Source organism: Caenimonas sedimenti (assembly GCF_007833165.1).
GTDB classification, from domain to species: Bacteria; Pseudomonadota; Gammaproteobacteria; order Burkholderiales; family Burkholderiaceae_C; genus Ramlibacter; species Ramlibacter sedimenti.
In genome coordinates, this window is the sequence record NZ_VOBQ01000023.1 from 56083 (window position 1) to 113753 (window position 57671).

A 57671-nucleotide genomic window follows, 5' to 3' on the forward strand; every position below is an offset into this window, starting at 1 on the left:
CCTGCAGCGCGAAGTCCGATGAGAGATTCATCGTGATGGCGGGGCCCAGCGTGCCATCGCCCTTGCGGGCATGCGTCGTCAGGCGCGCCGGCACGGTGGCGCCGTTCGCCGTGTAGCTTGCGTGCAGCGCGTAGATCGCCCGGTCGTCGGACTTGATCAGGTCGTCCTCATCGACGCCCTGTTCCTGGATGGTGGTGCCGGACAAAGCGGGAGGTGCGGACGTCCCCGGACTGGCGCTGAAGACGGCTCCTGTGCCTGGCAGCGAGTAGCCCTGGACGGACCGGTCCTGGAGCTTGGCCTTGAAGTACGTCACCAGGTCGCCGCTCTGTGCACTCGTGAGGGCGCTGGGTGAAAGCGCCGGCGCGGGAGCGGGAGCCGGAGCGGGTGCCGGGGCCGGAGCTGGGGCCGGAGCCGGAGCCGGCGCCGGCGACGGAGCTGGCGCTGGGGCAGGAGCTGCTGCCAGCGCCGGCGCGTCACCGCCACCACCGCAAGCGCCGAGTGAGAGCGCCATGGCGGCAATGCCTGCCATGCGCCAGCGGCGCGACGCTTCCTGGGATTGCTTCATCGAGTTTCTCCTGAGTCGTTTGTTCTTGTCCGACGGCGGACTAGTCGCGCCGCACGACCAGCGTGGCTTCCGAGTCCGTGATCGACAGCACCGGGCTGTCCGGGTAGGGCGTCATGTCCGTGTATTCGATTCGGTAAGGCCCGTACGTGTAGACGGGCAACGCCGTTCCGGTGGCTCCACTCAGCGTCATCTGCACGCTCACCGGTGTTGCGCCTTGCTGTGCCAGCGTGACGTCGATGACGGACGAGCCCGCCGTGATGCAGGTCACCGTCTTCGGACAGCGGCTGTCGATGAACTTGGTCATGGTCAGCGTGAGCTGGCCGCCGTCGATCGTTTTCGGCTGGCCGGTGTGCAGCTTGACCGTCTCCGCGAAGGGGTCGCCCCCACCGCCGCCGCAGGCGGTCAACAGGACGGTGAAGGCAAGGCATGAAGCGCGGATCAGTGTTTGCATGGGAAGTCCTCTCAAAGAATGGGGCGGCAGATTCACGGGCGCCTGCCTGGGTTTCAGAAGGAGTCCTGGAAGAAAGCCGGGGCGGCGGCGCGGGCGTGCCCCCGCCTCCGCCGCCCCTGCCCAGCACGGGCAAATGAAAAAGTGCGCTTCATCCAGGTTTTCTCGTTGTCGATTTTGTGGGATAATATTCCACAAATATTGATCGGTCAACGGCCTCGCGCAAATTTCGCACGCTACGATCGCAACGACTCATCCATGGCAACCCGCTCCGCCATCGTCCTGAATGCCGTGCTGCGCCTGCTGAAGCCGGTGGCCGCGCTGCTGCTGCGCAATGGCGTGGCCTATCCGGCGTTCGTGGCGGCGCTGAAGACGGTGTTCCTGGAAGCGGCGCGCGAGGAACTGCAGCGCACGGGGCAGAAGCAGACGGACAGCGCAGTCAGCCTGCTGTCGGGCGTGCATCGCCGCGACGTGCGGACGCTGGCGCGGGTGGAAGTACCCGACGAAGCGGCGGACGAACCGCTGAATCTGGCCGGCCAGGTGGTGGGGCGCTGGCTCAGCGACCCGGTCTACGTTGACGACGAGGGGCAGCCGCGCCCGTTGCCGCGTTATGGCGACGCGCCCAGCTTCGATGCGCTGGTGACCGCCACCAGCCGTGACATCCGGGCGCGCGCCATCCTCGCGGAACTGGAGCGGCTGGGCATGGCCAAGCTGGAAGAGGGCACGGTGCGGCTGCTCGAACCGGGTTTCGTGCCGCGCGAAGGCTTCGACGAAGGCATGGCGCTGCTGCGCGACAACCTGCACGACCACATCGCCGCCGCCGCGCTCAACGTCAGCGGAGAGCAGAACTTCCTGGAGCAGTCGGTCTATGTGGACCAGCTCACCGCCGAATCGGCGCAGCACCTCCATGCGCTGAGTACCAGGATCTGGCGCCAGGCCTTCCGGACCGTGATGCGCGAGGCACAGGTGCGCTTCGACGAAGACCAGGCCAAGGCGCCAGCCGACCAACGCGTGCACCGGGCGCGCTTCGGAGCTTATTTCTATGCGGAAAAGAATGACGAACAAGATTCTTGACGGCGGGGCCCGCCGGGTCTTCGCGGCGCTTGGCCTCTGCTTGCTGCTGGCGGCCTGCGGTCCGGGCGGTGGAGGGACCGGGACCGGCCCCGTGAGCGGGGTTTACAGCGGCAAATCGTTGCAAGGTGCGATTGCATCCGCCGCGCCAGGCAACTGCGCGCCGCAATGCGGTGCGGTGGACCTCGTCGTGCGGGAAGATCGGGTCGAGCTCGCGACCGATTGCCGCATCTTCCGGCGCGAAGGCGATTGGGAGCTCGACGCCAACGGCGGCGCCTCACTCAGCGGGACGCTGACCACGACCATCGGCCCCGCCAGCACGGTCGTGCCGGCGACGCTGCAGCTGCAGTTCAGTGAGCACCAGGGCGAGAGTGCGCGCGTCACTGCCACGGTGCTCGACGAAAATGGCCGCCCCTTCCTTGGGCCTTTCAACATGCAAAGGGGCGCCGCAGTCGCGCCGGCGTTCGGCTCCTGCCCGTCGCGTTAGAAAGGAACGTCCTTGCTCAGGGTGTGCCGCTGCGCCTGGCCCGGGCGCGAGCCAGTGCCTGCTCGATCACCGCGCGCTTGCGGGCCAGTTCCCCACCCTCGGCATCATGGGTGTGCGCGGGCAGGTCGGCGAGTTTGGCTTCGGCCTTGCGTTCCAGGCGTTCCGAGTTTTCGGCGGCGGCCCGTTCGCGCCGGGCCCCATGGGCCTGGTAGCGGGCCAAGGCTTCATCCGCCAGCGGCTGCGCCCAGGCTTGCCAGCCCGTGCGCTCACCAGTGACGTTCTCCATGGAGATGCAATCCACCGGGCACACGGGCAGGCACAGCTCGCAGCCGGTGCAGTAGGGCTCGATCACGGTGTGCATGCGCTTGTTGGCGCCCAGGATGGCGTCCGTCGGGCATGCGTCCAGGCAAAGCGTGCAGCCGATGCACCAGTTTTCGTCGATGACGGCGACGCCGCGCGGGCCTTCCCGGCCGTTGGCCGGATTCAGCGGGAGGACCGGGCGGCCGGTGAGCCGCGCCAGCCTGGCGATGCCCTCGGCGCCGCCGGGCGGACATTGATTGATGTCCGCCGCACCCTCGGCCATGGCCTGCGCATAGGCCGCGCAGTCCGGGTAGCCGCACCGCGTGCACTGGGTCTGGGGCAGGGCGGCGTGAAGGGCGGCCGCCAGGTTCACTTGCGCCGGGCGCTCCTGGCCGGGGCCTTCGCGGGCGCCTTCGCTGGCCTCGCCGCGGGCTTGCTCGAGGCGCCGGCTTTGCCGTCGTTGAACTGCAGGATGAAGTCGCGCACCTGCGGGTACACGGAATCGCGCCAGCGGCGGCCGCTGAAGATGCCGTAGTGGCCCGCGCCCTTCACTTCGAGGTGCTTCTGCCGCGTCTTGGGCACGCCGGTGCACAGCGCGTGGGCGGCTTCGGTCTGCCCCGATCCGGAGATGTCGTCGAGCTCGCCTTCGATGGTGAAGTGCGCGGTGGTCTTGATGTCCTGCGGCCGCACGCGCTCGAATTGGCCTTGCTCGTTGCGGACATCCCAGGTGCCGTTGACCAGGGCGAACTCCTGGAACACCACCCGGATGGTCTCCAGGTAGTAGTCGGCATCCATGTCGAGCACGGCGTTGTACTCGTCGTAGAACTGCCGGTGCGCCTCGGCGCTGGTGTCGTCGCCGGCGATCAGGTGCTTGAAGTAGTCATAGTGGCTCGACATGTGGCGGTCGGGGTTCATCGCCACGAAGCCCGAATGCTGCAGGAAGCCGGGGTACACACGGCGGCCCGAACCCGGGAAGTTGGTCGGAACACGATAGATCACGTTGTTCTCGAACCACTCGAAACTCTTGTTCATGGCGAGGTTGTTCACCGCCGTGGGCGATTTGCGGGCGTCGATCGGCCCGCCCATCATCGTCATGGTGAGCGGTGTCGTCTCGCCGCGCGACGCCATGAGCGCCACGGCCGCCAGCACCGGCACGGTGGGCTGGCAGACGCTGATGACGTGGCAGTTGCCGTATTCGCCCTGCAGGTGGCGGATGAACTCCTCGACGTAGTTGACGTAGTCGTCGAGGTGGAACGCACCCTGCTCCATCGGCACGGTGCGGGCGTTCTTCCAGTCGGTGACGTAGACCTTGTGATCGTGCAGCATGCTGCGCACCGTGTCGCGCAGCAGGGTCGCGTAGTGGCCGGAGAGCGGCGCGACGATCAGGACCGCGGGCTGGCCCTTCAGCCGGGTGAGCACGTCAGAATCGTCCGAGAATCGCTTGAACCGCCGCAGTTCGCAGAATGGCTTGTCCAGCTCCACCCGTTCGTGGATCGCCACCTCGACGCCCTCGATCGCGATGGTCTTGATGCCGAACTCCGGCTTCTCGTAGTCCTTGCCCAGGCGATAGAGCAAGTCGTAGCCCGCGGAGACCCGCTGCGCGAACGGGCCCTGGCCGAAAGGCGAGAGCGGGTTGCTGTAAAGCTTGGAGGCCGCTTGGGCGAAGTCCGCGAACGGCTCCATGAGCGAGCGTTGCGCCTCGTAGATCTGATAAAGCATGCTGGGGGCCCCGTCCTTGTTGCAGTGCAATATACCAGCCGTCACAACTTGGTGCACGGAGTAGAAGTACTAATGAAAATGGAACTTCCCTGCCTTGGCCGCCTCAGCAGTATGGTTATGAGGGAACACCAAACCAGATGGACAGACGCAGATGGATGGCGGCCGCGGCTGCCTTGGCCGGGGGAAGCCTGATGACGGAGCAAGTGGAGTCTGCCCTGGCGGGCTTGCAGAGCCTGGCGAAGAGCCCGCGGATGCCGGTGCTCTTTCTGGGGCATGGCAGCCCCATGAACGCGATCGAGGACAACGAGTTCCGGCGCAGCTGGCAGGCACTGGGGGCCGAATTCGGCAAGAGCCTCCCCAGGCCGCAGATGATCCTGTGCATCTCGGCGCACTGGATCACACGGGGCTGGTGGCTGACGGGCATGGCCCAGCCGAAGACCATCCACGATTTCGGAGGGTTTCCGCAGGCCTTGTTCGACCAGCAGTTTCCCGCGCCGGGCGCGCCCGCCATCGCGCGCCAGATCGGCGACAGCATCACCGAGCCCAAGGTGGGCGTGGATGCCAAGGAATGGGGTTTCGACCATGGCACCTGGTCGGTGCTGAAGCCCATGTTCCCGAAGGCCGACATCCCCGTCCTGCAATTGAGCATGGACTATGCGCGGCCGCCGGCGGAACACTTCGCCCTCGGCCAGCAACTCCGCGCCTTGCGCGACAAGGGCGTGCTGATCGTCGGCAGCGGCAACATCGTGCACAACCTGCGCGCCACGCGGCGCGAGGCGAATGCGATGCAGGCCTACGACTGGGCTTTCGAGTTCGACAAGAAGACCGCGGCGCTGGTGGAGAAGGGCAGCCTGGCGGAGCTGGCCGATTTCCAGAAGCTGGGCCAGGTGGCGCAACTGGCCCACCCGACCTATGACCACTACCTGCCGCTGCTGCACGCTGCCGGCGCCGTCCACCCAGGCGAGCCGGTGAAATTCTTCAACGAGCGGTACCAGTCCGCATCGATCTCGATGCGGTCGATGGTCTGGGGCTAGCCGTCTACTGCAGCACCCTGGCAATCGACTGGCAGACGTAGTCGATGTTCTTGGTGTTCAGCGCGGCCACGCAAATCCGGCCGGAATCCACGCCGTACACGCCGAACTCGTTGCGCAGGCGGACCATCTGTTCCTTGGTCAGGCCCGAATAGCTGAACATGCCGATCTGCTGGGTGATGAAGCTCATGTCTTCCTTCACGCCGGCCGCCTTCAGGTCGGCCACCAGCAGCGTGCGCATTTGGCGGATGCGGGTGCGCATGTTGGCCAGTTCCTGCTCCCAAAGGGCGCGCAGATCGGGCGTGTTCAGCACCGTCGCGACCACGCTGCCGCCGTGCGTGGGCGGGTTGCTGTAGTTCGTGCGGATCATCACCTTCAACAACGACAGCACGCGGTCCGCCTCGTCCTTGGACGCGCAGAACACCGACAGGCCGCCGACGCGTTCCCCATAGAGGCTGAAGCTCTTGGAGAACGATGTCGCGACGAGGAAGTCGCCCGCGGCTGCCACGAACTTCTGGATCACGGCGCCGTCTTCGGCGATCCCGTTGCCGAAGCCCTGGTAAGCGAGGTCGAGGAAGGGAACGAGCTTGCGCTCCTTGACGATGGCCACCACCTGGTCCCACTGCTGCGACGTGATGTCATAGCCGGTGGGGTTGTGGCAGCAGGCATGCAGGACGACGATGGTGCCGGGCTCGGCAGTTTCCAGCGCGGTCAGCATGCCGTCGATGTTCACGCCGCGCTTGACGGCGTCGTAATACGGATAGAACTCGACGGTGAATCCCGCCTGCGAGAACAGGGCGCGATGGTTTTCCCAGCTGGGGTCGCTGATCAGGACCTTGGCGTTGGGGTTGACCTTCTTCAGGAAGTCCGCGCCGACCTTCAGGCCGCCGGTGCCGCCCAGCGACTGGATCGTCGCCACGCGGCCGCTGTTGACGGCATCGCTTCCGGCCCCAAATACGAGGTTCTTGACGGCGCTGTCGTACGCGGCGATGCCGTCGATCGGGAGGTAGCCGCGCGCCTTGGGCGCATCGGCCATCTGCCGTTCGGCCCGCTGCACGCACTCGAGGAGCGGCAGCTTGCCGGTTTCGTCGTAGTAGACGCCGACGCTGAGGTTGACCTTGCGCGGGTTCTCGTCGGCGCCGAACTGGTCGTTCAGCCCCAGGATGGGGTCGTTGGGCGCCTTCTCGACGGCAGAGAACAGGGACATGAAAGGGACCTTTGGATGTCAGTAGCGGAACGCGCCGGCATTGTTGTACGCTGGCTGGTTGACCCCGATTTTAATGTTGAACTACACGATTGACCCGCATGAGCGCTAAACCCGATCCGTCCGCCGACCTGGCCGCGCCCGTTGCCAAGCAGAAAGATGGCGAGTTCATCAGTTTTCCTGATTCGCCCTTCGAGCTGTTCCTGCCCTATCCGCCCGCCGGCGACCAGCCCGTGGCGATCGAGAAACTCGTCGAAGGCGTCCGCGACGGCGAGGTGTTCCAGACGCTGCTGGGCGTCACCGGCTCCGGCAAGACTTTCACCATGGCGAACGTCATCGCGCGCCTGGGCCGCCCCGCGATCATCTTCGCGCCGAACAAGACGCTGGCGGCGCAGTTGTACAGCGAGTTCCGCGAGTTCTTCCCGAAGAACGCGGTGGAGTACTTCGTCAGCTACTACGACTACTACCAGCCCGAGGCCTACGTGCCGCAGCGCGACCTGTTCATCGAGAAGGACAGCTCGATCAACGAGCACATCGAGCAGATGCGCCTGTCGGCCACCAAGAGCGTGCTGGAGCGGCGCGACACGGTGATCGTGGCCACCGTGAGCGCCATCTACGGCATCGGCGCCCCGGAGGACTACACGCAGATGCGCTTCATCATGCGCGTGGGCGACAAGATCGGCCAGCGCGACGTGATCGGCCAGCTGATCCGCATGCAGTACAACCGCAACGAGCAGGACTTCTCGCGCGGCACCTTCCGCGTGCGCGGCGACACCATCGACATCTTCCCGGCGGAACACAGCGAACTCGCGATCCGCATCGAGCTGTTCGACGACGAGATCGAATCCCTGCAGCTGTTCGACCCGCTCACCGGCCGCATCCGGCAGAAGGTGCCGCGCTTCACGGTGTACCCGTCCAGCCACTACGTGACGCCACGCGACAAGGTGTTGTCCGCGGTCGAGACCATCAAGCTGGAACTGGACGAGCGCCTGAAGTTCTTCGTGGGGCAAGGCAAGCTGGTGGAAGCCCAGCGCCTGGAGCAGCGCACCCGCTTCGACCTGGAGATGCTCTCCGAGCTGGGCCACTGCAAAGGCATCGAAAACTACACGCGGCATCTTTCGGGCGCGCCGCCTGGCGCCCCGCCGTCCACGCTGACGGACTACCTGCCCAAGGATGCGCTGATGTTCCTGGACGAGAGCCACCAGATGATCGGCCAACTGGGCGGCATGTTCAACGGCGACCGGGCGCGCAAGACCGTGCTGGTCGAATATGGTTTCCGCCTGCCCTCCGCGCTGGACAACCGGCCACTGAAATTCGAGGAGTTCGAAACGCGCATGCGCCAGGTGGTCTTCGTCTCGGCGACGCCGGCGGACTATGAAAAGACCCACGCCGGCCAGGTGGTCGAGCAGCTGGTGCGCCCCACCGGACTCATCGATCCCGAGGTCGAGGTCCGGCCCGCCACCCATCAGGTCGACGACGTGCTGCAGGAGATCCGCATCCGCGTCGAGAAGAACGAGCGCGTGCTGATCACGACGCTCACCAAGCGCATGGCGGAACAGCTCACCGACTACCTCAGCGACAACGGCGTCAAGGTGCGCTACCTGCACAGCGACATCGAGACGGTGGAGCGCGTGGAGATCCTGCGCGACCTGCGGCTGGGCATGTTCGACGTGCTGGTCGGCATCAACCTGCTGCGGGAGGGCCTGGACATCCCCGAGGTGTCGCTGGTCGCCATCCTCGACGCCGACAAGGAGGGCTTCCTGCGCGCCGAACGCTCGCTGATCCAGACCATCGGCCGGGCGGCGCGCAACCTGAATGGCAAGGCGATCCTGTACGCCGACAGGATGACCGACTCGATGAAGAAGGCGATCGGCGAGACCGAGCGCCGGCGCGAACGCCAGGTCGCCCACAACCTGGCGCACGGCATCACGCCGCGCAGCATCAAGAAGGAAGTGCGCGACCTGATCGACGGCGTCTACAGCGAAAAGGCCAGCAAGGAACAGGAAAAGCAGGAACTGCAGCGGGCGATGGTCGAGGACATGTCCGAAAAGGATGTGGCCAAGGAGATCAAGCGGCTCGAAAAGCAGATGCTGGAGCACGCCCGCAACCTCGAATTCGAGAAGGCGGCGCGGGTGCGCGACCAGTTGGCCTTGTTGAAGCAGCAGGCTTTCGGGGCCGTGGTGCACGACAACGTCGTCCCGATCGAATCTGCCAAGCGCAGCTGAGTGGGCCGCCCGCCTGCGCTACGGCTGGGCTCAAACCAAGGGATTACCCGAGCATCCCAGTGGGCTTTAGGGTATACTTGACGGAAATAGTCAGGAACCCACGAATCAGAGAGCCCGGCGTGTGCCGGGGATGGGTGGAGACGACCCCGCCGGCGGGCGCTGCCGGGGTTTTGTAAGCGAGCGAGCAAAGGAGCTAGCGATGCGTCTCACAACCAAGGGCCGGTTTGCGGTCACCGCGATGATCGATCTGGCGCTGCGCCAGAACAATGGTCCCGTCACGCTGGCGGCGATCAGCCAGCGCCAGCAGATTTCGCTTTCGTACCTCGAACAGCTGTTCGGCAAGCTGCGCCGGCACGAGCTGGTGGAATCCACCCGCGGGCCGGGGGGCGGGTACACCCTGGGCCGCAAGGCCGGCGAGATCACCGTCGCCGACATCATCGTGTCGGTCGACGAGCCGATCGACGCCACCCAGTGCGGTGGCAAGGAAAACTGCCAGGGCGATGGCGGCCGCTGCATGACGCACGAACTCTGGGCCGCGCTGAACCAGCGCATGGTCGAGTTCCTGGATTCGATCACCCTGCAGAAGCTGGTGGACGACCAGTTGGCCAAGGGCATCCAGATCGAGGACAAGCCGTCGCCGAAGCGCGCCATTTCCGCGCAGCCGGTGGTGAAGCCGATCCGCGTGAATGCGCCGAATTCGGTGTTCGCCCTCGGAAACTCATTCGCCAAGTCCTGAAGACCGGCGTTTCGCAACGCCTTGCCCGCAAGCACTGAAGCCAGCATGGACACGACACCGCACTTCCCCATCTACATGGATTACGGCGCGACGACGCCGGTGGACCCGCGCGTCGTCGACGCGATGATCCCCTGGCTGCGCGAGCACTTCGGCAACCCCGCCTCCCGCAGCCATGCCTGGGGCTGGGAGGCCGAGGAAGCCGTGGAGAAGGCGCGCGAGCATGTCGCCGCGCTGATCGGCGCGGACCCGCGGGAGATCGTGTGGACGTCCGGCGCGACCGAGTCGAACAACCTGGCCATCAAGGGCGCCGCGAACTTCTACAAGACGCGCGGCAAGCACCTGGTGACGGTGAAGACCGAGCACAAGGCGGTGCTGGACACCATGCGCGAGCTGGAGCGGCAGGGCTTCGAAGTCACCTACCTCGACGTGGAGGAAGACGGCCTGCTGGACCTGGACAAGTTCAAGGCGGCGCTGCGCCCCGACACCATCCTGGCCAGCGTGATGTTCGTCAACAACGAGATCGGCGTCATCCAGGACATCACCGCACTCGGCAACACCTGCCGCGAGCGCAACATCATCTTTCACGTGGATGCCGCCCAAGCCACGGGCAAGGTCGAGATCGACATGACGGCGCTGCCTGTCGACCTGCTGAGCCTGGCCTCGCACAAGACCTACGGCCCCAAGGGCATCGGCGCGCTGTACGTGCGCCGCAAGCCGCGTGTGCGCCTGGAAGCCCAGATGCACGGCGGCGGCCACGAGCGCGGCATGCGTTCGGGCACGCTGCCCACGCACCAGATTGTCGGCATGGGCGAGGCGTTCCGTATCGCCCGTGAGGAAATGGGCAAGGACGCGGAGCATGCGCGCCGCCTGCAGCAGCGCCTGCTGGACGGCCTGAAGGACATCGAACAGGTGTTCATCAACGGCCACACCGAGAAGCGCGTGCCGCACAACCTGAACATGAGCTTCAACTTCGTCGAAGGCGAATCGCTCATCATGGGCATCAAGGGCCTCGCCGTGTCTTCCGGCTCGGCCTGCACCTCGGCCAGCCTGGAACCCAGCTACGTGCTGCGCGCCCTGGGCCGCAGCGACGAGCTGGCGCACAGCAGCCTGCGCATGACCATCGGCCGCTTCACGACCGAAGAGGAGATCGATTACGCGATCTCCACCATCAAGCACAACGTGGCGAAGCTGCGTGAATTGAGTCCCTTGTGGGAGATGTTCCAGGACGGCGTCGACCTGAGCACCATCCAATGGACCGCCCACTAGAACAACAGGAGTACCACCATGGCCTATTCTGAAAAAGTCGTCGAGCATTACGAGAACCCCCGCAACGTCGGCTCGTTCGAAAAGGGCGATGAGACCGTCGGCACCGGCATGGTGGGCGCGCCCGCCTGCGGCGACGTGATGAAGCTGCAGATCAAGGTGAACCCCGCCACGGGCGTGATCGAAGATGCGCGCTTCAAGACCTACGGCTGCGGCTCCGCCATTGCGTCGAGCTCGCTGGTGACCGAATGGGTCAAGGGCAAGACGCTCGACGAGGCGGCCTCCATCAAGAACAGCCAGATTGCCGAGGAGCTCGCGCTGCCGCCGGTCAAGATCCATTGCTCCATCCTGGCCGAGGACGCCATCAAGGCGGCCGTCGAGGACTACAAGAAGAAGCACGCCCACTGAAATGGCCGTTTCCCTGACCGAAGCCGCGGCGCGGCACGTCACGCGTTACCTGTCCAAACGGGGCAAGGGCGTCGGCGTGCGGCTGGGCGTGAAGACCACCGGCTGCTCGGGCCTGGCGTACAAGCTCGAGTACGTCGACGAGGTGGCGCCCGAGGACATCGTCTTCGAGGATCACGGCGTCAAGCTGCTGATCGACCCCAAGAGCCTCGCCTACATCGACGGGACGCAGCTTGACTTCGTCCGCGAAGGATTGAACGAGGGCTTCAAGTTCAACAACCCCAATGAGCGCGACCGGTGCGGCTGCGGGGAAAGTTTCCGGGTCTGACAACCCGGTCATGAACCTCCAGTCGAACGACTTCGAACTGTTCGGTCTGCCGGAGCGCTTCGCGCAGGACCGGCTCGCCATCGACGCTCGCTGGAAAGAACTGCAGCGCGAAGCCCACCCCGACAAGTTTGCGGCACAAGGCGCAGCCGCGCAACGCGTGGCGCTGCAATGGTCGGTGCGCATCAACGAGGCCTACCAGCGCCTGAAAGACCCGCTCAAGCGCGCGTCCTACCTCTGCGAGTTGCGCGGCGCGCCCATCAATGCCGAGAACAACACAGCCATGCCGGCCGACTTCCTGATGCAGCAGATGGAGTGGCGCGAAGCGCTGGACGACGCGAGCACCGGGGAAGAGCTCGAAGTCCTGGCGGATCGTTTGGCCACGGACCGCAAGGCGCTGCTGGGCACCATCGAAGCGCTGCTCGACGTGAAAGGCGACGCTGCGGCGGCCGCGCAGCAGGTGAGAGCCCTCATGTTCCTGGAGCGCTTTGGCGAGGACATCGATTCGCGGCTCGCGCAACTGGGACAATAGGCCGCATCCCATGGCCCTGCTGCAAATTTCCGAACCGGGCGCCTCGCCCGACCCCCACCAGCGGCGTGTCGCCGTCGGCATCGACCTCGGCACCACGCATTCGCTGGTGGCCGCCGTTCGCAACGGCGTTGCCGAATGCCTGCCGGACGCGCAGGGCTGCGTCCTCCTGCCTTCGGTCGTGCGCTACCTGCCGGACGGTGGACGCCAGATCGGGCACGAAGCACATGCCGCTCAGGCCGAGGATCCCGAAAACACCATCGCATCGGCCAAGCGCTTCATGGGTCGCGGGCTGGCGGACATCAGCGGCCGCGAGAAGCTGCCCTATCGCTTCGGCGACCAACCCGGCATGGTGACCCTGCACACGCGCGCCGGCGAAAAATCGCCGGTGGAGATCAGCGCGGAAATCCTGGCGACGCTGCGCTTCCGCGCAGAAGACACCTTCAACGACGACGTGTTCGGCGCCGTGATTACCGTGCCCGCCTACTTCGACGACGCCCAGCGGCAGGCCACCAAGGATGCCGCGCAGCTCGCGGGCCTGCCGGTGCTGCGCCTGATCAACGAGCCCACCGCGGCGGCCATCGCCTACGGCCTGGACAATGGCAGCGAAGGCATCTACGCGGTGTACGACCTCGGCGGCGGGACCTTCGACATTTCCATCCTGCGCCTGAGCCAGGGCGTCTTCGAGGTGGTGGCGACCGGGGGTGATTCGGCCCTGGGTGGCGACGACTACGACCGCGCGCTGGCCGACTGGTTGCTGGCTCGCGCCGGCATGGAAGCGGCGACGCCGGGGGACAAGGCGGCCATCAAGATGCAGGCCCGCGCGCTCAAGGAGCAGCTTTCCGCAGCCGACACCGTCGAGGCTGAATTGCAGCTGGGCGAACGCCGCGCTTCGGTGCACGTGACGCGAAGCGACTTCGACGCCGCCACGCGAGAACTGACGCAGCGCACGATGACCGCCGTTCGCCGCGCATTGCGAGACGCGAAGCTGGTCAAGGACGAGATCCAGGGCGTCGTGCTGGTCGGCGGCTCGACGCGCATGCCGCAGATCCGCGAAGCCGTCGCCGAATTCTTTGGGCGCGCCCCGCTCACCAACCTGAACCCCGATGAGGTCGTGGCTTTGGGCGCGGCCATCCAGGCCAACGCACTGGCCGGCAACGACACCACCGGCGACCTGTTGCTGCTCGACGTGATCCCCCTGTCCCTGGGCATCGAAACCATGGGCGGCCTGGTGGAGCGCATCGTGCCGCGCAACGAGACCATCCCCACGGCCAAGGCGCAGGACTTCACGACCTTCAAGGACGGCCAGACGGCCATGGCCATCCACGTGGTGCAGGGCGAGCGCGACCTGGTGGCGGATTGCCGCAGCCTGGCGCGTTTCGAACTGCGCGGCATCCCGCCGATGGCTGCGGGCGCCGCCCGCATCCGCGTCACCTTCACCGTGGACGCCGACGGGCTGCTGAACGTCTCCGCGCGGGAGCAGGGCAGCGGCGTCGAGGCGCGCATCGAGGTCAAGCCGTCGTACGGCCTTTCCGACGAGCAGATCGCCCGGATGCTGCAGGAAAGCTTCAACACCGCGGAGCAGGACATCAAGGCGCGCGCGCTGACCGAGGCGCGGGTGGACGCCGAGCGCATGCTCGCGGCGACGCAAAGCGCGCTGGACGCGGACGCGGCGTTGCTGGCGCCGGCCGAGCGTGCCGAGATCGACGCGCTCGCCGCCACGCTCCGCGAGACCATGGCCGCGAGCCACGACGCCGCCGTCATCGAGGCAGCCGTGCAGGCATTGGCCAAGGGCACGGAAGCGTTCGCCGCCCAACGCATGAACGAAGGCATCCGCAAGGCGCTTTCCGGCCGCAAACTGGAGTCGATCTAACCCATGCCGATCATCAAGATCCTGCCGCACCCGGAATACTGCCCCCAGGGCGCGCAAGTGGAAGCGCCCAGCGGCACGTCCGTCTGCGAAGCACTGCTGGACAACGGCATCGAGATCGAGCATGCGTGCGACATGAGCTGCGCCTGCACGACTTGCCATGTGATCGTGCGCGAGGGCTTCGCCTCCCTGAACGAGATGGATGAGAGCGAAGAGGACTTGCTGGACCGCGCCTGGGGGCTCGAGCCGAACTCGCGCCTGTCGTGCCAGGCGATCCTGGCGCAGAAGGATCTGACGGTGGAGATCCCCAAGTACTCCATCAACCACGCCAAGGAAAAGCACTAGCGCTCGTAGCGCTTGCCTTCCGCCAGCAGTTCCGGCGTGCCCAGCAGGGCGTTCAGTCCTTCGAAATCGAGCATCTCCCCGCGCAGGGCGGCGGTGGTGCCGTCCCGCTGCAAGGTGCCGTAGTAGCGGGTGAGCAAACGGGCGACGGCCCGCGCCGTGCCGCCGGGGAAGATGACGATGCGAAACCCGATGGTCCCGAGTTCCGCTGCGGCCAGTACCGGCGTCTTGCCGCCCTCCACCATGTTGGCCAGCAACGGAACGCGTCCGGCGAACCGGTGGCAGGCCATGCGCATCTGCTCCGGATCGCGCAGCGCTTCGATGAACAGGGCATCGACGCCGCATGCCAGGTAGCGCTCGGCGCGCTCGAAGGCGGCGTCCAGCCCTTCCACGGCGAGGGCATCCGTGCGAGCCAGGATCAGGCTGCGGTCCCGTGCGTCGAGCGCCGCGCGCAGCTTGCCGCACATTTCGTCCACGGGCACGACGGTCTTGCCGTCGAGGTGCCCGCAGCGCTTGGGGAAGCCCTGGTCTTCCAGCTGGATCATGGCGGCACCGGCCCGCTCAAAATCGCGCACCGTGCGTTTCGTATTGAGCGCATTGCCGAACCCGGTGTCGGCGTCCACGATGACGGGCAGGTCCACGCGGTCGGTGATGTGGGCCAGTGTCTGGGCGACTTCCGTGGCCGTCGTGAGCCCGATGTCGGAGCGCCCCAGCCGCGTGTAGGCGATCGAGGCGCCCGAGAGGTAGAGGGCCTCGAACCCGGCCTGCTGCGCCGCCAGTGCGGTCAGGCCATCGTAGACGCCGGGGGCGAGGAGCGGTTGCTGTCGCTCGAGCAGGGTTCTGAGGTTCATCATGGGGTACCCAGTCGCATGGTGCGTGCCGCGATCCAGCCACCGGCGACCGCGCTGAGGAGGCCGTTGCCGGAGAGGTAACCCCACACGGCGTTGCCGCTCACGCCACGCGCCGCGCCGCCCGCGGCGAGCAGGTTGAGAAAGGCCGTGCCGTCGTGGCGGCGCACCCGGCAATGCTCGTCGATGTCGAGCCCGCCCTGTGTGTGGAACAGCGCACCGGTCACGCGCACCGCGTGGAAGGGTGGTCCGAAGCGGGCGATCTCCGGTGCCAACGCGGCGGCGTTGCAGCCGATGATGTCCGCGAGCGCGGCGCGGTCCGGCGCCGTGCGCAGCGCACCTGCCTGTTCCGCCGCGACGAAATCGGGGAAGCTGCGCGCGAGCGCCAGCTGCCTGTCGCCGAAGACATTCCAGGCCGTGCCACCCGGCTGCGCGAGCACCGCGACCGCTGCTTCCGAGTAGCCGGCGGTTTCGTCGTGGAAACGCTTGCCTTGCGCGTTGAGCTGGACGCCACCTTCCATCATCACCGCCCACGTCATGAGCGCGCCTTGTGGCACGACCCAGGAACCGTGGCCCTGATAGCCGCCCAGGTCGGCCAGGCCCGCGCCGAGCGCACGGCCCCAGAGGATGGCGGAGCCGTCGTTGCCGGCATGGCCGGCGAACGTGGCGTCGGCCATCTCCGGCAACAGCTCGCGCACCAGCGATGCATTGCCACCGAAGCCGTTGCAGGCCAGCAGCAGGGCGTCGCAGCCCAGCAGATCCGTGCTGCCATCGGGCCGTTCGTAGCCGATGCCCAGCACCCGGCCGCCGGCATCCACCCAGAGCTCGTCGACCCGCGCGGATGGCAACAGGTCGGCGCCTGCCGCTTGCGCCGCTCCTGCGAGCGCTCCGACCAGCGCGGCCCCCGTGCGTTGGGGCAGCGTATGCATCCGGTGCGCGCGGTGGCCGGGGTAGAGGAAGTTGTCCAGCACTTCGAATGCCAATCCGTGCGCGGCCAAGGCGTCCATCGCCGGCGCGATGGCTTCGGCATAGGCTTGCACGAGGTGCGGCGCGGCCGTCCCATCGGTCTTCCGCAGGATGTCCTGGGCGAAGCCATCGACGCTGTCGGCGATGCCCTGGGCACGCTGCGCCAACGTGCCCGCGGCCGGAATGAACCCCGACGACAAGGCGGTCGAGCCGCTCGGCGTAGCGTCGCGTTCCAGCAGCAGGCAGTCGACACCGGCGTCGCGCAAGGCGATCGCCGCAGTGAGGCCGCAAGCGCCGGCGCCGACGATGGCCACTGGCACTTGCGCGCCGGCGTCGATGCGCTCCGCGCGCACCACACGAGGCGAGGACACAGTGGCGGCCATCAGGCGGTGGGGCGGAACAGGTACTGGCCGCGCGGCTTGCCGATGACGCCGGCTTCGTGCGTGTAGACCGTCTCCCCGCGAAGGTAGGTGGCTTCCACGCGGGCCGAGAGCTCCAGCCCCTCGAAGGGGGTGTAGCCCTGCGTCGACGGCGAATCCTTGGCACGGACGGTCCAGGTCCGCGCGGGATCCACCAGTGCGATGTCGGCGTCGTAGCCCTCGGCGATGTCGCCCTTCCTGTTCAGGCCGAAGCGCTGGGCTGGGGTCCAGCTGGTGACGCGCGCCATGTGGTTGTAGTCCATGCCGCGGCGCGTGCCTTCGCTCACCAGTGCGGGCAACAGGTATTCGGTGCCGCCGAAGCCGCTCTTGGCCATCCAGATGTTGCCGAAGTAGCGCTTGGGGATCTTGGTCTCGTGGCGGCAGCAGGCGTGGTCGGACACCACCCAGTCCAGCTCGCCGGCCAGCAGCGCCTGCCACAGGAACTCCACATCCTCGCGCGGCCGGATCGGGGGATTCACCTTGGCCAATTCGGCCGCCTTCGAGGTGACGTCCAGCATCAGGTGGCCGATCGTCACTTCGCGCTTGAAGTCGATGTGCGGGAAGGTGTCCGCCATCATCATGGCGGCCTGCACCGCCTTGCGCGAGCTGAGGTGGAGCAGGTTGATGTTGGGCAGCGCCGTTTCATTCGCGAGGTAGCTGGCGATGAACACGGCGAGGCCTTCGGAATGCTGGGGGCGCGAAGCGCTGTAGGCGGCCAGGCCCTTCAGCGACTTGTCCTTCTCGACGATCTTCGTGTAGGCCGTCATGATCTCCGCCGTTTCGCAGTGCAGCGACAGCGAGATCTGGCGGGCGCGGTCCGGGAACTGTTCGCGCGCCGCCTGCACGCCGCGCATGATGAACTCGAAGTGCGCGTAGTCGTAACGCTCGTCCTCGCCGATCATCAGGAACTGCCGCTGCGAGTCGCTCGCGCCGTGGAGACCGTGCGAGCCGTAGAACATGAAGATCTTGAAGCTCGAAACGCCGTGCTTGTCGATCAGCATCGGGATCTCGTCGATGTGCGTCTTGTCCATGGGCGCCAGGTGGAAGCCGTAGTCCACGTGGAAGCGCCCCTTGCTCGTCTTCAGCACTTCGGGGAAGAACTTCTTGTAGGGCCCGCCCTTGTTCAGGTAGTACTGCCCGGTGCGGAAGTAGTTGAGGCTGGAGGTGACACCGCCCATGGCCGCGGCCTTCGATTCGCTCACCGCATCTTCGTCGAGCGGCGAATAGATGCCGCTGTGCATGTGGGCATCCACCACGCCCGGGAAAGCCAGCCGGCCGCGGCCGTCATGCACCGCTTTGGCCGAGCCGGGATCGATCGCGGGCGCCACCTTCGCGAATTTGCCGTCCCGGACGGCGATGTCCGCTTCGTGCACGGTGTTGCCGTGCGGGCGCACCACGCGCACGTTCTTGAGCAGCAGGTCGTAGGTCGGTCGGGTCACGGGGTAGTCCTCGAAGGGAAGCGTTGCTGGAGTTGGGGCAGCAGCCCGCCCGCATCGATCATGTCGAGCAGGAAGGCCGGGATGGGGTCCGCGGCCAGGGTCTGGCCGGAGGCGCGCACGATGCGGCCGGCGCGCGCGTCGATCAGGATCTGCTCGCCTTCCACGATGCTTTCGGCCTCTGCACAGGTGAGCAGCAGCAGGCCCAGGTTGAAGGCGTTGCGGAAGAACAGTCCCGCGAATGACGGTGCCACCACGGCAGCCACGCCGAGGTGGCGCAGCGCGGCCGCGGCCTGCTCGCGCGACGATCCGATGCCGAAGTTCGCTCCTGCCACGACGACGTCGCCCGGCTGCACGGCCGCCGGAAATTCGGGCCGCACGGTCTCCAGGCAATGGCGGGCGATCACCTCGGCGCCGTGCTGCATCCAGTGGCCGGGCGCCAGCGCATCGGTGTCGATGTCGGGCCCGAAGCGCCACACCCGATGCCGGGTTCGCGGGGCCGTTGTCACGGAAGGAAACCCCGCGGGTCGGCGATGCAGCCTGCCACCGCCGAAGCGGCCACCGTGTAGGGGGAGGCCAGGTACACCTGGGTGCTGGCCGGGCCCATCCGGCCCTTGAAGTTGCGCGCGGTGCTGGAGATGACCGTTTCGTTCTCTGCGAAGCTGTCGCCGTAGCCCGCGCAGACGCCGCACGCGCTCGGCAGCAACTGGGCACCGGCGGCTTCGAGGACGCCCAGCGTGCCGTCACGCCCGGCCGATTCGCGATCGGCCACGCTGGCCGGTGCGACCAGCAGCCGCACCCCGGATGCGACCCGGCGGCCGCGCAAGACGGCGGCCGCGAAGCGAAGGTCGTCGAGCTTGGCGCCGGTGCACGCGCCAATGTAGGCCGCCTGGATGGGCGTGCCCGCCACGACATCGATGGAGCTGTTGTTCGCCGGGTTGAAGGGCCGTGCGACTTGCGGTGCGAGCCGCGACGCATCGAAGCCGTGTTCGACGTCGAAGCTGCCGGGGTCCGAACGCCACGGGGCGATGTCCACCTCCGCCGCGCCATGCGCGGCGAGCCAGTCGCGCGTCTTCGCATCGGGCGCGATCAGGCCCACCTGGGCGCCCAGTTCGGCGCTCATGTTCGCCAGCGTCATGCGCTCGTTCATGTCCAGCGCTTCGACCGCGGAGCCCGTGAACTCGATGGCCTGGTAGCCGCCGCCGTTCATGCCGAAGCGGCCGATCATCGCCAGCATCATGTCCTTGGCGCTCACGCCGGCAGCCAGCGCGCCGTCCCATCGCATCGCGATCGTGCGAGGCACCTGCACCCAGATCTGGCCGGTGGTGACCACACCCAGCATCTCCGTGCTGCCCACGCCGAACATGTAGGCGCCGAATGCGCCGCCGGTGGGTGAATGCGAATCGCCGCCCACGCAGAACATGCCGGGGCGGATGTGGCCGTGCTGCGGCACCACCACGTGGCAGATGCCTTGCGAATCGTAGACATGGGGCAATGCCTGGTCGCGTGCCCAGTCGCGTGCGATCTTCACGATGCGGCGGGCGTCGTCATTGCGCTCCGGCACGTAATGGTCCATGACCAGCACGACGCGCGATTTGTCCCAGATCGGCGCGCCGAGTTGCTCCAGCATGGGTTGCAGCCGGCGCGGCCCCGACGAGTCGTGGAACATCGCGATGTCCACCTCGCATGTCACCACCTCGCCCACGCGCACTTGCGGCCGGCGCGCCGCGCGGGCGATCAGCTTTTGCGCCATTGACTGCGGGGCGGGGCTTGCCACAGTCATTCGGGCTTGGCCCCCGAATACTTGACGACCTTGGACCAGCGCGCGATCTCCTCGCGCACGAAGCGGGCGAACTCGTCCGGCGTGTTGCCGACCGGTGTGGCGCCCTCGAACTCGATGCGCCGCTTCACCTCGGGCGAAACGACGGCCTGCCGTGCGGCATCGCTCAGGCGCCGGGCGAGTTCCGGCGCCATGCGTCCCGGACCGAAGAGGCCGAACCAGGCGCTGGACTGGTAGCCCGCCAGCACTTCCCCGATCGCGGGCGTCTCGGGGAATGCAGGCAGGCGGGCGGGACTGGTGACGCCTAGCAGCTTCAGTTTGCCGGCCTTGATGTGAGCCTGCGCGTTGCCGACGTTGGCGAACATGAGCTCGACCTGCCCGGCCAGCACGTCCTGGATCGCCGGTGCCGTCCCCTTGTAGGGAATGTTGACGATGTACGTGCCCGACATCATCTTGAAGGCCTCGCCCGCCATGTGGACCGAGGAGCCCATGGCGCCGATGGCGAAGTTCAGTTTCCCCGGCCGCGACTTCGCCAGCGCGATCAGTTCACGCAGGTTGTTCGCGGGCAGGGAAGGGTGGGCCACCAGCAGCGCCGGCGAGGTCGACACCATGGTGAGCGGCGTGAAGTCACGCTCCGGATCGAACGGCAGGCTGGGGAACAGCGACGCGTTGATCGCGTGGCTGGTGAAGCTCATGAGCAGCGTGCTGCCGTCGGGCACCGCTTTGGCGACGGCTTCGGCGGCGATGTTGCCGCCGGCGCCGGGACGGTTCTCCACCACCACTGTGCGGCCGAGGGCACGGCCCAGCTCGGTGGCCAGGGTGCGGGCCATCGTGTCCGTGGTACCCCCGGCGGGTGCGCCGACGAGGATGCGAACGGGTGCCTGCACGCTCTGCGGCCACGCCGGCCAGGCCAGCAAGGCTCCGCCGGCCACGAGCAGCGCGCGCCGTTGCGGATGGATCGATGGCGAAGACTTCATTTCAGACTCCGAGGTAGGCCCGCCGCAGCCGGTCGGTGGCGAGCAACTCGGCGCCGGTGCCCGAGAACTGGACGGCGCCGTTCTCCATCACGTAGGCTCGCTGCGCGATCTCCAGCGACTGGCCCACGTTCTGCTCCACCAGCAGGATCGCAAGGCCCTGGCCATGCAAGGTGGCGATCAGGCCGAACAACTCTTCCACCAGCAGCGGTGACAGGCCCAGCGACGGTTCGTCCAGGATCAGCAGGCGAGGCTCCCCCATCAGGCCGCGGCCGATGGCCAGCATCTGCTGCTCGCCGCCGCTCATGGTGCCCGCCAGCTGGCGCGTGCGTTCCTTCAGGCGCGGAAAGATGCCGAAGACGCGCTCGAGGTTGGCGGCGCGCCGCTCGCGGGCCCGCGCGAAGGAGCCCAGCTCCAGGTTCTCCAGTGCCGACAGGTTGGGGAAGATCTTCCTGCCTTCGGGCACGTGGATCAGGCCGGCGCGGACGATGTCGCGGTAGTGCGTGGCGGAGATGTCCTTGCCGTCGAACAGGACACGGCCGGCGCGCGCCGCCACGAGGCCGCTCACGGTCTGGTTGAAAGTGGACTTGCCCGCGCCGTTGCTGCCCAGGAGAGCGACGATCTCGCCGGGCGCGACATCCAGGTCGACGCCCCGCAGCACTTCGACGGCGCCATAGCCGCTGCGCAGGCCACGCACCGACAGCAGCGGGGTGCTCATGGCGCGGCCTCCGCGACAGCCATCTTCGCCAGCCGCTGCGCCGTGCCATGCCCCAGGTACGCTTCGATCACGCGTTCGTCGCGCGTCACTTCGCCGGGCGTGCCGGAGGCGATCAACTGGCCCTGCGCGAGCACCCAGACATGGCCGGCGAGGTGCATCACGGCCTGCATCACGTGTTCGATCATCAGGACCGTGACGCCCTGGTCGGCGATCGAGCGCACGACGGGCAGCATCTCGGCGACTTCCTGGGGGTTCAGGCCAGCCAGCACTTCGTCCAGCAACAGCAACCGCGGACGTGTGGCCAGCGCGCGGGCGAGTTCCAGCCGCTTGCGGCCGGCCACCGTCAGTTCGCCGGCGGGCTGATCCAGCAACGCCGCCAGGCCCACGCGCCGCGCCACCTCTTCGGCCTGAGCCAGGGCTTCGCCGCGTCCTGGGCAATGCAGATGCGCCCCCACCGCGATGTTCTCGCGCACGGTCTGGGCGGCGAAGGGCTGCACGATCTGGAAGGTGCGCGTCATGCCGCGCCGCGCGTTCAGGTGGGGTGGCCGGCCGGTGACGTCCTCGCCCGCGAACAGGATGCGGCCGGCGTCGGGCGCGAGGAAGCCGGACATCAACGCGAACAAGGTGGTCTTGCCGGCGCCGTTCGGGCCGATGAGCGCGCTCAGGCCCGGGGGCAGTTCCAGCGACACGTCCCGCACGGCCGCCAGCCCGCCGAACGATTTGCTGACGCCTTGCAGTTGCAGCAGAGGCTCAGCCACGCGATTGCCTCCACAGCGCGCGCACCGAAGCGCCCATGCCCATCAAGCCGCGCGGAGCGAACATCACGATGACGATCAGCACCACGCCGTAGATGATCATGTTGATCCCCGGCAATTGACCGAACAGGTTGCGGGTGAGGTCGCCGAGGGCATGCAGCACCACGGCACCGAGCACCGGTCCCCACAAGGTGCCGAGCCCGCCCACGATGGCGGCCACCAGCGCCTCCACCGAGGTATGGGGTCCGAAGGCAATGGCCGGGTCGAGGTACTGGAAGACCTGCACATAGAAGGCACCGGCGGCCCCCATGAAAGCCCCGGAGAGGCCGATGGCCCCCAGCTTGACGCGGAAGGGATCGACGCCGATGGCGCGTGCGGCGTCTTCGTTGTCGCGCACGGCCTGCAGCCAGGCACCGAAGCGCGAATGCCGCAGCCAGCAGGTGACCAGCAAGGCCAGCACCGCCAGCACCAGCACGAGGGCCAGGTAGCCGCGGCGGTCGGCGAACTGCAGGTTGGCCGCGCCCTCGCGCAACGGCACCATCAAGCCGACGCCACCGCCGGTGAAGCTGACCGACAGCGACAGGATGCGGAACACCTCGGCGAAGGCCAGCGTGACCAGCGCGAAGTACGAACCCTTGAGGCCATAGCGGAACGAGAGCGCGCCGACGAACAGGCCCACCGCTGCCGCCGCGCCGATGGCCAGTGGCAGCGCCAGCCAGGGATTGATTCCGCCCGTGACCTGGGCGATGGCCTGCACGTAGGCACCGGTGCCGAAGAAGAGGGCGTGGCCGAACGAGAACTGGCCCCCGAAGCCGCCCAGCAGGTTCCACGCTTGCGCCATCAGGCACCCATAGAGGGCCATGGTCGCGAAATTGAGCAGCACGCCGGAGCGCGTGAAGAGCGCGAAGAGCGCCATCGCACCAGCGAAGAGGGCGATCTGCACGAGATCGCGGCGAATTGATACGGGGCGGGTCATGCTCTCGCCCCGAACAGTCCTTGCGGCCGGAACAGCAGCACGGCGATGAAGATGACGAAGATGCCGATCTGGCCCAGCGATTCCCCGAACCACAAGCCGCCCAGGGACTCCACCACCCCGATCAGCAAGCCCCCGAGCAGGGCGCCGGCGAAACTGCCCATGCCGCCCAGGACCACGATGGTGAAAGCGACCAGCACGAAGCCGTTCCCCACCTGCGGATTCACGTAGTAGGCCGGCAGGAGGAAGCAGGCGGCCGCGCCCAGGCAGGCGAGGCCGATGCCGAAGCTCATGGCGTACACATGGTCGACGTCGATGCCCACCAGGCGCGCGCCCTGCTTCTCCTTTGCCACCGCGCGGATCGCACGGCCCAGGTCGGTCGTCCGCATGATCAGCAGCAGCGCCGCCGAAGCGGCGAGCGCGCCGCCGAAGGCCACGGCTTTGGAAAGCGCCAACGATGCCGGCCCGATGCTGATGGTGGTCAGGGTGTAGGCCGTGTCGATCGTCCGGGTGTCGGACTTGAATGCCAGCAGCGCGACGTTCTCCAGCACGATGGAAAGGCCGAGCGTGACCAGCAGGATGTTCTCGTCCTTGCCGTGGCTGGCGCGGTTGATCACCAGGCGCTGCAGCGCGTAGCCCAGCACGAACATCGCCGGCACCATGACGGGCAGAGCCAGATAGGGATCGAGCCCGAACCGCTGCCTGAGGAAGTACACGCCATAGAGAGCCATCATCAGCGCCGCGCCGTGCGCGAAGTTGATGATGTGCAGCACGCCATAGATCAAGGTCAGCCCCAGCGCCACCAGCGCGTAGACCGCGCCGGTGGTCAGGCCGTTCAGCACCGAGGGGAAGAGGATGCCGAAGTCGAACATGCCGCTTCCGCGCCGCCTTCAGCTCTTGAGCGGGAAGATCGGGTCGGCTTCGCGGTAGTCCCGCGGAACGATCACCTTGATGTCGTTCTTCACCACCTGCGTCATCAAAGGCTGCGCGCCGGTGTTCTGGCCGTTGACGAACTTGGTGGGGCCGTAGGGCATGAGGTGGTCGGCGAACGTGCTGCTCTCCAGGGCGGCGTTGATGGCGGCGCGGTCGGTCGACCTGGCGCGCTCGATCGCATCCGCGAGCAGGCGCATGGCGGTATAGGTCATGAACACCTCGTAGCTGAAGAACAGGCCTTTGGCTTCGACCCGCTTCTTCAGGTCCGCCGCGCGCTTGTCCCTGGGGTTGAACCAGTGGTTGCAATCGATGATGCCGTTCGCCGCCTCCGGGAATTCCTTGACGAATTTGTAGCTGGATGCCGCGCCGCCCAGCACCGAGTAGATGGCCTTGGGCGTCACCTTCTGCTGCTGCATCGTGCGCACCAGCAGTGCGTACTCGTTGTAGTAGTTGGCGGGAATGACGATGTCGGGATTCACCGCCTTCATCCGCAGCACGATGTTGTTGAAGTCGCGCGTGGGGTTGGCGTGCTTGATGACCTCCTTGACGTCGTAGCCGTAGCCCGGCAGCTCGCGCGACAGCAGGTTGGCGGTGCCGGTGCCGAACAGCGATTCCTCGTGGATGATCATCACGGTCTTCGCGGGCTTGCCGGCCGCCGTGTTCAGCACGTGCAGGTTGGCCACGGCCACTTCGGCGCACTTGCGGTAGCCGGGGCCGAACCGGAAGGTGTTCTTCAGCCCGCGCTCGACGATCTGGTCGGCCACGCCGACGTCCACCACGTGCGGCAGGTTGTACTTGGCCGCGGCCTGCGTGGTGGCCAGGCAGATGGCCGACGCGAAGGCACCGACCACGGCACTCACCCCGGCCTCGTTCATCTTCTCGATTTCCGCCGTCCCCGCCGCGGGCGTCGATTGCGCGTCGCCGAGCAGGGCTTCGATCTTCGCGCCGCCCAGGGACTTGATGCCGCCCGCCTTGTTGATGTCCTCGATCGCCATGAGCGCGCCTTCGCGGCACTGCTGGCCCGAGTAGGCCAGGGCGCCCGTCACCGGGTGCAGCACGCCGATCTTCACGGTCCTGGGCTGCGCGCCGGCGACCAGCGGAAAGGCCAGGGCGGAAGCCGCGGCCCCGGCCTGGGCGATGAAGTCGCGGCGGTTGGAATCGCTGGTGCGCATGGGAACGTTCTCCTTCGGGTCGTCAGTGGAACTGGGCGGACAACTCGCGGCTGACCCACACCTTGGCGTCGATGTCGCCAACGCGGGACAGCTGCATCTGGTACTCGTAGCGGTCGGGGCGGTAGAGGCCATGCAGCCACTGCACGGGCCGGCCTTGCTCGTCGTGGATGAGGCGGCGCACGGCCAGCAGTGCGGAGCCGACCGCGATGCCCAGGTGCGAGGCCACCTGCGCGTCGGCCAGCCGGGCGGAGATGGTCTGCTGCGCGCCGCCGAGGCGCACGCCGCTCTCTTCGAGCAGCATCAGGATCGGCTTCTTCGCCAGCTCGCGCTTGCCGAAGCCATACGCCAGCACCGCGGGCACCCAGGTCGTGATGTGCGACAGCGGCCCTTCGCGGGTGGAACGCACGCGCACCGCTTTCTGCACGGCGTCGCCTGGTGCAAGCTTCAATGCCCCGGCGACTTCGGCGGTCGCTGCGACTGCGCTCACATCCAGCACCCGCACGGTCGTGTTGAGGCTGGTGCTGACCAGGTTTTCCAGCAGGCCGGTGAGGCGGGTGGTCTTGGCGGCGCCGCGGCCCGCAGCGGCGGTGGCCGGGGCGCGCTGGGCCACGGGGTGCGTGCCGCGGCCGCGTTCGCGCGAGATCAGCCCTTCACCCGCCAGCTCCTGCAGGGCGCGCCGCACCGTGACCCGCGCCACGCCGAACTGCTGCATCAGTGCCAGTTCACCCGGCAGGCCCTGCGCGAAGCGGCCCTCATGCAGTTGCTCCCGCAGCACCAGGTAGATCTGGTGGTACTTCGGCAGGGGCAGGGCAACCGTCATGGGCGGCATCGTCCGGCGCTTCCATTGTCCTGTCAATGGGACATGGATGGGACAATACTCCCACCCCCGAAGCGCCTGCGGCGCCTCCCCCTCGAGGGGGCGCACCCGCGGCCCGGCGAAGCCGGTTCCGCGGGTGCCCGCGAATGAGCAGGTCAGGCAATGCCGAATACGCGTCGCGCATAATCGCGGCGATGCGCCAGATCGTCCTCGACACCGAAACCACCGGCCTGTCGGCCGAAGCCGGCGACCGCATCATCGAGATCGGCTGCGTCGAGCTCGTGGCCCGCAAGCTCACCGGCAACAACAAGCATTTCTACCTGAACCCGGAGCGCGACAGCCACGAGGACGCGCTCAAGGTGCACGGCATCAGCAACGAATTCCTGCGGGACAAGCCCAAGTTCGCCGCAGTGGCGCCGGAACTGATGGACTACCTGGCGGGCGCCGAAATCATCATCCACAACGCCGCCTTCGACGTCGCGTTCCTGAACAAGGAACTCGAACTGGCCGGCCGCCCGCCCTTCCACACGGTGGCCGGCAGTGTCACGGACACGCTGGCGATGGCCAAGGAGATGTATCCCGGCAAGCGCAACAGCCTCGATGCCCTGTGCGACCGCCTGGGCGTCGACAACTCCGGCCGCACCTTGCACGGGGCGCTGCTCGATGCGGAACTGCTGGCCGACGTCTACATCAACCTCACGCGCGGCCAGGATGCACTGCTGATCGACGTGGCCGATTCGGCGTCCGTCGGCATCGTGACCCGCATCGACCTGCGCCAGTTCACGCTGCCGGTGCTGCTCGCGAACGAGCAGGAGGCAGCCGCGCACGAAGAGGTGTTGAAGCTTCTCGACAAGGCCAGCGGCGGCAAGACCCTGTGGCGCCAGATCGCGGTTTTGCCTGTGGCATAATTCGCGCTCGTTTTCCAGCAGGGAAGCGGGCGATTAGCTCAGCGGTAGAGCACTGCCTTCACACGGCAGGGGTCACATGTTCGATCCATGTATCGCCCACCAATTTCGCCGATTTCTCTTTGAAATCAATGGTTTAGGCGCACGCTCGCAGCGATTCCTTCAACTGGTCACGGCAGTGACCACTTCTGGAGAATCGAAGTGCGCAAACCAATTGAGAAACGTTTTGACCTTGCGGCGGCCGTGCGGTCCGTCGTGGAACAGCCCGCCACCGAACTGACCGTCGCCGAGCTTGTGCGCGCGCATTCGGCCGTCAGTTGTGACGGCTCCGACCGCCGGCTGCGCAAGTGGGTCGATGCCTTCGGCACCACCAGTGCCTGGCAACTCACCAGCGAGAGGCTGCAGGTCGCCGCGCAGGCGATGCTCGAGCACGGCTACAGCCCGGCGGCCGTCAATCGCGACCTATCCAGTCTTGGCTCGGCCTACAAGTGGGCCGGCGCCAAGCGCATTTGTCCACGCGGTTTCCGAAGCCCCACACTCGGTGTTCCCCGGTTCGACGAGCCCATTCGCCGGGTACATGTCGACCCTGCGAAAGTGGAGGCCCTGCGGCATGCGTCTCTGGCTCATCCCGACCGGCGCTTTGGTGTCTTCGTGGCGCTGCTCATTGACACCGGCGCGCGCAAGTCCGAAATCCTTGAACGCCGCGGACGTGAGGTCGACTGCGCTCGCGGCGAGGTTCTCGCTCCAAACACCAAGAACGGCACACCCCGTGTTCTTTTCTTCCGGCCGGAAACCGGGCAGCTCATCCGGCGAGTGTTCGGCAAGCTCGCGCCGGATCGATTGCTGTTCGAAGGCCGTGAACCGGGTCAGCCCATTTGCTACCGCCGCGCATGGGACGGATTGCGTCTGGAGGTCGGCTTGCCAGAGCTGCATATTCACGATCTTCGGCACGTGAAAGCAGCCTCGTTGCTGCGCGCCGGCGTGACAATCGGGGTCGCGGCGCAGGTTCTCGGACACGATCCGGCCGTCCTGTCGCGCCGCTATGGACACCTCGAAACTGAAGCGCTCAGGCGCGCGCAGGAGCAGGCATGGCGCACGATGACGAATTGATTGATACAGACAAATCGCCAGATCAGGTGGAACTGATTGACATTGATGATTGGGAGGACTGGCCTTCAGGTTGGGCGTTTCTGGAAGAGCTTCTGAAGAGCGTCCGAATCTCACGACTCGTCCTTGCTATCGAACGGTACGGTATTCATGGGCATGACCGGTTCGGGATCATCAGGGACTTCGCCCCGGGGTCTCCCCAGGCCATGGAGGCAATCGACATCCTGTACGACCAGCGCAGCGCGCCGCAAGGACACTTCGTCGTGGGGATCGAAGACTTCGGCTGGCCGGCAGACAAAGTTCCTGATTTCAGTCGCATCAGACAGGCCGGTGCAGTCGCGCGCTCAAAGTCGGGTGCAACCAAGCATGAGAACTCATTGCTCGCAATGTTTACCGCCCTGGTGTTCGCCTGGGAAGGAAGGCTCGGGAACGAGCCTCATCCCACCTTCAAGCGCGAGAGTGACATCGCGCGGCTGCTCGACGACTTTCAGCACCAGTACCCAGGCTGCAGCAAGAGCAATGTCCACAAAATGTTCCGGCGCGGGGTGGAGATGTTCGGCGAACCCCGGCTGAAGAAGTAACGCCAACCTCAGCCGTTTCCGTTGGGGTTTATTGAGTTTTTGGACAGGCCGGTAGCGACGGACCACTAATCTTCCTGCACTCGCTGCGAGCGTGTGTTGTTGGGAGATTTGTATGTATGAATCAGAGTGGGTCGCGGCCCTCGAGGCTTGGAGCCTCTTCGTAGAGTGCCACCCGGAACTTGGCTATCGATCGGGCAAGTGGCAGTTCCACAATTTTCTTCGTCTGCATCGAAAGGCACTTCAGAGCGCTGACGCGATCCGGTTTGCCAAGCGGCGCTTCTGGATTGCGCACCGGCAACGTTTCCCGGACGCCGCATTTGCCTGCGCAACCGCGAGCGACATCATTCAGATTGCGCGCCGGTCCACCCAATTCCCGTCGAGAGCCGAGGCTGTGACCGCCCACGAGGGCTCGAACTGATGGGCGCGATCGAACGTCTCGGGTCGATGGGGACAAGGCACGCGGAGGCCAAGCGCCTGCTGAGCAAAGGCTTCCGCCTGTGCGCGCTGCACCCAATGTCCAAGCGTCCGGTCGGTGAAGACTGGCAACACAGTCCCGTGTCGCATATTGACGAGGATGCTGGTGGCTACGGGATGCTGCTCGCGGCGAACGGCCTTTGCAGCATCGATCCTGACAATCAGGAACTCGCCAGGGTCGGGCTGCTACGTTGTGGCTTTGATCTCGAAGCCATTCTGGATGCTGGGGTCAGGACGGTATCCACTCGGCCGGGAAGCGGAGGACGCTCTACCTTCAGAGCTGGTAGCCGACCACTCAAGTGGATCACCTTCCGCTCCAAGCGTGATGGCGTCGCTCTGGAGCTCCGGGCGACCTCGATCAACTTGCAGGACACCCTGCCTGGCACGATCTACATGACGCCTGATGGCGGGCCCTACGAGCAGCGATACGCGAGCGAAAGACGCCTCGATGTCGCACCATCGCTGCCCGACGAATTCGAAGCGTGGTGGTCCCATCTTTCCACCGACTTGGCCTTCCTGCATGAGCAGCAGCGGTTGTTCAGCGGTGCCGGGGTTGAGATTTCCGTGTCCGGGGGCGACGGCAATCTGGCCTTTCCCTCCACCTACCGTGTCGAATTCAACTCAAACCACCTTGTACCAGTCCTGCTCGAGAGAAATGGGTACACGCAGGGTCGCAATGGTCGCTGGGCGCCGCCGCGCGCAACGGGAACTGCAGGAGTCCGACCCATTCCGCATCGCGATGGCCTTTGGCAATCTGATCATGCCAGCGACCCGTTGCATGGCACTTTCGACGCCTGGTCCGCGTTCGTGGTGCTCGAACACGGAGGAAACGTCAACGCCGCGGAAGTCGCTTGGTCGCAAAAGCGGGATGCGGCGCTGGCGGAAGGCTTTGTTGATGTCACTCCATTGGAGCCAGCCGAAAGGGCGTTACCGCCGTTTCGAAGGAATCTCAAGACTGGCGAGGTGTTGACGCGGAGGGGGAACATCGTGCTTGCCCTGGGTCGCCCCGACCTCTCTGGATTCAGAGTGCGCTTTGACGAGTTCCGTGGCGAGATCATGATCGCCACGCACGGCCAGGAAAACTGGCGCCCGTTCCAGGACACCGACTACACGGCCATCTGCCTTCGCCTTGAACAGCAGTTCTTCAGGAACATCGGACGTGAGCTGATCCGGGAGACAGTGGCCTTCGTCGCGGGTGTCGATCGATTCGATTCAGCGGGCCAGTGGCTGGCCGGTTTGTCTTGGGACGGCGTACCAAGGGTGGAATCCTTCTTCACACGCTGCTTCGGCACGGCGGATACGTCATACACCCGCGCGGTGGCCAAATACATGTGGAGTGCCATGGCTGGCCGGGTGCTGGTTCCCGGCGTCAAGTGCGACATGGTGCCAGTGCTAGTGGGCGAGCAAGGCATGCGAAAGTCTTCTGCCGTGGCCGCCCTCGTGCCTTCATCCGAGTACTTCACTACCGTCGATCTGAGTCGAAAGGACGAGGAGCTCGCGCGGCTCATGCGAGGCAAGCTTGTGATCGAGCTTGATGAGCTGAAGGGACTGAGCACTCGCGAGGCCGAACACATCAAGGCGTTCATCACCAGGCGTCACGAAGAGTGGACCCCAAAGTACATGGAAATGAACGTGCGGTACGACCGTCGATGCATCTTCGTCGGGACTTCGAATCGAGATGACTTCCTCGCCGACGACACAGGCAATCGGCGCTGGCTCCCGTTGCATTGCGGCATGTGCGACCCGAACACCGTGGTTCTGCAGCGTGAGCAGCTCTGGGCCGAGGCGCGGGATCTATTCAAGACGCACGGCGTGATGCATGCCGAAGCCGAGCGACTCGCTCGGCCAGAACACGGAAAGTTCGTCGAGCACGACGAGTGGGACATCGTCGTCGCCGAATGGCTGAACAACCTCGACTACACGACCGGCTTGCCCTATCGGTCGCGGCCGTATCTCACCTCCAAAGAGGTACTGAGTGGCGCGCTCAGCATAGCTGTTGCTCAGCAAAGCAAGGCGAATCAGATGCGAGTGCGCCGAGTGTTGATGCGACTTGGCTATCAACCCGCGAACAAGTACGTCAATGGAATTCGCACGCGCATGTATATCGCCCCTGCTGTGCCGCTTCTCCTCCCTGCGGGGTCCGCCGCGGGCGGAACCACGGAACATGTCGAGAACGATGCCGAGAACCTGTTTTAGGGGTCGACCGTCCTTGACGGAGAAGACGCTGGAACAGATGGAACACTTATCACACTGCTATTCAAGAGGAAGCAAGAGTGATGAACCGGAGCCTAGGCGGGCCCTATGTGCGGCTGATGCAGTGAACCGATCCGTTCCGGGCGTTCCAGGTTCTGGCATCCGCCTCGCAGGGGGCCCCTGGCGGCTCGGTTTGAATCGCGGGGACATTGAGGCCCGACGATCTAGAGTTTTTGAATTTTTGCATCTTGAATCTGCAGAAACTTGCGGATTCACAATATGAAAGGGAAAGCGACCATGACCGAACTTCCTGAATCCGATGACGCCTGCCAAAGCACGACGGATCTAACTGCCTCCGAACGACAGCAACTCGAGCTTGCCGCTGAACTGGCTGCTGCCGCAGTATCCGAAACTGTTGGCCCCACTGTCGTCGGCGCGTTCGTGCTGCGAGAAAATTCTGTAGTGGCTTTGGCCTATCTAGAACCGACAGCATGGGAGCTGAAGCCGGCCAAGATGGTGACGGGACACAACGGAGGACGAATGGGATTCACCGCCGAGGGTCGCAAGGTTGAGTGGATTCCTTCCGACGAAGTCGAAGGCGAGTTCGTGGGGATGTTCGTTCGTCGTAGCGACACCGAGATCAGCAACGCCGCGGCTGAGTTTTCGGATAAGGTTTGGTGGAATCGCCATCAACTTTGGCTCGAGAGAATCCAGAGCGGCGAGGAAAGCAGCGACCATCCCAGTTTCCCAAAGGCCAGAGAGGCAGCGAGACGCATCGAGGCGGAGTACGGCCGGCAGAATCTGGGTTGGAGTGACTTTGACTGGGGAATGCTGAACGGGCGACTATCGGCGCTTGCATGGGTACTGGGCTCAGATTGGGATAGCTCACTGGACACGTAGTCCCGTTCCAGTGGTGCGGCACTGCCTCTTGCAGGCAGGACGCAGGCAACCATGAAGTTCGGACCATGCTCTTGGCGCGCGAGAGCAGCGGGGCCAGCGCCTGCAATGCGACGATCGCGCGAGAGGCGCGTTGAGGCTGTGGAGCTGCGAGCAAGAAAAACCCCGGCCATGCCGGGGTGCAACCTGTCTGCAATCACGCAGTTCAGGCCCGCTCAGGGAGGAAAAGCGGGAGGCGGTGAAGCCCAGCCCACTGTAGCCCTCCTCGCATGGGGTCTGGCTGAGGGAACCACCTACGTCATTCAGATGAGAGCGCCCGGGAGGCGACGCAGCTATCATTTCCCCTGGAGGGTGAGATGCTGACCAAGATGATGCTCGCAGCCGCAGTGATCGCGGCGAGTGGACCTGCTGCTGCAGTGTTCAAGTGCACGGGCCCGACTGGCAAGGTCGTCTACAGCGACGAACCGTGCGGGGGCCAGATGCAAGTCATTCAGACGAATCAGAACACGTTCGAGCGGACGCCGCTGGAGAAACTGAAGGCGAAGCCGCGGCCGGCGGAGACGGACTTGGAAAGGCAGATGCGCGAGCACGAGCAACGCGCCCATGCACTCAGTATCCAGCGTGCCGCACGCAGCGAAGAGGCCAACCAGGCTTGGCGCAATTTCCTGATCCGCCCGCAGGTTGGGTCCGGAAGCAGCACGCCACCCGGCTACGTCAACTACGGGCGCGGTGCGGCGCCCGTCGGACGGTAGCGGAGCGTGACGACTGCGGTCTCGCGCGGGCCCGCGGCAACCCCTCTATGGCCGCCGCCGGCCCTGCCCAGCGGACCAAAGTGCATGCAGCGTTGGGCGAAACTCGCCCATCAGATCGACCACCGGCACCTCATAGCTGCCAAGCACCGGGAAACGTGCCACCAACACGCCGTTGGCAACCCTCACATGAAGCAGCTGCGCCGGCCCGCCCACGGCATCGAGAAAGTCGTACAGGCCTGGCGCTGCGGGCAGTGCCACGGTCATCCCCGCGCGAAGTAGATGCGGAGGTACTGGGCCACGCGCGCCTCGCTCGGCCGCTTTGCCACGCGCTGCTGCATCACGGCACGCAGGTAGTCGAATTCGCAGGGAAAGTCTTCAGGGTGAGGCGTGGTGTTCATGCCCTGCATCGTGCCCGCAGGCCGCCACGGCCGCGATGAAGCACTGCGCGCGGATTTTGTGCGCTATTCCCTCGGTCCCGCTCCATGGTGAGGGGTGCTCCCCCCTGATGAGGCCTTCGAGCCGCTTGCCGCGCTGGCCTTAGTCGCAGCGCCCATGGGGGCAAGCCGCGTACCCCAATTTTGTCTGATCCCGGGAATGGATCGGAGTTTCGCCGTGTTGGCAACGTTCGTTGGGTCCTCGAGGACTAGGTCGAGCCACCCTGCCTCCTTGCGCGCAGGAACCGCCGTCCCCGCGCTCGTGCGGGCCGCCGTGCCAATGGCGTCCGACTAGCGCAGGCGGCACGAATTGCACATCTGTTGGAACCTGCGTCATTGCTGCGCCGGGCTACTTCGGGACGCACATGGCCACCCCTTCATACACCCAGCCACGTGGTTGCAGTTCGGTGATGTCTTCAAGCCAGGGTGTGAACCGATGGTTAGGATCGTTCTGCTCGTGCCGGTTGTTATAGGCGCGGTGCACCGGTTCAGTACCTGCTGGGCACTGGCCCCTCTGGTCCGGCAACTTCGCGCGGAATGCGATCCCTTCATATCCCCAACCGCGGAAGGACTCGCCTTTGAGGTCTGCTTGACGGCGTAGGTCAGCCTCAAAGTTGCGTAGCCACTGACAGTCCTCCGCCTTCGCTGTGAAGAAGTGACTATCAACACCATGAGAGTAGAACCGGCAGACCTGAACCGTCCCGGGCTCGTTTGAGTTTGCAGGCCAAACACTGAATGCATTTCCCGTCCTAGCCCATGACGGTCCGACGACGCCTGCGTCGATCAAATTGGCATCACTTGCACTTGCCGTCATGAAGAAGTGGCCGTTCTGACTATTGAAGTATTCCACCGCGCGCGGGAGACCCGCTATGGCTGCGCTGGTCGCCGCAGATCCTGCGACTAGCGTGGCCCCTTCATTGGTCTCCGAATCTCGTGAGCATCCTGGGTTGAGTCGTCGCCAATCCCATGGCGGAGTTGGGTTGGCATCAATCCAAAGACCTCGGGAAAGGGCCCGCGCCTGGGCTTCCGCAGAGTCCAGGGACCAGTCCTGCAGATATGCGTCATACGCCCAAGCGAGGCCGCGTTCGATTTGCTGCCTGTTGAGCGTCGACCCCTGTCCTGAGATCGTGACTTTGCCGACCGCACGGCCATACTTGTCGTTCTCTACGATCTGAACGGACGCCTGCTTGTTCAGTGCGAGGCTCACGAGCGACAGACGCGCTGCACTTCCGTATGGCTGACACTTCTCCGGCGCATCGATTTCCGCGAGCCGGATGACTGAGGAGGATGTCCCGTCGGTCTGTACGGTCAGCGTGTCGCCGTCGGTGACGGCGATCACCCGGCCGGCCAAGAAAACAGCCTGGCAGGTATTGGACTTCGCAGTCCATGTGCTCCACATTCCACCAAGACTGCACGTGTAGCTCCTGGACTCGATGATGGAACCGGTTTGCCCGGAAGGACATGAGGCCGAGCGCTGCTCGCTAGTGGGGATGCAAGATGGCGGCGTGGGGGTGGACGATACGCCGCAGGAAGAACAGCTACATGAGGGGCTGGTTGTGCCGTCCTTGCATAAGACACGGCCACCGGCACCACAAGATTGGGTGATCCCGCCATGGCTCGAACAGCAGCCCGGACAGGCCGCCGACGCAGTAGACGGAGATAAGAGCCACAAAGCCGAAACGAGGGCCAATAAGGCCGGCGAACATCTGATGAGAGAGGCAGGCACCGTCCCGAATTTCAACAGAAGGCGCATTGCGGAACCTCAGGGTTTTAGTTGTCTCAAACCGTTATACAGCGTGCTAGCGGATAGCCTCGTACCCCATTTGAGTGATCCGGGGCCAGATTCTCGAACAATCGGTATGGTCGGTACCCTGCGGGCGCGACAAGGGGGAAGGCCAGCCCCGTAAGGGGAACCACAGGCTTACGCTGACCGCACCCAGGGTCTTGGGCATTGACTGAGAAAAGGGCAGCTCAGTCCTCGCTCTTCTCGCCCCTCAACAAGGCCACTGGTTCCACACGCTACTTTGTCGAGTAGCGATGTGCAGCTCCATGTTGGCCAAACCACGCCAAGAAACGTGAAGCAGAAGGCATCCTTCAGGCGGGTTAGGCTGCCGGGTTTGCCCTATCGCGCGCCGCTGCAGTCGGAGGACGATGGTCTGTGGAGGGGCCGACCATGAAGAAGATCCTCACGGCTTGCCTTGCGCTCGCGGCGGCAGCTGTGCACGCGCACGGTGGCGGGCTCGACGCGCAGGGTTGCCACACGAACCGCAAGACCGGCGATTATCACTGCCACCGCGGCGGATCTGCGGCAGCGCCAGCACCGCAGCGCCCGGGCGGAGCGCAGGTCCAGCGTGCGGCCCCCTCCTACCCGTCACAGCCCGTGTGCCACGTCGGACCGCGCGGCGGGACGTACACCATCACGCCCAGCGGGCGAAAGAACTACTCGGGGTGCTAGGCCGCATGCCGTTCCGACTCGGCCACCAGCGCGATCCAGTCGGCCAAGGCAACGTAGGCAACCTCGATGCCGACCATGCGGGAGGGGCGTCGGCGCGGCTTTCGAGCACAGCGGCGCATCCTGCTGCGCAGCTCGTCGAACTCGCAGGCGTGGGCGGGCTTGGCGGGTGTGGGGGAGGTGAGTTTCTTCATGCCCTGCATGGTGCCGACAGCGCGGGGCCGAGGCCATGAAGCAGTGCGCCAGGTTGCTGTGAGCTATTGCACTGCGCTGCTCCCCCGATTCAGGGATGGCGCCGAACGCGGTGCCCGACATATGATTCGCGCCGCCTATGGACTGGACTGTCAAACCCTTCCCCTCCGAATCTCGCACCGCGATGATCCGCCGTCAGGGCGAGAGTGCTGCTGAGCAGTTCGCTGACACTGGTTTGAGGGTGCTAAACCCGCACCCCCGCGGCACGCGGCCGCACGTGCTCTGGGAAACGTCATTCCATGCACGCCTGATGCTGTTGGGGGTGGAGGACGACTACGAGGGCCTACGCCAGCCCGCGCCGCACCTACGCCCGCCAAGCTCTCCACTCAGCGCGCTGTTGACGGGCGGAGGGCATAGGAAGGGAAACCGCAGCGCCAGGCCGAACGGCGCCGAGGTCGAAGACGATGCGGACCAGGGTGCACGGGCGAAGCGCGCTGGCGGGACGCGGGCGCGATGACGCAGTGCTCGCTATTCTCGTGAGGAATCGCAGCTCCCGCCCGTGTCGAGCGCGGCAACAAGTTGAGCTCTGGCGGAACTGCACAATTCGCGCAAGGCTGCTAGTTGCACAAGCAGTTCGGCCGCCTTCGCCGCGTCGCCATTCACAACGGCATCCGCATGCGCGTTTTGCACGAGTTCGACGAGAGTCGTCGAATTGCGAACTGCATCTTCCAATTCACCGATCGAAAGCTTTGGTAGCTCGAGCCCAGGCCCAGCCTGCCCGGCCTGGTCGGTTTCACGCACAGAGGACGTCTGCGATTGTTTCTGCCGATGCAGGTGGGGCAAGACACTTGCCGCGCCCGCGCCACTTCGAGAGCCAGGCTCTTGATTGTCCCCATCGGTCATGCCGCATCGTAGCCCGGAAGCGCAGCTATTCCAAAGGACGCTCCACGCTGTTGACCACGCACCACCAAGCCTGCGGCACCTCGGTGACATCGCCCTTCTTCGAAGCCAGCGTGGTGCCGTACAGGAGCAAGCCGTCCTTGCACGGCGCCAAGCGGACGTTGTTCAAGGCATCGAGGGCCGGGTAGCCGGTGGGGTCGACCAGGCGCGCGTGCAGCGCGGCGTCGCCGCCGGACCAGAACTCCATGGTGCCGACCCCACTGGGGTGAACCTCGGCCGGCGGCAGCTTCTCGCCGCGATCGCGCAGCCGGTAGACGCGCCACAGCACGCGCAGCTTTGGCGGGCGTTCGGGCGGGGGCGCCGGTGGCTTCAGGATCTCCGGATTGCCCACCAGGCATCAGGAAGTGTTCGAGCTTGTGGCGCCGCGCTGCAGCCGGATGTCGAAGTGCGCTTCCTGCGGAACGCTCAGGTTGCGCAGCCCCTCCTGGCGCGCCTGCTCGGCGACCCGGTACCAGCGCGCGGCCATCGCCATGGTGTCCGCATCCAGGTTCTCCGGCGGGCTGTCATTCGCAGCGGTGTAGGCCGTCAAGGCGCTGACCACCGCTTCCGGGCCGCCGAGAGCGCGCTCCAGGGCTGCGGCACAGCGCGCTTCGGCGCGGACGCGGATCACGGACGGGAGCTCGACGGCGTCCACCAGCATGACGGTGTAGGGGTAAGGCACGGCAGTTTCCAAGGCTTCGATTGACACTGTAAAAGCATACAGTACACTCCGGCGCGGCTGGCGGGCTTTGCGCTGTCAGCTTGCGGGGTGTGTTCCATTCGTTGCCACCGATCTTCCCGTACCGTGACCAACTCGTTACAGACCTGCCAGTCCGCGAGCGAATAATTCGCCCAGTTGTTGGGGAGATAGCGCAGTGAGTAGTGCAAGACGTACCTCCAGGATGCAGTACGAGGAGGTTTTCGCCGCAGCAGAGGCGATGCTCTCAGAAGGAAAGCTCCCCAGTGTCCGCGGCTTGCGCGCGCGAATCGGTGGGTCTCCGAACGACATCGCACCTTTGCTTGCCAAGTGGCGAGCTGATGGCGGTGATCAACGCATCCTGAAACTTCGCTCCTCCAGCAAGCCGCAGGGCGGTAGCGTCTGGAACTTGGGAGATGCGGCATACCTGGACGCCATTGAGGCGTACTTCAGCGACGCGGAGACGTCAGACGCAGGAACTCGGTTGGAACGGGCCGAACGTTGCTTGCATCAAGTTCTCGCTGCGCATCGCCTCATCCGCGCTTCTCGACCAGGCGAGAGGCAAATTCTGCCGAGTGGGCGATCATCGTTCAAAGCTTCAATCGTCCAATAAGCGCACCGCTATTTGCCGGGGGCGTTGGGAAAGGCCTTGATGTAGATGACGCTGCACAGCTCACGTAGCGCAATTAGGTTCTTACGCGCTTCGTCGAGCTGTTGCTGGGACACTGAGCCATCCGTGGACTTGATCGCCAGATCAGTGAACTCAGTTTCCGCATCGATGAGACGCCGGTGAACCTTCAGCCAATCTTCAACGAAGTTTTCCATGGGCTGGATATTCCCACGGGCATGTAACCAATCATCAGCAGATTCTGACAAGCGTGTCAGTGATTATTTTCTAATCTTCACCAATGCCAGAACGAATGCGAGCGGCCATAACCGCATGGCGTGAGGCCAACGCCCAGGCAAGTGAAGCGGAAAAACAGGTTTCTAAGGCCTACCTATCGTTTTTGAACGGCGACGGACCGGAGCCTGGTCCTGAATTGCAAGCCGGTGCCCGAGCACTTCGAAAGCATGCTGACGAGCTCCTGCACACAGCTGTTCAGCTTGGCAAGACCTGAACTGTTCTATCGACGGTCCGGTTCATGGATCATGAGCGACCCGGAGCTACTTGCCGAGCTTTTCCTCGACTTTCTTGCGCGAGTTACCCGCCGACTTCACAGCCTCCTTCACCTCGGCAGCCGATGCACCCGTCTTGCCGGATTCATAGCTGACTTCGTGACGCTGGCCAGCGGCGACCTTCGCACGGTCTTGCGCGCGGCCGCGAGCGGATTTGGCGGGTTTGGTCTTGGACGTTGCCATGTTGGTCTCCATGAAAGGTTGCACTGCCTCGACGATGCCCAGCTCCGGGGATCGCCCCTGCAGGAAGAGGCCGACCGTTGCCGTCGGGCCTTTGCCATCTGCGGGCGCCCCAGCCCAAGCCGCGCGATCCCCTGGAGAATCGGGCGATGGTAAAGGCGAAGGCGATCACAGCCCGACCACGTGCCGCGCCCGCCACTGGCCAGACCCCGGCCCTGCCTGCGGCACTGGAGCCCGAACTCGCCACCCTCGTCGATAAGCCCCAGCCCGGTAATTGGCTTTACGAAATCAAGTTCGACGGGTATCGCATGCTGTCCCGCAACGAGAGCGGCGCCGTGCGGCTGATTACGCGCAACGGCAACGACTGGACCGATCGCTTCCCCCACCTGGTCAAGGCACTTCAGGCGACGGGCCTACCTGACGGTTGGTACGACGGCGAGATCGTGGTCCAGGACGATGAGGGGAGGCCGGATTTCAATGCTCTGCAGAAGGCGATCGAGGGCGGCCGCAACCGGGACATTGTGATGTTCCTGTTCGACTGCCCCTTCCTGGCCGGGGCGGATCTGCGCACGTTGCCCGTCGAAGAGCGGCGCGCGGCCCTGCAGGAGGTGCTGGTGGAGAACGACCAGGTGCGCTTCTCGACGGAGCTGGAAGGCCCGGTGAGTCAGCTGGTTGCCAGCGCCTGCCACATGCGCCTGGAGGGCATCATCGGCAAGCGCCGCGGCTCCCGCTACGTGCATGGCCGCAGCCCCGACTGGATCAAGCTGAAGTGCGGCCAGCGGCAAGAGTTCGTGATCGGAGGGTGGACCTTGCCCGACAACGCTAGCTCCGGGATCGGCGCCATCTTGGTGGGCTACTACGACGAAACCGGCGGCTTCCACTACGGCGGCAAGGTCGGCACCGGATTTACCGGTGTGGAGATGGCCAGCCTGCACGCGAAGCTAACACCCCTGGTCACCGAGAAGCGTCCATTCATCGAGAAGACCGGCTACGAGCGGCGCGCGACCTGGGTGCGGCCGCAGCTGGTCTGCGAAATTCAGTTCGCCGAGTGGACACCGGACTGGCATGTGCGGCACGCCAGCTACAAGGGCGTGCGCCAGGACAAGGCCGCCGGCGCAATCCGCCGCGAGTCGGCGCTGCCGCCGCCGGCAAAGGTGCCGAAGGGTCTGAAGGTGAGCAATCCCAAGCGGGTGATCGACCCGTCGACCGGCATCACAAAGCTGCACTTGGTGGCGTACTACGACGCCGTGGCGGACTTCATCCTGCCGCACCTTAAGAATCGGCCCGTGTCGCTCGTGCGCGCCCCCCAGGGCATCGCGGGCCAGCTGTTCTTCCAGAAGCACCCCGAGGCGCCGGTACCGGGCCTCGACACGCTGGATCCGGCTCTCTGGCCCGGCCACGCGGCGCTGCTCACCGTCAACACCCGTGCAGCGCTGCTGTCGGCCGCTCAGCTGAACACGATCGAGTTCCACACCTGGAACTCCACCGCCAAGGCGATCGACGACCCCGACCGCGTCATCTTCGATCTCGACCCGGGCGAGGGAGTCACCTGGGCCCATGTGCAGGAGGCAGCATCGCTCACACGCACGATGCTGGAGCAGCTGGGCCTGAAGGCCTGGCTGAAGACTAGCGGGGGGAAGGGCCTCCACGTGGTGGTCCCGCTCGCACCCAAGCTCGACTACAAGCTGGTGAAGGCTTTCTCGGAGACGGTGGTGGTGCACATGGCCAAGACCATTCCCCAACGCTTCGTGGCGAAGTCCGGCGGCAGCAACCGGATTGGCAAGATCTTCATCGACTACCTGCGCAACGGGCACGGCCAGACGACGGCGGCAGCCTTTTCGGCGCGCTCGCGACCGGGCATGGGGGTATCGATGCCGGTGGCGTGGGAGCAGCTTGCGGACCTGAGGAGTGGGGCGCAGTGGAATGTGCTCACCGCCGCGCCCTACTTATCGCGCCGTGAAGTCGACCCTTGGGCCGACTATGTGAAGTCCAGGCAGACAATCACGAAGGCGCTGAGGCTACTGTCCTGACGCTAGACCGGTGGTTCCGCGCGATCGAGCTTCCTATCCCATGACAACATCGCCATTGGGGCTTCCACTTCGATCTCCGGAAGCACGGCGGCATGGTCGGGTGGGCTTCCTGTGTCGCGCACGCATCGGGCAGGCCACTTCGGGCTCCGCCCCAGCACTGCGCTAAAAGGGTACCCCCTTGCCCATCTATGGCTCCGACCAGGGCTCGACAGGGACCTGCGGATTTACAGTACCTCTGCCCTTGGGCACTGCCTGGACCGGGCAATGCCCTATGCACAAGATCACCGCGCCTTGGTCTTGCATGCGGATGACTGGTTTCGCATTTGAAGCAGACGGCGGCGTGGCCGCTCGGCGAGGCCGCGTCCGGCATTCGCCAGGCCACGCTCTCGCAATGTCGCCAGAGGCACTTGAGCCCGGGAAAGTCATCGCCAAAACGTAGTAGCGCGCAAAATACTACAGTCGAGCTGTAACAAGGCCCTTAAGTACTAGGTTTTTCGGGCGCAACGCGTAAGAATGTGTATCGGAATCCAGCGAGGGGCGCTTCGTGTTTAAGCAGGGGGGGGATCGTCCGGAAACTGGACGAGGGCCGGGGACGTTTCCCCAGGCCGATTTGTTGTGGGCGCTGGGCAGCGTGTCGGCCCTGCACCGCCGTCCCTTTTCGCCGGACATGCTGGCGCGTGAGTTCCCGGGTGTTGGCACTGAATCCGCCCTGATCCAAGCCGCGCGCAAGCTCGGGTTCCGCACCAAAACCATTGAGGCTTCGGCCGCCCGTCTGGCCCAGTTGCCGATGCCCTTGCTGGTCGCAGTGAAAGCGCTGCCGCCCACCCCGGAGCAGACCGAACCCCCGCCGACGCTGCGCCTGGGCTTGGTCACCGCCGCCGCCAACGGCCAGCTGGTCTTCTTCGAAGCCGGCACCAACACCCCGCTGACGCTGGACCAAACCCAGCTCGACGCCCGCTTGGCCGGCCCCGCGTGGATGCTGGCCCCGGAGGTGGAAGAAGCCTCCGACGCCGATGCCGAAGAAACCCGCACCGCCGGTGTCAGCCGCCGCTTCGGCTTCAAGTGGTTTGTGCCCGAGCTGCTGCGCCACCGCAAGGTGTGGCGCGACGTGCTCTGGGCCTCGCTGGCGCTGCAGATCGTGGCGCTGGCCACGCCTCTGTTCACCCAGGCAATCGTCGACAAGGTGGTGGTGCACCGTACGCAGAGCACCTTAATCGCCATCGGCGTGGTCATGGGCATCTTCGTCGCGTTCAACGCGGTGCTGACCTGGGGCCGGCAATACCTGGTCATGCACACCGGCAACCGCGTCGACGCCGTGCTGGGCGCGGCCGTGTGGGAGCACCTGCTGAAGCTCTCGCCCAGCTACTTCCACCACCGGCCCACGGGAGTGGTGGCCGCGCGCATGCACGCCGTGGAGAACATCCGGGAGTTCGTCTCGGGCGCCGCGGTCAGCCTGGTGCTGGACCTGCCCTTCCTGGTGATCTGCCTGGGCGTGATGTTCTGGTACAGCGTGACGCTCACGCTGATCTGCCTGGGCATCCTCGCCATCATCGCCATTGCCAGCCTGGTCATGGCGCCCATCTTCCAGAAGCAGCTGAATGACCAGTTCCTGCTGGGCGCGCGCAACCAGGCCTTCATCACCGAACACATTGCCGGCTTCGAGACGGTGAAGACGCTGCAGATGGAGCCGCAGCTGCGCCAGCGCTACAGCGGCTATCTGGCCACATTCCTCGCCAGCGGTTTCAGAACGAAGCAGATCGGCAACACCTACAACACCTTCGCCCAGGCGATGGAGCAGGCGCTGACGCTGTTGATTTTGATCGTGGGCGCCTGGACGGTGATGACCGACCCGCGCTTCACCGTGGGCATGCTGGTGGCCTTCCAGATGTTCGCCGGCAAACTGAGCCAGCCGGTGCTGCGCATCGTGGGGCTGTGGACGCAGTTCCAGCAGGCCAGCCTGAGTGTGAAGCGACTGGGTGACGTGATGAACGCGCCCGTGGAGCCTTACAGCCTGATGCCGCAGCGGCAGAACGACGGGAAGGGGCTGTTGGAGATCGAAGGCTTGGGCTTCCGTTACGGCGAGGACCGGCCCATGCTGTACAGCCGTCTGGACCTGCGGCTGGAGCCGGGGCACACCGTAGCCATCATGGGGCCGAGCGGGACGGGCAAGAGCACGTTGGCCAAGTTGCTACTGGGCTTCTACCCACCGACTCAGGGCAGCATCAAGATCGATGGGATCGACATCCGCAACTACAGCGCCAATGAATTGCGGGCGTGGTTCGGTGTGGTGCCGCAGGAGACGATTCTGTTCAGCGGGACGATCCTGGCGAACCTGCAGGCAGGGAATCCGAACGCGACATTTGATCAGGTGGCGATCGCCTGCCAGATGGCGGGCGTACATGAAGTCATCGAGGCATTGCCGCAGGGGTATCAGACAGAAATTGGAGAACGAGGGGTGGGCTTGTCCGGCGGGCAGAAGCAGCGGCTGGCGATTGCCCGGGCGTTGCTGAAGCAGCCGCGGATTCTGATCTTCGATGAGGCGACCAGCGCGCTGGACGCGGAGACGGCGGAAGGGTTCGAAAAAACGATCAACCAGCTCAAGGGGAAGGTGACGATGATTTTCATTTCGCACGCGTTGCCGCGTAGCTTGAAAGTAGATGCAGTGCTGAGGATCGGCCCTGGAGACGCACACCAGTTCCAACTAATTCAACACGACTCTGGCAGAAAAGCCTAAACCCTCGTGAACATAGAGATTTGACTATGCGCACCTACCTCAAGCCAAATGTTTTGCTTGCGCTCATTCCGCGATCGTTTCGCCGACCCATCAGGTGGTTTTTCGCGATCACGATTTTGTCGACAGCCCCAATGTTCGCCTCAGGACAGCCCTCCAACATGAACGCCCAACGACATGCGCCTTTCGACCCAGAGAAATGCACTTCGGGTGACAAGCGATACGTCTACTGGGCGGCACGCGACAAGGTCTTTCGGTTCTTGTACCGCGCGGATATTCCCCTATATCCGAGAACTGGCCGCAACGGAGAGAACGGAATCCCCATTCCAGGCTACATGAATGTGCCCCCGGCTCCCATGCCACAAGAGCCCGAGGGCTGCTTTGGAAATCCTCTTCGTGGTGGTAGCGTGCCATACATGAGGGCGTTCACCGAAGAGTCGTTCCGGCGTCTAGTTGGCCGACCCCTGAATATCAGCAGTGATGCCGCTTGGGTGCATGGCCACTTTGCGATGTCAGATCACCACTTGCGGGATTCACGCGAACGCAGCTATCGCCTGCGCTTCGAAAAACAGACCCAGTGCCGCACTCTGGACGCCGATATCACTGAATGTCTTCTACAGAGAGGGTCATTTGACAACTATCGCCTGAGCAGGGCGTTGAAAATTCCTGGTTCTCTTCTATATCCAGCAAAAACAAGCGTGACGGATCTGCATTTGCTTCTAAGGAGCGATATCGCCTCCCAAGTTGATCCAAGTATAAATGGGCAGGTTGTACAGAGTGAAGTTGATCTTCTCGGCGCAGTTCGACTGCTCAACTCGTTCCGGATTTTTCCAAACGAGATCAAGCACATAGCTCCTTTCCTCAAAGGGCAAATTGACCGCATCCACGCTGCATACGTTCCGTCGTACCTCTGGACAAGAAAGTAAAGAGCCAAACAATGACCAAGACTGTCTCGTACGCTCGAGGTGAAGGGGGCTACACCTTCACGGTCGCTGAGTTGGCAACTCTGGCGGCGCTTCGCGATGAGCTGAGCGATGCACTGGACTCTTCCCGCCTATACGAGCTGGGCCTGGGAGGCGACGGATACCGAGCGATATTGGAGATGATCAGCGAAGAGAACAGTGCAGGAGTAAAGCAGCCCAAGGAAGGCGTGGTCCCGAATGTCTGGGCCTGGATTCGGGGAGCAGAAGGAGTAAACGCTGGGGTCGGATTCGCCGCGGAGTTCATTCGGCAATACACAAGCATTCAATTTGATCTGCGAGACTTGCCGGAGAGAGAGGTTACCGTCGATCAACTGGGCAGTCTTGCCTCCAATCAGATCGCTCTGAACTTGTTAACGGACATTACTGCGACGGGGAATCTTCCAGCGATCAGCGGCCTCGGCGCGATTGACGCTGGAGCCGCCGCGAGCGGCGTGTTCAGGCACGTCACCGAGGAGTATGCGCCTTGGGCCGGGACGCTGCTGTTTCCGTTCTTGGGGGAACCGAGCTTCTATAGAGACTTGCTACTCGAGGACGAGCAGGTAATAGCGAATATTCCTATCATTGGAGAGAACGGAGCAACCCAAAGCAAACTGGCTAAGTACGCAACTGGCACATACGATCTCGTGGCGTCGTTGCAGGCTGCCGAAATGGCTGGTATTCTGGCCGCAAGGGCTAATCCGGGAGAAGCATTTCAGAATCTCTTAAGTCCTGTCGGAGCGACGCACACTGACCAATCGGAAATGATCAGCCAGACGAATGACTGGTTCAACGATTACTACCAGCTGACAGGCTCTGACGTATACCGGGTCGGAAGTGACGCAGCCCTCAACCCCGGGTGGAGGGCGGCATCTGATCGCTACGACTACTTTGTAGGCAGCTACAACGACGATATTGATCTACGCGCCCGTCCGTTATTCTCTCGACCAGTGTTCTTTGACTTCCTTGACGATGCAGTCATGAACGGTGGGAGCGGAGACGATCGAATCTATGGTGGCGATGGGGACGACTTACTCGACGGGGATCAAGGGAACGATAGAGTCTTCGGTGGGCACGGATCAGATTTTCTGTTTGGTGGGGACGGCGATGATCTATTAGACGGCGGCGCCGGAAACGACTTCCTAAGAGGCAAGTCTACTCAGCCTTCGGCCGCCCACCCGGCAACGGACTACGACGTATACATAGTTGGCAACGGAATTGACACCGTTCGCGATGACGCCACCGGCGAAGGCGCTGTGCGAACAAGTGACCACTACGTCTTCACTGGGGGCCGCGGAGCCTCAGCCAACACCTGGATCTCCTCTGACGGCCGCGCCATCTATGCCCGTAGTGGCAGTACCCTGGTTGTCACCAGGGACGCAGACAACGCCAACCGGACGCTGATCGAGGACTTCGACTTCGAGATGGCGCGTACGGGCACTTACCTCGGCATCCACCTCGATGACAGTGAGGAACGACCGCGCCCACCGATTCCGCCCCAGCCCAGTCGCGATGTCCCGAGCACCACCATCATCGACGACATCATCCGAGCTCTTGGATGGGTCCGTCCCGGCGACCCGCTCGTGCTGGACCTGGACGGCGACGGGGTGGAACTGACCAGCGGGAACGACACCGTCCTCTTCGACGGCAACGCCGACCAGCTCAAGACCGGCAGCCAGTGGGTCAAACCCGACGATGGCTTTCTCGCGCGAGACATCGACGGCAATGGCACCATTGACACCGGCCGAGAACTCTTCGGCGATGGCACGAAGCTGCCCAATGGCAGCACCGCCAGCCACGGCTTCATGGCCCTGCGCGCGCTGGACAGCCATGGAGACGATCTGCGGATCACGTCAAGCGACGCAAGTTTCGCCGAACTGCGCGTGTGGCAGGACGCCAATCAGGACGGTCAAGCCCAGGCCGGAGAACTGAAGTCACTCGATGAGTTGAGCATCACCGGGATCAGCCTGACCTATGACACACAGGGCAGGTCCACCTTCATCCAAGACGGCGCCTCCAAGGAAGTGCGCAATGTCAATCTCGCCGGCACCCCCTTCCGTCGCGAGTTTACGGACAACATACCCATCAGCGAAACCGCGGCGGAAATGCCTGAGATGGGCGGCTCCGGCGTGGTGCGCGATTTGCGCGAAGCCATGAGTCTGGGCAACGGAAAGGCTGAGGCGCTGCAAGCGCAAGTGAACGCATTCAATGCCGCCGGTACGGCACAGGGTCGCCAAACGCTGCTGGACTCAGTGATCAATACTTGGGCGGCGACGTCGGCGCGCGTCGCGCATGGGCGCAGCGGCCATGCGGGCGAGCGGCTGCAGTTCATCTACGACAGTACCGAGCTCACCACCAGCCTGTTCGAGAGCCATTTCGGGGCCCAACTGGACGCGGCCGGGGTGGACTGGCGCGCCATGCAGACCGCATCGGGGCAACCCAACGTCAGCCTGTTGATGCCCATCATGCGGGAGCTGGGAATCATCCGGGGCGAACGTGAACTGATCTACGTCGGCCAGAACGAGATCTGGTATCAAGACATTGCTTGGCGCTACGACGCAGCCGACATGTTCTTCATGCATGGCGGCGAATTGGGCCGTCGCGCGGGCGTACTGGAGCGCTTCACTGGCTTGTCTGTCCTTGACAATGTCTTTTTCGTCCAGCCGAAGCAATACGACCCCTGGAACGGCACCGTGGTGGCGCAGATCCAGATTCCACCGGTGCCCGCCGTCCACTTAAACAGGGCGTACGACACCCTACAGGAAGATGTCTACAGGACTCTGTACCAGCAGACCGCGGGTGCGAGATATCTGCAGGACGTGAGTATCGAGGCGGACGAAAGCGGCATTCGCATGAACCTCGCAAGCCTGCATGCGGCCTTCGACGCGGAGGCGCAGAGCAATCCAGCGCAGGCTGCCGTGAACCTGGCCGAATTCACCCGCTTCATGCAAGGCGTCGGGCTGGAGGCCTGGGGTGGCTGGGACGGCGCGGCCCGGCTGGCGGACTTGCTGCAGGGAGTTTCTCTCAACGCTGAGCAGGAGGCCGCGCTCGCACGCGTGGGCTACAGCTATGGCGGCGCAACCTGGGGCAAGTCCGAGGGGCTGATTGGCGGAGCCGGTGACGACGTCATTCTTGGCCGCGACGGCAACGACGTGCTGATCGGCGGGGCAGGCGCGGACACCCTGGCCGGCGGCACCGGAGACGACCAACTGGTTGGGGGTGCGGGCAGCGACACCCTGTACGGCGAGCACGGGAGCGATGCCTACTTCTGGGGCCGCGGGGACGGCAACGACGCCATTGTCGACAACGATCACTACTACGATGCCGCCGGCAGAAGCACGGTGATCCTACGAGGGCTGAACCCGCAGGATGTAGCCCCGTCACTTCCCGACCACCGCGACTACGACGTGGTGCGCCTGACGATCCGTGACACCGGGGAGACGCTGGACGTGCGGTCCGGCGCGGTCCCCACGACCTTCGTCTTCGCCGACGGCACGCACTGGGACCGCGAGGACGCCATGCGCCGCATGACCTCACTGCCCACGGACGGCGACGACGTGCTGGTGGGCACCCACCTGGACGACCTGACCGAGCGCTTGGCCGGTGGACTGGGCAACGACCTGATCGTCGGCAACAAGGGCCCCGACACGATGGAGGGAGGCGCCGGAGACGACACGCTTTGGGGCTCCAGCCGTGCGACTGACACGGACGAACCCATTTCGGCGAGGAACGACCCCGACCTCTACCTCTTCGGCCGCGGCGATGGCCGCGACACCATTGTCGACATCGACACAGGAACCTCCGAGGACGTGCTGCGCTTCAAGCAAGGCATCACGCCGGGCGACCTGGTCCTGACGCAACGCGGCAAGCATCTGGTGGTGCGCATCAAAGACACGGACGACCGAGTCACCATCCACAACTTCTTCGGCTTGTACGCACACGAATCGACCGTCCTGACGCGCCTGTACGCCATCGAACGCTTCGAGTTCGCCGACGGAAGTTCATGGGACCTGGATCAGATCGCGCGCACCGCCTGGAGCGGCACCGAGCAGGCGGACGAAATCCAGGGCGACCTCCAGGACAACCTGCTCGAAGGCCGCGGCGGCGACGACCTGCTGACAGGCGACCACGGCAACGACACGCTGCGCGGCGGGACGGGCAACGACCGCCTGTTTGGTGACGAGGGCGACGACGACCTGGACGCAGGCGCCGGCAACGACGTGATCGAAGCAGGCCGGGGCGCGGACATCATCCGCTTTGGCCGCGGCGACGGAAGCGACACGCTGGTCTTCGACGGCGACTGGGGCGTCTTGCAGGTGCGAAATGCGGAGGTTCTGGCCCGCCAGGTTTCCCGTGGCAACAACGTGCTGCAGCTGAAAGATGGCGTCGCCCCTGGCGACGTGCAACTGGTGCGAGACGGCGCCGACCTGCGTGTTGTCATCAAGGACACGCAGGACAGCTTCACCATCCAGCAGTTCGCGGTTGGCGCAGGCGGCGAGACCGCGCCGCAGGCGCAGCAGTTCAGCGTCAAGGAAATCCGCTTTGCCGACGGTACCGTCTGGGAACCGGCGGAGATGCTCAGCCGCAGCCTGCTCGGGGGGACCGGCGCGGACACCCTGGCGGGGTACTCGGCCGATGAAGTGATCGACGGGGGTGCCGGCGATGACGTGATCGCCGGCGCGATCGGCACGGACACCATCCGCTTTGGCCGCGGGGATGGCCGGGACCGCGTGCTGGCGTCGCACCTGGAAGGTAGCTTCGCCCTGGAGTTCAAGGAGGGCGTCACGGCTGCCGACGTGCAGGTTCGCCGAGTGGGGCAGGCGGCCGTGTTCACCATCCTCGACACGCAGGACGCCATCGTCTTTGAGGCGCCCTATCGCGCGGGCGTCGAAGGCTTCGGCCTGATCCGAGAGGTCAGGTTCCACGACGGGCTGGTCTGGTCGCTGAATGATGTGCATGCCAAGGCGATCGCATTCACCAGCGGGAACGACCGCATCGCCAGCGTGCTGAACCCGGCCACCCTGCAAGGCGGTCTGGGCGACGATTCGCTGCACGGCGGGTATGAGGACACCGTTTTCCTGTTCAATCGAGGCGACGGCCGGGACACCATCACCGACGAAGGCGGGCGGAACACACTGCGCTTCGGTGAGGGCATCGTGGCGCAGGACTTGGCGGTCACGCTGGATGAAGGCGCGCTAATCATCAGCCTGGCGGGGACCGAGGACGAGATTCGCATCCGGGCGAACAGCATTGAAACCTTCGAGGTGGGCGGCGTTGCACTTTCCTACAACGACATTCTGGGTCTGGTGACCACCGAGGAAGAGGAGGTGTTGCTGGGGTCGGAGGACGACGACATCCTCAGCGGCACGCACAAGGCGAGCAGCATCACCGGCTTCGGCGGAAACGACTTGCTCCAAGGCAACGAAGGCCGCGACACGCTGGAGGCAGGCGCTGGGCATGACACGCTGGAAGGCGGCCTGGGCGACGACGACCTGCGTGGCGGCGATGGCGACGACCGTCTGGACGGAGGTGAAGGCGCCGATTGGCTGGCGGCCGGCGACGGCGACGACATGCTTCTGGGCGGCACGGGCGCCGACACGCTTGAAGGCGCCCTGGGTGGCGATACGCTGGAAGGCGGCGCGGGCCGCGACCTGATCCGCCCGGGCGGTGGGGATGACGTGATCCGTTACGAGCGCGGCGGCGCCCTCGATACGGTGGAACTGGCAGCCGAAGGCTCCGCCGTGGTCGAACTAGGCGAGAGCTTGTTGATCGCGGACTTGTCAGTGCAGTGGGTCCACAACCACGGCGACAGCTTCATGGTGGTCGGGTTCGGCCAGAACGATGCGCTGCGCGTGGTGCTTCCCACGGGGATCACGATCGACTCCGATCCGCCGCCGGACTTCAGCCTTCGGTTCGCCAATGGCAATGTGCTGACGTTCTCGCAGCTGCGCGATCTGGCTGACCCCCAGGACACCGAAGCTCTGATCATGGGTACGCAGGCGGACGATGTCATTCACGCCAATTCCTATGACATCGTCCGTGGACGCGACAACGACGACGAGATTCGCAGTGACGGCTTGCTCGCAGGCGATGCCGGCAATGACACGCTTGAGGGCTTCTTCGGCTCCGTGTTGATCGGAGGCACGGGCGACGACACCTTGGTGCCCCGCGTCGGCGGCGCCTACCTCTACAACCGCGGTGACGGTCGGGACCGGATCGGCAACGTGCAAGTGCACGAGTCGTACGCCGCAACGCCGTTTGCCGCGCTCAGCTTTGGCGGCGGCATCGCGGTGGACAGCATCGACGTGGCCTTCGATCCGGCCAGCGGCGAGTTGGTCTTCTCGTTCAGTGATTCGCCAGAGGATGAAATGCGCCTCGCGTGGGCCAATCCCGAGACGGGTGAAATTGACGGAGGAGCGATTCGCTACGTGCAGATCATCGAGGAGGGCGCGGTCCGCCAGTTCGACCTCCACAAGATCCTGGGTGACGGCGGCTTCGCCGTGCGGGCGCTCGCGGTACCGGGGGCTGGCGCGGCGCTGTTCGCGGCCCATTCCGAGTCGGAGATTGACGGACCGTCGCCCCTGCTGGGCGGCCATGCCGCGATGGCATATGCCCTGACTGGCGACTGGCAAGGCGGCATGGCCCAGACGCCGGGAGAGATCAACGGCGGACAGCTGTCGCTGGGCACCCGCGCGGGCGAGCTGCTCTCGGCTGGGGATCAGGGTGCAACGCTGATGGCGGGAGCCGGTGCGGACACGCTGGCAGGCGGCGCGGACGCCGACTACCTCGACGGCGGTAGCGGAGCCGACTTGCTCCAGGGCGGCGAGGGCGATGACGTGCTCATGGGAGGCAAGGGCGACGACCGGCTGGTCGCCGGCAAAGGAAACGACCTGGCCATCGGCGGTGGAGGCAGCGACGTCTATGTCTACGCCCGCAACGATGGCCACTTGCGCATCGATCGCGAGTTCAAGCACGCCGGGGAGGGATACTTCGACGGCCTCGTTCCCCGCTTCGACGCGGCGACCGGCTTCTCGGAGGCTGAGCGGGAAGCGCCCGCTGAGGAGGGGGAAGAGCCGTCTTGGCAGCCGGACAGCGGCACTCTGGAGTTCGGTGCAGGCATCACGCTGGCCGATCTGGGTTTCTCCAGGGTCGGCGATGACCTGGTCATTGAGGTCGGCGGCGCGGACGGCGACCGCATCGTCTTGGACGGCTACGACGACAACGCGCCAGCCAAGAATCGCGTGGTTCAGCGGCTGGTGTTTCAGGGGCAGGAGGCCGTCAGTCTCGGTGAGCTGATGAACTCCGGTGAGGTGGTGGTGGTCCAGCCGCCGCGCAGCAGTTTCCTCATCGGTGATGGCGAGATCGTTGGAACCGAGCATTCAGATGCCTTCCTTGGAACGCAAGGCAACCAGCGATGGCTCGGGAAAGGCGGAGATGACGCCTATTTCCTGAATGGCCAGGACGACGGCGTGAAGACCATCGTCGACAGCAGCGACGACTTCAACACCATTGTTGTGGAGTTGGACGAGCTGCCGGAACTGGTGATCGCCGACGGCCTCGCGTCCTTGACATTCGGGCCGGGCTCCACGGCCTTGCTGGAAGGCTGGGACGGCGTCGTCATTGAAACTTCGCCCATTCAAGAGATCGAGTCCATCGCCGGCGAATGGACGTTGACGATGGAGGAACTCTTCAACCGGTCGCGCACCATCCTCGGCTCCGTCAACGACGACAGGCTGGGTGGCGGCGCGGGAGACGACCGGATCGAGGGCCTGGAGGGCGACGACTGGATGTCGGGCGGCGGCGGTGCCGACACCTATGTCGTGGGCGCGGGCAGTGGCCACGATCGCCTGGAGGATGCGGCAACGCCGGGACAGGACAACACGCTCGTCATCAACGCCTCTCTGGACAGCGTGGACGTCGGTGTCGGCGCAACGGGTGAATTGGAGATCCGGATCGGGCAGGACAGCAGTGTCACTCTTGGCGGGTCCGATCGCAACGACCCCCTGGGGAGTTCCAGCATCAGCTTCATCCGGTTCACCGACACTGGAACCGTCCTGACGTGGGCGGACTTGGTCGAACAACGGGGGTTGATCACCCGCGGGACCGCCGGCGACGACACCCTGCTGGCGACGCCGCTGCATGACGAGGTCTACGGCTCGGACGGCAACGACCTGTTCGAGGCCAGTACGGGTGGCGACAAGCTGGTGGGTGGCGCGGGCAACGACAGCTACACCTACCGGCGGGGCGACGGGCATGTCCTGATCGAGGACGAGGCGTATCACCTGTCCGGCAACAGCTTGCGGTTCGGCGAGGGCATCACGCTCGAATCGCTCGCCCGCAAGCTGCGCTTTGTCAGCGGCGGGGATTCGTCGTCCAGCACGTTCCAGATCGTGTTCGGCGATGACTTCGAGGATGTCCTGGAGATCACAGGCTTCGACCGCCTGAACCCGGAGTCTGGCCAGCAGGGGGTGGACACTTTCCTCTTCGCGGACGGCAGCTCCGTGAGTTGGGCGGAGCTGGTCCAGCAGGTGTTCGTTGTCGAAGGAGACGAAGAATCCAACACGCTGCTGGGCACCGGCGTGAGCGACCGGCTCTATGGCTACGACGGCGAGGATTCCCTCATCGCGGAGAGTGGGGATGACGTGCTCACGGGCGGTGCGGCAGACGACTCGCTGGAGGGTGGGGACGGACAGGACAACTACGTCTTCAACGCTGGCGACGGCGATGACGAGATCATCGACGCCAGCACGCGCAACACCATCACCTTCGGGGAAGGCATCACGCGCGAAAGCGTTTCAGTCACGGAGGTGCGTGAGGCGGACAGGCTGGGCTACCTGGTGGCGTATGGCTTCCAGGGTGACACCATCTTCATCCACTCCACCGATGGAACAGAACTGCCGCTGAGCGCGATCGATGGCGTGGAGTTTGCCGATGGAACGTATGTTCCGTTCCCCGACTTCCTGAACATCGCCCCCTCCGCCGGCTTGTCGCTCCAGGAGCAGCATGGCCGTGCTGGCCAGGCACTCGTAATCGTCCTGCCCGAGTTGGCGTTCTTCGACCAAGACGAGGACGCGCTGACCTATTCGGCCCAGCTTGCCAATGGCGATTCGCTGCCGGCCTGGCTGGTGTTCGACCCGGTGGCGCGGACATTCTCTGGGGAGCCGGGCGCGTCCAACCTCGGAAGCTATGAAATCTCCGTCACCGCGAACGACGGGAAGGCCACGGCCAGCCAGGCCTTCGTGCTCGTGATTGATGCTGGGAACGGCATGCCTGTCGTCATGGACGATCTGATCGCGGTATCCGAGGATGAACTCGCGCCGTTAGAAGGCAACGTCCTGGACAACGACAGCGACCCGGAACACGACGAGTTGACGGTCGTTGAACCTGGAACCATTGAAGGCGAATGGGGCACCCTGATCCTTGAGGAAGACGGTTCCTATTCCTACGAACTGGACGGCGACAACGCCGACCTGCAGGCGTTGCGCGACGACGAGGAGGTCGAGGACACCTTCATTTTCGAAGTGACGGATGGCGGCACTCCCGTCGAATCGAAGGTCGTGGTGAAGATCGCCGGGGCCAATGACGAGCCAGAGGCTGTTGCCGACACCGCTGACGCCGAATCCGGCGAAGCAACCGGCAACGTCCTGGACAACGACGCCGATGCCGACGCCGATTCGTCCATCACGGTCTCGAGCGCGGGTTCCATCGACGGGACCTTTGGCACCTTGGAAATCGCAGGCGATGGCGAGTTCATTTTCACTCTGGATGCTGAACTGGATGCCTATCGCGCCCTCGGCGCCGATCAGACCGCCGAGGATGTGTTCGAGTACACCGTGAAGGACGACGAGGACGCAACCGCGAGATCGACGCTCACCATCACCGTGCATGGGGTGAACGATGACCCCGAGGCCGTCGAAGATGTCGTGATGGTCTCGGCAACAGCGCCAGACCCGACGGGCAATGTGCTGGACAACGACGCCGATCCCGACAGCGGCGATGTTCTCGTCGTCACGACCGTGGGTACCGTCGAGGGCACGTACGGCGCCCTCGAACTGGAGGCGGACGGTACCTATCGCTATGTCATCGATCGGGCGGCCATGCTTGGCCTGCCGGAGGGCCAGACGGTCAACGACTCGTTCGACTACACCATCTCCGACGGTCAAGGTGGCGAATCCAGCACCACCCTCAACTTCACCATTGGCGGCACCAACCTGCCTCCGCAACCCGTGGCCGATTCGGCAACCGCCAGTGAAGACGGCCCGGCCATTTCGGGCAATGTCCTGGCGAATGACACGGACGCGAACGAAGACGACGAGCTGACCGTCCCGGTGCCGGGCTCACAGGTTGGCGTGCTGGGCACGTTGCAACTCGCCGCCGACGGCGGCTATACCTACACGGTCAACAACGGAAGCGCCGCCGTCCAGGCCTTGGCCGAAGGTCAATCCAGCGTGGATTCCTTCGCCTATTCCGTGACCGATGGCCACGGCTCGAGCGTTGCGTCCAGTATCGCGATCACTGTACGGGGGGCCAATGACACACCCGCGGCAGTCAGCGAGCAGGTGACCGTTGGCAGCGGGTCCGCCCCGGTCATCGGGAATGTGCTCACGAACGACACGGACATTGATGCTGGAGACGTCCTGGTCGTGGCGAGCGTCGGTACTGTGGTTGGAGCATATGGCGCACTGACGTTGGGCGCGGATGGTGCGTACAGCTACGCCGTCAACCCGGCCAAGATCGCCACGCTGACGCTTGGGCAAAGCGCGATCGACCATTTCGCTTACACGGTGAGCGACGGTCATGGTGGCACTGCCGCGGCCGGCATCGACTTCTCCGTCAGCAGCAGCAACGCGGCGCCGGTCGCAGTGGAAGATGCGGCAAACGCGGTAGAGGACGGCCCCGTGACCACCGGCAACGTGCTGGACAACGACACGGACGCCAACGAGGGCGATGACCTTTTCGTGAGCAATGCGGGCAGTCAATCCGGCAGCCGTGGCACGCTGGTGCTCGCCGAGGACGGGACGTATTCGTATGCGCTGACCAACGCGAGCGCCGCTGTGCAGTCGCTTGGTGTCGGCCAGACGGTCACCGAGACGTTCCAGTACACCGTCGAAGATGAATCCGGAGCGACCGCCGTTGCCAGCCTGGAGATCACCATCAGCGGGGTGAACGACGGGCCGGTTGCGGTCGCCGACCAGAAAGTCGCGGGGGTCGGGGACTCTCCAATCACTGGCAACGCGTTGAGTAACGACAGCGATATTGACCTTGGCGATACGCTGAGTATCAGCACTGCCGCGGTGTCCACTGGCGCGTACGGAACCTTGACGCTGAGTGCTGACGGCAACTACAGCTACGCCCTGGATCCCTCCGCAGTTGCGGCAATCCCAGCCGGGCAATCGGCGCTGGACGTCTTCAGTTACACCGTCACCGACAACCACGGCGCAACGGCGACCTCGACGATCGAGTTCGCCATTGGAGGCACCAATCTGGCTCCGTTGGCATTGGCGGATGCCGTTGCCGCGGTTGAAGATGGTCCTCCGGCGACCGGCAATGCGCTGGCCAACGATACGGACACGAATGCGGGTGACACGCTGACGGTGGCCAATCCAGGCACTCAGGCCGGCGTCTATGGTGCACTGGCTTTGGCAGCCGACGGTTCATTCACCTACACGGTGAACAGCAGTTCGAGTGCGGTCCAGTCTCTGGGCCAGGGGCAGACGGCCGGTGATAGCTTTGCCTACACCGTGACCGACAGCCACGGGGCGACGGCGACATCGAGCATCCAAGTCACGGTGACCGGTGCCAACGACGTGCCTGCGACGACGGCTGATTCCGCCTCCGTGACGGAGGATGGCCAATTGACCGCCAGCGGGAATGTACTCGCCAACGACAGCGATACGGACACGTCGGACACCTTGCAAGTGGGGAACGCGGGAACCCTCGCGGGCCAGTACGGCACGCTCGTTCTGGCGCAAAGCGGCTCGTACACCTACACCCTGAACAACGCGCTGGCTGCGGTTCAAGCACTGAATGCGGGGCAATTGCTGACGGATATGCTGAACTACACCGTCACCGACGGATACGGCGGGACGGCGTCCGCCCAACTCGAGGTCACCATCGCAGGGGCGAACGAGGTTCCGGTTGGCAACGGGCAAGTCGTAAATGGCACCTCTGCCAACAACACGCTGACGGGCGGAAGCCTTGCCGACAAGCTGGATGGCAAGCAAGGCGCTGACACGATGACCGGTGGATCGGGCGACGATATCTACATCGTCGACAACGCAGGAGATGTCGTTGTCGAAGTCGCCAGCGGGGGATTGGATCTGGTGGCCTCGTCGATCAGCTACGTGCTGCCCGAGCATGTCGAACTGCTCATGTTGACCGGCGGCAACCCGACCGGCACCGGGAACAACGCAAGCAACGTGATCGTCGGAAGTTCGGGAAACAACGTGCTGTACGGCCTCGGGGGCAACGACGTGATCGCGGCTCGCGGCGGCAACGACAAGCTCTTTGGCGGCGATGGAAACGACCTGCTGTCGGGAGAGGGCGGCAACGAGGAGATCGACGGAGGCCTCGGCAACGACAGCATGTTCGGCGGCGATGGCAACGACAAGCTGCTGGACGCCGACGGGGACAACCTCTTCGCAACCGGGAGCGGCAACGA

Annotated in this window: 50 protein-coding genes and 1 tRNA gene (2 of these 51 only partly in view); 25 read left to right on the plus strand and 26 right to left on the minus strand. The window is 64.9% G+C overall.

Annotation, left to right across the window (positions count from 1 at the left end; all coding sequences use genetic code 11):
- Together FN976_RS25450 and FN976_RS25455 are read right to left on the minus strand one after the other, a co-directional pair.
- Positions 1-565, minus strand: the 5' end (the start) of a protein-coding gene (locus tag FN976_RS25450) for a beta-propeller domain-containing protein (RefSeq protein ID WP_145896237.1). The gene continues 1538 nt to the left of window position 1, outside the view; 565 of the gene's 2103 nt are visible here — the first part of the coding sequence; the start codon lies at positions 563-565; its stop codon lies beyond the left edge, outside the window.
- 40 nt (positions 566-605) lie between these two features.
- On the minus strand, positions 606-1016 hold the full coding sequence (locus FN976_RS25455; RefSeq protein ID WP_145896239.1) for a hypothetical protein: 411 nt from the start codon (positions 1014-1016) through the stop codon (positions 606-608).
- A 255-nt stretch (positions 1017-1271) separates the two neighbouring features.
- On the opposite strand from FN976_RS25455, the gene FN976_RS25460 reads away from it, so the two are divergent.
- The gene (locus FN976_RS25460) at positions 1272-2087 is read left to right on the plus strand and encodes a DUF6502 family protein (RefSeq protein ID WP_145896241.1); all 816 of its coding nucleotides are present in this window, start codon (positions 1272-1274) and stop codon (positions 2085-2087) included.
- Positions 2068-2571, plus strand: a complete 504-nt coding sequence (locus FN976_RS25465) for a hypothetical protein (RefSeq protein ID WP_145896243.1) — start codon at positions 2068-2070, stop codon at positions 2569-2571. Before FN976_RS25460 ends, FN976_RS25465 begins: the two co-directional genes overlap by 20 nt.
- Positions 2572-2587: 16 nt before the next feature.
- Here FN976_RS25465 and rsxB read toward each other — a convergent pair whose 3' ends face one another.
- Together rsxB and FN976_RS25475 are read right to left on the minus strand one after the other, a co-directional pair.
- On the minus strand, positions 2588-3244 hold the full coding sequence (gene rsxB / locus FN976_RS25470) for an electron transport complex subunit RsxB (protein ID WP_255440841.1): 657 nt from the start codon (positions 3242-3244) through the stop codon (positions 2588-2590).
- The gene (locus tag FN976_RS25475; protein ID WP_255440842.1) at positions 3241-4590 is read right to left on the minus strand and encodes a polyhydroxyalkanoate depolymerase; all 1350 of its coding nucleotides are present in this window, start codon (positions 4588-4590) and stop codon (positions 3241-3243) included. Before FN976_RS25475 ends, rsxB begins: the two co-directional genes overlap by 4 nt.
- A 191-nt stretch (positions 4591-4781) precedes the next feature.
- On the opposite strand from FN976_RS25475, the gene ygiD reads away from it, so the two are divergent.
- Positions 4782-5624, plus strand: a complete 843-nt coding sequence (gene ygiD / locus FN976_RS25480; RefSeq protein ID WP_255440843.1) for a 4,5-DOPA-extradiol-dioxygenase — start codon at positions 4782-4784, stop codon at positions 5622-5624.
- A gap of 4 nt (positions 5625-5628) precedes the next feature.
- On the opposite strand, the gene FN976_RS25485 is transcribed toward ygiD, so the two are convergent.
- Positions 5629-6828 (minus strand): amino acid aminotransferase, encoded by a 1200-nt coding sequence (locus FN976_RS25485; RefSeq protein WP_145896245.1) that lies wholly within the window; start codon positions 6826-6828, stop codon positions 5629-5631.
- Positions 6829-6926: 98 nt separating this feature from the next.
- On the opposite strand from FN976_RS25485, the gene uvrB reads away from it, so the two are divergent.
- From uvrB to fdx, 8 genes are all read left to right on the plus strand, one after another.
- Positions 6927-9050, plus strand: a complete 2124-nt coding sequence (gene uvrB, locus FN976_RS25490) for an excinuclease ABC subunit UvrB (protein WP_255440844.1) — start codon at positions 6927-6929, stop codon at positions 9048-9050.
- Between the two features lie 199 nt (positions 9051-9249).
- The gene (gene iscR, locus FN976_RS25495; protein WP_145896247.1) at positions 9250-9786 is read left to right on the plus strand and encodes a Fe-S cluster assembly transcriptional regulator IscR; all 537 of its coding nucleotides are present in this window, start codon (positions 9250-9252) and stop codon (positions 9784-9786) included.
- A 45-nt stretch (positions 9787-9831) separates the two neighbouring features.
- Positions 9832-11052 carry an IscS subfamily cysteine desulfurase gene (locus FN976_RS25500; RefSeq protein ID WP_145896250.1) on the plus strand — a complete coding sequence of 407 codons (1221 nt, stop codon included), beginning with the start codon at positions 9832-9834 and terminating at the stop codon, positions 11050-11052.
- An 18-nt stretch (positions 11053-11070) separates the two neighbouring features.
- Positions 11071-11457, plus strand: a complete 387-nt coding sequence (gene iscU / locus FN976_RS25505; protein WP_145896251.1) for a Fe-S cluster assembly scaffold IscU — start codon at positions 11071-11073, stop codon at positions 11455-11457.
- Between the two features lies 1 nt (position 11458).
- Entirely contained in the window at positions 11459-11782 is a 324-nt protein-coding gene (iscA, locus tag FN976_RS25510) for an iron-sulfur cluster assembly protein IscA (protein WP_145896253.1), read from the plus strand.
- 10 nt (positions 11783-11792) lie between these two features.
- Entirely contained in the window at positions 11793-12311 is a 519-nt protein-coding gene (gene hscB, locus FN976_RS25515) for a Fe-S protein assembly co-chaperone HscB (protein ID WP_145896255.1), read from the plus strand.
- Positions 12312-12321: 10 nt separating this feature from the next.
- Positions 12322-14181, plus strand: coding sequence for a Fe-S protein assembly chaperone HscA (gene hscA / locus FN976_RS25520; RefSeq protein ID WP_145896257.1), 1860 nt, complete (start codon positions 12322-12324; stop codon positions 14179-14181).
- Positions 14182-14184: 3 nt separating this feature from the next.
- Positions 14185-14523, plus strand: a complete 339-nt coding sequence (gene fdx / locus FN976_RS25525) for an ISC system 2Fe-2S type ferredoxin (RefSeq protein WP_145896259.1) — start codon at positions 14185-14187, stop codon at positions 14521-14523.
- Here fdx and FN976_RS25530 read toward each other — a convergent pair.
- Genes FN976_RS25530 through FN976_RS25585 form a run of 12 tightly spaced genes read right to left on the minus strand, consistent with a single transcriptional unit; the run spans position 14520 to position 26314 of the window.
- Entirely contained in the window at positions 14520-15374 is an 855-nt protein-coding gene (locus FN976_RS25530; protein WP_145896261.1) for an isocitrate lyase/PEP mutase family protein, read from the minus strand. The genes fdx and FN976_RS25530 overlap by 4 nt on opposite strands.
- Positions 15371-16717, minus strand: coding sequence for an FAD-dependent oxidoreductase (locus FN976_RS25535; protein WP_145896264.1), 1347 nt, complete (start codon positions 16715-16717; stop codon positions 15371-15373). The genes FN976_RS25530 and FN976_RS25535 overlap by 4 nt, the downstream gene beginning before the upstream one ends.
- Positions 16717-18192 carry a dihydroorotase gene (locus FN976_RS25540; protein ID WP_145896266.1) on the minus strand — a complete coding sequence of 492 codons (1476 nt, stop codon included), beginning with the start codon at positions 18190-18192 and terminating at the stop codon, positions 16717-16719. The genes FN976_RS25535 and FN976_RS25540 overlap by 1 nt, the downstream gene beginning before the upstream one ends.
- Positions 18189-18698: a LeuD/DmdB family oxidoreductase small subunit gene (locus FN976_RS25545; RefSeq protein WP_145896268.1), complete on the minus strand. Its 510-nt coding sequence runs from the start codon at positions 18696-18698 to the stop codon at positions 18189-18191. Before FN976_RS25545 ends, FN976_RS25540 begins: the two co-directional genes overlap by 4 nt.
- On the minus strand, positions 18695-19942 hold the full coding sequence (locus FN976_RS25550; RefSeq protein ID WP_432417890.1) for a 3-isopropylmalate dehydratase large subunit: 1248 nt from the start codon (positions 19940-19942) through the stop codon (positions 18695-18697). Before FN976_RS25550 ends, FN976_RS25545 begins: the two co-directional genes overlap by 4 nt.
- A 26-nt stretch (positions 19943-19968) precedes the next feature.
- Positions 19969-20946, minus strand: coding sequence for a tripartite tricarboxylate transporter substrate binding protein (locus tag FN976_RS25555; protein WP_145896272.1), 978 nt, complete (start codon positions 20944-20946; stop codon positions 19969-19971).
- Position 20947: 1 nt separating this feature from the next.
- Complete coding sequence (locus tag FN976_RS25560; protein WP_145896274.1) at positions 20948-21661, minus strand: ABC transporter ATP-binding protein; 714 nt, start codon at positions 21659-21661, stop codon at positions 20948-20950.
- Positions 21658-22419 (minus strand): ABC transporter ATP-binding protein, encoded by a 762-nt coding sequence (locus FN976_RS25565; RefSeq protein ID WP_145896276.1) that lies wholly within the window; start codon positions 22417-22419, stop codon positions 21658-21660. The genes FN976_RS25560 and FN976_RS25565 overlap by 4 nt, the downstream gene beginning before the upstream one ends.
- Entirely contained in the window at positions 22412-23392 is a 981-nt protein-coding gene (locus FN976_RS25570; RefSeq protein WP_145896278.1) for a branched-chain amino acid ABC transporter permease, read from the minus strand. Before FN976_RS25570 ends, FN976_RS25565 begins: the two co-directional genes overlap by 8 nt.
- On the minus strand, positions 23389-24261 hold the full coding sequence (locus FN976_RS25575) for a branched-chain amino acid ABC transporter permease (protein WP_145896280.1): 873 nt from the start codon (positions 24259-24261) through the stop codon (positions 23389-23391). The genes FN976_RS25570 and FN976_RS25575 overlap by 4 nt, the downstream gene beginning before the upstream one ends.
- Before the next feature lie 18 nt (positions 24262-24279).
- Positions 24280-25494 carry an ABC transporter substrate-binding protein gene (locus FN976_RS25580; RefSeq protein WP_145896282.1) on the minus strand — a complete coding sequence of 405 codons (1215 nt, stop codon included), beginning with the start codon at positions 25492-25494 and terminating at the stop codon, positions 24280-24282.
- A 22-nt stretch (positions 25495-25516) separates the two neighbouring features.
- Complete coding sequence (locus FN976_RS25585; RefSeq protein WP_186511187.1) at positions 25517-26314, minus strand: GntR family transcriptional regulator; 798 nt, start codon at positions 26312-26314, stop codon at positions 25517-25519.
- A gap of 143 nt (positions 26315-26457) precedes the next feature.
- Here FN976_RS25585 and dnaQ point away from each other — a divergent pair, with 143 nt between their 5' ends.
- From dnaQ to FN976_RS25625, 8 genes are all read left to right on the plus strand, one after another.
- Complete coding sequence (dnaQ, locus tag FN976_RS25590; RefSeq protein WP_255440846.1) at positions 26458-27219, plus strand: DNA polymerase III subunit epsilon; 762 nt, start codon at positions 26458-26460, stop codon at positions 27217-27219.
- Between the two features lie 27 nt (positions 27220-27246).
- Positions 27247-27321: transfer RNA gene (locus FN976_RS25595), tRNA-Val, on the plus strand.
- Between the two features lie 96 nt (positions 27322-27417).
- Positions 27418-28326: a tyrosine-type recombinase/integrase gene (locus tag FN976_RS25600; protein ID WP_145896287.1), complete on the plus strand. Its 909-nt coding sequence runs from the start codon at positions 27418-27420 to the stop codon at positions 28324-28326.
- Complete coding sequence (locus FN976_RS25605) at positions 28305-28904, plus strand: hypothetical protein (RefSeq protein WP_145896289.1); 600 nt, start codon at positions 28305-28307, stop codon at positions 28902-28904. Before FN976_RS25600 ends, FN976_RS25605 begins: the two co-directional genes overlap by 22 nt.
- 112 nt (positions 28905-29016) lie before the next feature.
- On the plus strand, positions 29017-29322 hold the full coding sequence (locus FN976_RS25610; RefSeq protein ID WP_145896291.1) for a hypothetical protein: 306 nt from the start codon (positions 29017-29019) through the stop codon (positions 29320-29322).
- On the plus strand, positions 29322-31574 hold the full coding sequence (locus tag FN976_RS25615; RefSeq protein WP_145896293.1) for a VapE domain-containing protein: 2253 nt from the start codon (positions 29322-29324) through the stop codon (positions 31572-31574). Before FN976_RS25610 ends, FN976_RS25615 begins: the two co-directional genes overlap by 1 nt.
- 294 nt (positions 31575-31868) lie before the next feature.
- Complete coding sequence (locus tag FN976_RS25620) at positions 31869-32471, plus strand: VENN motif pre-toxin domain-containing protein (RefSeq protein WP_145896295.1); 603 nt, start codon at positions 31869-31871, stop codon at positions 32469-32471.
- Between the two features lie 353 nt (positions 32472-32824).
- Positions 32825-33220, plus strand: a complete 396-nt coding sequence (locus FN976_RS25625; RefSeq protein WP_145896297.1) for a DUF4124 domain-containing protein — start codon at positions 32825-32827, stop codon at positions 33218-33220.
- Between the two features lie 45 nt (positions 33221-33265).
- Here the strand turns inward: FN976_RS25625 and FN976_RS25630 are convergent, their stop codons facing one another.
- The 3 genes from FN976_RS25630 to FN976_RS25635 form a co-directional block, all read right to left on the minus strand.
- On the minus strand, positions 33266-33484 hold the full coding sequence (locus tag FN976_RS25630; protein ID WP_145896299.1) for a hypothetical protein: 219 nt from the start codon (positions 33482-33484) through the stop codon (positions 33266-33268).
- Entirely contained in the window at positions 33481-33618 is a 138-nt protein-coding gene (locus tag FN976_RS29050; RefSeq protein WP_186511189.1) for a hypothetical protein, read from the minus strand. Before FN976_RS29050 ends, FN976_RS25630 begins: the two co-directional genes overlap by 4 nt.
- 385 nt (positions 33619-34003) lie before the next feature.
- A complete protein-coding gene (locus tag FN976_RS25635; RefSeq protein WP_186511190.1) occupies positions 34004-34993 on the minus strand; it encodes a thermonuclease family protein in 990 nt (329 codons plus the stop codon).
- Positions 34994-35827: 834 nt separating this feature from the next.
- Here FN976_RS25635 and FN976_RS25640 point away from each other — a divergent pair.
- Positions 35828-36109, plus strand: a complete 282-nt coding sequence (locus tag FN976_RS25640) for a YHYH domain-containing protein (protein ID WP_145896302.1) — start codon at positions 35828-35830, stop codon at positions 36107-36109.
- Here the strand turns inward: FN976_RS25640 and FN976_RS25645 are convergent.
- The 4 genes from FN976_RS25645 to FN976_RS25660 form a co-directional block, all read right to left on the minus strand.
- Entirely contained in the window at positions 36106-36300 is a 195-nt protein-coding gene (locus FN976_RS25645) for a hypothetical protein (RefSeq protein ID WP_145896304.1), read from the minus strand. The genes FN976_RS25640 and FN976_RS25645 overlap by 4 nt on opposite strands.
- Positions 36301-36826: 526 nt before the next feature.
- A complete protein-coding gene (locus FN976_RS25650; protein WP_145896306.1) occupies positions 36827-37099 on the minus strand; it encodes a hypothetical protein in 273 nt (90 codons plus the stop codon).
- 127 nt (positions 37100-37226) lie between these two features.
- A complete protein-coding gene (locus FN976_RS25655; RefSeq protein WP_145896308.1) occupies positions 37227-37589 on the minus strand; it encodes a hypothetical protein in 363 nt (120 codons plus the stop codon).
- A gap of 6 nt (positions 37590-37595) precedes the next feature.
- Entirely contained in the window at positions 37596-37919 is a 324-nt protein-coding gene (locus FN976_RS25660) for a hypothetical protein (protein WP_145896310.1), read from the minus strand.
- 220 nt (positions 37920-38139) lie between these two features.
- On the opposite strand from FN976_RS25660, the gene FN976_RS29820 reads away from it, so the two are divergent.
- Positions 38140-38547 carry a DNA-binding protein gene (locus tag FN976_RS29820; RefSeq protein ID WP_145896312.1) on the plus strand — a complete coding sequence of 136 codons (408 nt, stop codon included), beginning with the start codon at positions 38140-38142 and terminating at the stop codon, positions 38545-38547.
- A gap of 8 nt (positions 38548-38555) precedes the next feature.
- Here FN976_RS29820 and FN976_RS25670 read toward each other — a convergent pair whose 3' ends face one another.
- Both FN976_RS25670 and FN976_RS25675 read right to left on the minus strand, forming a co-directional pair.
- Positions 38556-38759: a hypothetical protein gene (locus tag FN976_RS25670; protein WP_145896315.1), complete on the minus strand. Its 204-nt coding sequence runs from the start codon at positions 38757-38759 to the stop codon at positions 38556-38558.
- A 339-nt stretch (positions 38760-39098) separates the two neighbouring features.
- The gene (locus FN976_RS25675; protein WP_145896317.1) at positions 39099-39293 is read right to left on the minus strand and encodes a DUF3606 domain-containing protein; all 195 of its coding nucleotides are present in this window, start codon (positions 39291-39293) and stop codon (positions 39099-39101) included.
- Positions 39294-39370: 77 nt separating this feature from the next.
- Here FN976_RS25675 and ligD point away from each other — a divergent pair, with 77 nt between their 5' ends.
- From ligD to FN976_RS29590, 4 genes are all read left to right on the plus strand, one after another.
- Positions 39371-41320 carry a DNA ligase D gene (gene ligD, locus FN976_RS25680; RefSeq protein ID WP_145896319.1) on the plus strand — a complete coding sequence of 650 codons (1950 nt, stop codon included), beginning with the start codon at positions 39371-39373 and terminating at the stop codon, positions 41318-41320.
- Positions 41321-41951: 631 nt separating this feature from the next.
- Positions 41952-44054 (plus strand): peptidase domain-containing ABC transporter, encoded by a 2103-nt coding sequence (locus FN976_RS25685; RefSeq protein WP_255440847.1) that lies wholly within the window; start codon positions 41952-41954, stop codon positions 44052-44054.
- Between the two features lie 26 nt (positions 44055-44080).
- The gene (locus tag FN976_RS25690) at positions 44081-44977 is read left to right on the plus strand and encodes a hypothetical protein (protein WP_145896321.1); all 897 of its coding nucleotides are present in this window, start codon (positions 44081-44083) and stop codon (positions 44975-44977) included.
- A gap of 11 nt (positions 44978-44988) precedes the next feature.
- Positions 44989-57671 carry the 5' portion of a cadherin-like domain-containing protein gene (locus tag FN976_RS29590; protein ID WP_145896323.1) on the plus strand. Its footprint extends 916 nt past the window's final position, so only the first 12683 of its 13599 coding nucleotides appear in the window; the start codon lies at positions 44989-44991; its stop codon lies off the right edge, out of view.

Bases quoted from the DNA above. Each gene is read 5' to 3' on its own strand.
- FN976_RS25455 (WP_145896239.1), bottom strand. From the start codon at position 1,016: ATGCAAACACTGATCCGCGCTTCATGCCTTGCCTTCACCGTCCTGTTG.
- FN976_RS25460 (WP_145896241.1), top strand. From the start codon at position 1,272: ATGGCAACCCGCTCCGCCATCGTCCTGAATGCCGTGCTGCGCCTGCTG.
- FN976_RS25465 (WP_145896243.1), top strand. From the start codon at position 2,068: ATGACGAACAAGATTCTTGACGGCGGGGCCCGCCGGGTCTTCGCGGCG.
- FN976_RS25475 (WP_255440842.1), bottom strand. From the start codon at position 4,590: ATGCTTTATCAGATCTACGAGGCGCAACGCTCGCTCATGGAGCCGTTC.
- ygiD (WP_255440843.1), top strand. From the start codon at position 4,782: ATGACGGAGCAAGTGGAGTCTGCCCTGGCGGGCTTGCAGAGCCTGGCG.
- FN976_RS25485 (WP_145896245.1), bottom strand. From the start codon at position 6,828: ATGTCCCTGTTCTCTGCCGTCGAGAAGGCGCCCAACGACCCCATCCTG.
- uvrB (WP_255440844.1), top strand. From the start codon at position 6,927: ATGAGCGCTAAACCCGATCCGTCCGCCGACCTGGCCGCGCCCGTTGCC.
- iscR (WP_145896247.1), top strand. From the start codon at position 9,250: ATGCGTCTCACAACCAAGGGCCGGTTTGCGGTCACCGCGATGATCGAT.
- FN976_RS25500 (WP_145896250.1), top strand. From the start codon at position 9,832: ATGGACACGACACCGCACTTCCCCATCTACATGGATTACGGCGCGACG.
- iscU (WP_145896251.1), top strand. From the start codon at position 11,071: ATGGCCTATTCTGAAAAAGTCGTCGAGCATTACGAGAACCCCCGCAAC.
- iscA (WP_145896253.1), top strand. From the start codon at position 11,459: ATGGCCGTTTCCCTGACCGAAGCCGCGGCGCGGCACGTCACGCGTTAC.
- hscB (WP_145896255.1), top strand. From the start codon at position 11,793: ATGAACCTCCAGTCGAACGACTTCGAACTGTTCGGTCTGCCGGAGCGC.
- hscA (WP_145896257.1), top strand. From the start codon at position 12,322: ATGGCCCTGCTGCAAATTTCCGAACCGGGCGCCTCGCCCGACCCCCAC.
- fdx (WP_145896259.1), top strand. From the start codon at position 14,185: ATGCCGATCATCAAGATCCTGCCGCACCCGGAATACTGCCCCCAGGGC.
- FN976_RS25530 (WP_145896261.1), bottom strand. From the start codon at position 15,374: ATGATGAACCTCAGAACCCTGCTCGAGCGACAGCAACCGCTCCTCGCC.
- FN976_RS25535 (WP_145896264.1), bottom strand. From the start codon at position 16,717: ATGGCCGCCACTGTGTCCTCGCCTCGTGTGGTGCGCGCGGAGCGCATC.
- FN976_RS25550 (WP_432417890.1), bottom strand. From the start codon at position 19,942: ATGGCGCAAAAGCTGATCGCCCGCGCGGCGCGCCGGCCGCAAGTGCGC.
- FN976_RS25555 (WP_145896272.1), bottom strand. From the start codon at position 20,946: ATGAAGTCTTCGCCATCGATCCATCCGCAACGGCGCGCGCTGCTCGTG.
- FN976_RS25560 (WP_145896274.1), bottom strand. From the start codon at position 21,661: ATGAGCACCCCGCTGCTGTCGGTGCGTGGCCTGCGCAGCGGCTATGGC.
- FN976_RS25570 (WP_145896278.1), bottom strand. From the start codon at position 23,392: ATGACCCGCCCCGTATCAATTCGCCGCGATCTCGTGCAGATCGCCCTC.
- FN976_RS25575 (WP_145896280.1), bottom strand. From the start codon at position 24,261: ATGTTCGACTTCGGCATCCTCTTCCCCTCGGTGCTGAACGGCCTGACC.
- FN976_RS25580 (WP_145896282.1), bottom strand. From the start codon at position 25,494: ATGCGCACCAGCGATTCCAACCGCCGCGACTTCATCGCCCAGGCCGGG.
- FN976_RS25585 (WP_186511187.1), bottom strand. From the start codon at position 26,314: ATGACGGTTGCCCTGCCCCTGCCGAAGTACCACCAGATCTACCTGGTG.
- dnaQ (WP_255440846.1), top strand. From the start codon at position 26,458: ATGAGCAGGTCAGGCAATGCCGAATACGCGTCGCGCATAATCGCGGCG.
- FN976_RS25605 (WP_145896289.1), top strand. From the start codon at position 28,305: ATGGCGCACGATGACGAATTGATTGATACAGACAAATCGCCAGATCAG.
- FN976_RS25610 (WP_145896291.1), top strand. From the start codon at position 29,017: ATGTATGAATCAGAGTGGGTCGCGGCCCTCGAGGCTTGGAGCCTCTTC.
- FN976_RS25615 (WP_145896293.1), top strand. From the start codon at position 29,322: ATGGGCGCGATCGAACGTCTCGGGTCGATGGGGACAAGGCACGCGGAG.
- FN976_RS25620 (WP_145896295.1), top strand. From the start codon at position 31,869: ATGACCGAACTTCCTGAATCCGATGACGCCTGCCAAAGCACGACGGAT.
- FN976_RS25625 (WP_145896297.1), top strand. From the start codon at position 32,825: ATGCTGACCAAGATGATGCTCGCAGCCGCAGTGATCGCGGCGAGTGGA.
- FN976_RS25630 (WP_145896299.1), bottom strand. From the start codon at position 33,484: ATGACCGTGGCACTGCCCGCAGCGCCAGGCCTGTACGACTTTCTCGAT.
- FN976_RS29050 (WP_186511189.1), bottom strand. From the start codon at position 33,618: ATGAACACCACGCCTCACCCTGAAGACTTTCCCTGCGAATTCGACTAC.
- FN976_RS25640 (WP_145896302.1), top strand. From the start codon at position 35,828: ATGAAGAAGATCCTCACGGCTTGCCTTGCGCTCGCGGCGGCAGCTGTG.
- FN976_RS25645 (WP_145896304.1), bottom strand. From the start codon at position 36,300: ATGAAGAAACTCACCTCCCCCACACCCGCCAAGCCCGCCCACGCCTGC.
- FN976_RS29820 (WP_145896312.1), top strand. From the start codon at position 38,140: ATGCAGTACGAGGAGGTTTTCGCCGCAGCAGAGGCGATGCTCTCAGAA.
- FN976_RS25670 (WP_145896315.1), bottom strand. From the start codon at position 38,759: ATGGAAAACTTCGTTGAAGATTGGCTGAAGGTTCACCGGCGTCTCATC.
- FN976_RS25675 (WP_145896317.1), bottom strand. From the start codon at position 39,293: ATGGCAACGTCCAAGACCAAACCCGCCAAATCCGCTCGCGGCCGCGCG.
- FN976_RS25690 (WP_145896321.1), top strand. From the start codon at position 44,081: ATGCGCACCTACCTCAAGCCAAATGTTTTGCTTGCGCTCATTCCGCGA.